Below are 56,483 nucleotides of genomic sequence, written 5' to 3' on the forward strand. Positions count from 1 at the left end.
GCCGCCATGGCGGGGGGCGGTCCTCGTTTTCGCGGGTCGAGCCGCCGGAGCCGCTAGGCGGAGGCGTGTCGAGACCAACACGGTCCTATCGAGCGCGGAGGGGACCGTGTTGGTCTCGACACCGGCTCGCTGGCGCTCGCCGGGCTCGACCAGCGCGGGACGGGCTCGACCAGCGGGCTAGCGGGCGGGTTGCGACTCGGCGACCGGGGGAGTCTCGGCGGGGCGCTCGCCGCGGCGAGGCTCGCGCTGCTCGTTCTCGAAGGACCGGGCACGGGCCCAGTTGCGGCCGACGCGGCCACGGGGGCGCGGGGCCGGGTCGATCTCGGTTCCTGGCCGGATGACGGCGCGGAGGGAGGCTGCCGCCAGCGGCATCACCTGCTTGCCGTTGTAGGTCTCCAGGATGGCGTTCTCGTCGCCGACGAGGCCGAGCACCGAGAGCGTCGGCGGCACCAGCACCTCGCCGAGGGCGTGATAGCCGGCGGCGGAGGGGTGGAACTGGTCGGCGCCGAACCAGAACGCCGGGGTGGCCTTGAAGGCCGGGCCGAGGACGTCACCCAGCGACACCGTGTGGCCACCCGCACGGACGACGTGGAACATCTGGCCGGCGGCGATCCGGATCGACCAGGCCCGCATGATCGAGCGCAGCGGCGGCAGGATCGGGGTGGCGGTGCTGAGGTCGGGGACGGTGCCGACGAGCACCCGCACCCCCGCGTCCTGGAGCCGGATGACGGCCTGGGCGAGGTGGCTCACCGCGACCCGGGGACGCACCCGGCGGATCACGTCGTTGGAGCCGACCAGGATGACCGCGATGTCGGCGTCGGCGGCGATCGCCTTCTCGACCTGCGGGTGCAGGTCGGAGGACTTCGCGCCGATCTCGGAGAGGTCGTGCAGGCGCACCGGCCGGCGTGCCTTCTCGGAGACACCGGAGGCGAGGACGGCACCGGGCGTGTCCTCGACCTCGGTCATCCCGTAGCCCGCCGCGCTCGAGTCCCCGAGCAGGGCGATGTTGATCGGTCGACCGGGGTGACGTGCTCCGTACCACCCGGTCGGGGAGGGTGCGACCGGCATCTTGACCTGATGGGTCGCCCGCACGGCGAGGGCCGCTTCCGCGACGAGGACTCCGGCGAACGCGGCCGTCGCGGCCAGAACACCCCCGCCGGCGTACGCGGTCTTGCGTGCCAGACTCTTCTTCGCCACGGGGACCACTCTAAAGTCTTTGCCCTCATACCGGGCACTCAGTATCGGGATATAGGGGATCTCACCTAGTGGACATACGCTGTGGCCATGGAGTACGTGGACTCGCTTCTCGACCTTATTGGCAACACTCCGCTCGTGCGGCTGGGGCGTGCGCTGGACGGCGCCGGGGCCTCTGAGCCCGGCCAGGGACCCCTGGTTCTGGCCAAGGTGGAATACCTCAACCCGGGCGGATCCGTGAAGGACCGCATCGCCACCAGGATGATCGAGGCAGCCGAGGCGTCGGGCGAGCTCAAGCCCGGCGGTACGATCGTCGAGCCCACATCCGGCAACACCGGTGTCGGCCTGGCGATGGTGGCCCAGCAGAAGGGCTACAAGTGCATCTTCGTCTGCCCCGACAAGGTCAGCGAGGACAAGCGCAACGTGCTGAAGGCCTACGGCGCCGAGGTCGTCGTCGCGCCCACGGCCGTGCCGCCGGAGCACCCCGACTCCTACTACAACGTCAGCGACCGGCTCGCCTCGCAGCCCGGGGCCTGGAAGCCGAACCAGTACGCCAACCCCAACAACCCCCGCTCCCACTACGAGGAGACCGGCCCCGAGATCTGGCGCCAGACCGAGGGGAAGATCACCCACTTCGTGGCCGGTGTCGGCACCGGCGGCACGATCTCCGGGATCGGCCGCTACCTCAAGGAGCAGAACCCTGAGGTGCAGGTGATCGGCGCCGATCCCGCCGGGAGCGTCTACTCCGGCGGCACCGGGCGGCCCTACCTGGTCGAGGGCGTCGGTGAGGACTTCTGGCCGGAGACGTACGACCGCGACGTCGCCGACCGGATCATCGAGGTCTCCGACGCCGACTCCTTCGCCTACACCCGCAGGCTCGCCCGCGAGGAGCAGATGCTGGTCGGCGGCAGCGCCGGCATGGCGGCGTACGCCGCCAAGCAGCTCGCCGCCGAGCTGGCCGGCACGCCGGAGGGCGAGAACGCCGTGATCGTCGTGCTGCTTCCCGACTCAGGGCGCGGCTACCTGACGAAGGTGTTCAACGACGACTGGCTGGCGCAGTACGGCTTCGCGACCGGCGAGGCGGGCAAGCAGACCGTCGGCGACGTGCTGCGTGGCAAGTCCGGCCGGCTGCCCGACCTGGTCCACACCCACCCCGGCGAGACGATCGCCGAGGCGGTCCACATCCTGCAGGAGTACGGCGTCTCGCAGATGCCCGTCGTGCGTGCCGAGCCGCCGATCGTGGCCGCCGAGGTCGCGGGCTCGGTCTCGGAGCGGACCCTGCTGGAGGCGCTGTTCACGGGCAAGGCCAAGCTCACCGACTCCGTCGAGGAGCACATGTCCCCGCCGTTGCCCTCGATCGGCTCCGGCGCCGACGCGCACGACGCGGCCCACACCCTGGGCTCCTCCGACGCGCTGCTGGTGCACGAGGACGGCAAGCCCGTCGGTGTCCTCACTCGCCAGGACCTGCTCTTCTTCCTCACCAGCTCCTGAGGTCACCGCCACCCTCCCGTAGCGGGGGAGGGTGGCGTACGCCATGATGCGTGGTCATGATCGCGCAACCCCACACGCGCCGAAGCGGAGTCCGAGGCAGTCGGCATCGCCGGTCCGCCATCGCCGCGGCCCTTCTGAGCACGCTGTTCTCGCTGACCGCTTGCGGAGGTGGCGACGGCAGCAGTAGTGGTGGCGATCGGCCCAGCGTCGCGGACATCGAAGGTCAGATCACCCAGAGCAGCGGCGACCAGGTGAGCGAGAAGCAGGCGGCGTGCCTGGCGAAGACTTACTACGACTCGGACCTCTCCGACGAGGCGGTACGCCTTCTGGTCGAGGCCGAGGACGTGTCCAAGATCAGCCCGGAGGATCTCTCGGAGGCCGACCAGAAGGCCAGCAAGGAGCTCTACGAGCCGCTGGTGAAGTGCCTGACCCCGGCTGAGTAGTCGCCGTTCGGCGCCGGTCGCAACCAGGTGTCGGCCACCCGGGCGAGGTCCTCGCGCCCGGAGACCCCGGTCTTGCGGCTGATGTTGTGCAGGTGGGTCTCGACGGTGCGGGTGCTCATCTCCAGGTCCGCGGCCAGCGACGCGGTGGTGGGACCCTCCGGAAGCAGCCGGAGCACCTCGCTCTCCCGCCCGGAGAGCCCGATGTGGACGGCCGCGCGCCGGAACATGCCGGCTCGGCTGCCGGAGATCTCGGAGCGCTCCCACGCGGTGTCGAGCGTCTCGGCGGCGCCGGCGAGGTCACCGGCCTCGCGCTGGAGGATCGCCAGCGAGATCGCCGCCCTGGTCACGAACACCAGGGCACCCGCATCGGCGAGCTTCACGATCGCCTCACGCAGGCCGTCGACGTCGCCGGCCGCGGTGGTCGCCGCGTACGCCCCCATGCCCTGCAGCAGCGGGCTCTCGGTGCCTGTCGCGAGACTCGCGGCCCGGGTGATGTGCTTGTTCTCGTTGGCGCCGCGCTCGACCGCTTCGACGGCGAGGAAGATGCCGCCGGTGACGTAGCCGGCGTCCAGCCGCTGGCCGACGAGCTCGCACAGCTCCTTGAGGCTCGGCATCCGGCCGCTGGCCGGTGCCATGATGCTGGCCATCATCCCGGGCCAGGGGCCGAAGGCCACCTTCGCGCCGCCGATCTGGGAGGCGAGGCTGCGGGCGTACTCCGGACGGCCCTGCGCCATCGCGATCTCGGCGCCGAGGGTGAGGATGCCGGTGTGGGCGACGTCGCGGTAGGCCGCGACGCTCGAGGAGGAGAGGCTCTGGAACGCAGCCTGGCTCGCCTCGGTCAGCCGGCCGGCGATGCTCAGACCGAGCACGCAGAGGTACGCGTGGGCCTGGATGAGCATCGCGCTCGAGCTCTGGGTGGCCGCCTCGAGCTGTTCGCGGGCGAAGTCGATGCCGCGTTCCAGGTCGCCGCCGAGCATGTCGGCGAGCCCGATGAGGAAGGCGTGCAGCCCGGCGGGTTGCGGGTTCTGTGGGTGCTGGCTCTCCAGCAGGTTGCGCGCCTGCTCGACCATCCCGGAGGCGAGGAGGCGTTCGGCGGCGACGACCCCGAGCATCTCGGGGCCGACCGTGTCGCGGGGGTCGGGCTCGACCGTGGGCACCTCCGGGACGTACTCCGTCTGGAACTGCAGATGGGCGCGGGAGGCCTCGAGCGTCGCGGCGAAGGTGGGCAGCCGCCTCAGCCCGTCGTCGAGCACGGCCTTGGCGGCGTCGAGGTCGCCCAGCTCGACCGCCTTCCAGGTGGCGAACCAGGCCAGCATCCAGGCCGACTCCTGGGCGTCGGTCAACGGCGTACGCCGCTCGACCTCCTCGATCTGGTCGCGAGGCGCCGCCGTGTTGCGGAGCGCGACCAGCAGCGGCAGCGCCGTCTCGGCCGAGGGCATCTCGGTCCAGGAGCGGCGCGCCCGGGAGACCTCGTCGGCCGTCTGCCGCAGCGAGCGCTGGTGGAGCAGGGCGGCATCGGCGCCGCGGGGCCGGTGGTTGGCGTAGTCGAGGAGCGGTTGTTCGGCGGCGAGGTGGTTGCGGGCGATCACCAGGCCGAACGCCGAGCCCTCGGTGATCAGGTAGTCGCCGATGAGCGGCGGGTAGAGGCCCACGACGCCGCTGCCCGGGCCGTCCTCGCTGTGCCGAGCCAGGCCATGGGCGAAGAGCGCGTCGAGCACGGTGCGCTCGAGCATCTTCTCGGCCTCGTCCAGCGGCACCGGACCCGTCACCGCGAGTGCGGTCGCGCCGTCCCAGGCGGGCTGGTCGAGCCCGGCGACCAGGGGCTCGACGGCCGAGGCAAGCTCAGGGGCCCAGCCCGTACGCCGCGGCAGCCGCCACAGTCCGTCGAGCTGCTCCAGCACCCCCGCCCGGGGCCCGACGGTGGCGATGGCCCGGACCAGGCCGAGCAGGCCGCCGGTCGCCATCGCGATCCGGGCCAGGGACCCTGCCTCGACCGGGCCGCCGAGGATCTTGCGGCACACCTCGTGCACCTCGTCGACCTCGAGCGCGGGGGAGCGCACCTGGACCGACGGAGCGATGCCGAGCATCAGTGTGTTCTCGGCGACGGGGTGCTGGTGGCGGCTGCTGGTCACGGCCAGGAGGCGTCGTTGGCGGTGGATGTTGCGCAGCGCTCCGACCGAGTAGGTGTCGAGCGCGTCGGCGTCGTCGACCACCAGGACGGTGCCGTTGCCGAGCTGCTTGCTCAGCGCCGTGGTCATCTCGCCGACGGTGCGACGAGGACCGGTGGGCGTCGCGCTGCCGATGCCGGCGGCGGTCAGCGCGGCGAACGGCTCGTTCTGCCAGGCGCGGTGGCCGCTGAGCTGGAGCACGGACCTGCCCTCGTCCTCGAGCCGGCCGGCGACCAGGGAGCAGAGCTCGCTGCGGCCGGATCCGCGGGGACCCACGACATGGACGCTCAGGCCCGCGCCGACGTAGTCGATGACTTCGTCGACGACTCTCGCGAGGACACCTTCGCGATCCGACATGCTCACCCCACCTCAAGGTACATCCAAATGCATACCGGATTTTCTGTGGGGACGCTGTATCGCCCGCGTATTAGGTCTACTGATAAGCAGGTTACCTGTTTACAGTACGTAAACAGTCCGTCCGAGACCGCAACGTCTGGGCGCAGATGGTGAGATAGTGATCTCACGGGCTGAGGTTCTCCTCGGCCTGAACCACTGAGTGACACCAGGTTGCCGCATCAGCTCCCCCATCTGCATGCGGTCCTGGTGGCACCAGGACCTGAAGAGCCCGGCCGTCCCGGACTCGAGGTCGCGATCATCCCCCCGCGGTCGTGACCTCGAGCCCAGGGCGGCCGGTTTCTTTGTGCCCGCAACAGGTCGGGGTGCGGTGGCTCACAAGAAACGTACCCGCTCCGGAGGGGGTGCTGAGGTGCGTGGGGCACCAGTGACATAGTGACTGACGTGGACAGCGTCCTGGAGTTAGCCAGGTGGCAGTTCGGCATCGTGACCGTCTACCACTTCCTGTTCGTCCCGCTCACGGTGGGACTCACCATGCTCGTCGCCGTGCTGGAGACGATCTGGCTGCGTACGAAGAACCCTGAGTGGCTTCGGCTGACGAAGTTCTTCGCGAAGCTCTTCCTGATCAACTTCGCGCTCGGTGTGGTCACCGGGATCGTGCAGGAGTTCCAGTTCGGGATGACCTGGTCGGACTACTCCCGCTTCGTGGGGGACGTCTTCGGGGCGCCGCTGGCGATCGAGGCGCTGCTGGCCTTCTTCCTGGAGTCGACCTTCCTCGGACTCTGGATCTTCGGCTGGGACAAGCTGCCGCGGGCGCTGCACAACGCATGCATGTGGATCGTCCACCTCGGCACCCTGGCGTCGTCATGGTTCATCCTGGCGGCCAACTCCTGGATGCAGCACCCGGTGGGCTACAAGTTCAACGAGGTCACCGGCCGCGCCGAGCTCACCGACTTCTGGGCGGTGATGTTCAACAAGGTGCAGCTGGGCACGTTCCCGCACGTCATCCTCGCCGCCTACCTGACCTCGGCCGCCTTCATGATCGGCATCCTGGGCTGGCTCTACCTGCGCCGGCCCGGTGAGAACAACGCCGACCGCCCGATGCACCGGCGCGGGATGGTGCTGGCGGCCTGGATCATGGTCTTCTCCGGCATCGGTGTCGCGGTCTCGGGTGACATCCAGGGCAAGATCATGACCGAGGTGCAGCCGATGAAGATGGCGGCCGCCGAGGCGCTGTGGGAGACCTCGGACTCGTGCGCGCCGTTCTCGATCCTGACCATCGGCACCCGCGACGGGAAGCACGAGAAGTGGGCCCTCGAGGTGCCCTGCGTGCTCTCCTTCCTCGGCACCGGCACCTTCGACGGCAAGGTCGAGGGCATCTACGACCTGCAGGAGAAGTACCGGGAGACCTACGGGTCGACGCCAGGCGCGACCTACTACTCGCCCGGCGACTACACCCCCAACATCCCGGTCACCTATTGGACCTTCCGCTGGATGATGGGCCTGGGCGTCGTCGGCAGTCTCGTCGGGCTGGCGGTGCTCTGGCTGACCCGCCGGGGACGTACGCCTTCGGGGCTGGTCGGGCGCTTCCTGCCGGCCCTGGCGATCTCGGCGCCGGTGATGGTGCTGCTGGGCAACTCGATGGGCTGGATCTTCACCGAGATGGGGCGCCAACCGTGGGTGGTCTTCGGGGTGCTGACCACGGCCAACGGGGTCTCGCCCGGGGTCGAACCCTGGGAGGTGTGGATGTCGCTGATCGGGTTCACGCTGCTCTACGCCGTGCTCGCGGTGGTCGAGGTCGGGCTGCTCATCAAGTACGTGAAGAAGGGGCCGGACCCGTTCGTCGAGCCACCTTCACCGTCCCTGCGCGGCTCCGACACGGATGCCGACGAGCCGATGAACTTCGCGTACTGAGGAGCCTGCGATGGAACTCACGACAATCTGGTTCTGCCTCATCGCCGTGCTGTGGATCGGCTACTTCGTCCTCGAAGGCTTCGACTTCGGCGTCGGGATGCTGCTCCCCGTGCTGGCCCGTGACGACCGCGAGCGCCGCGTCATGATCAACACGATCGGCCCGGTCTGGGACGGCAACGAGGTCTGGCTGCTGACCGCGGGTGGCGCGACGTTCGCGGCCTTCCCGGAGTGGTACGCCACCTTGTTCTCCGGCTTCTACCTGCCGCTGTTCCTCATCCTGATCGCGCTCATCGTGCGTGGCGTCGCCTTCGAGTATCGCCACCAGCGGCCCTCGGTCACCTGGGCCGGCTGGTGGGACCGCGCGGTGATCTTCGGGTCCTACGTCCCGGCGTTCCTGTGGGGTGTGGCCTTCGCCAACATCGTGCGCGGGGTGCCGATCGACGCCGACTTCGAGTTCACCGGCACGGTGCTGACGCTGCTGAACCCGTACGGCCTGCTCGGCGGGCTCGTCACGCTGTCCCTGTTCGTGACCCACGGTGCGCTGTTCATCGCGCTCAAGACCGATGGCGAGATCCGCGGCCGGGCTCGCGCGCTGGCGCTCAAGGTCGGGGCCGTCGCGGCGGTGCTCGCCGTGGTGTTCCTGATCTGGACGCAGGTGCTGACCGGCAACGTGGCGACCGCGGTGGTCTTCGTCCTGGCCGCGCTGGCGCTGGTGGGCGGGCTGGCGGCTGCGTACGTCGGTCGGGAGGGGCGTGCCTTCGCCGGCACCTTCCTCGCGATCGGGCTGGCCGTGGCCGGGCTCTTCGTGGGGCTCTTCCCCGACGTGATGCCCTCGAGCACCGACGTCGCGAACTCGCTGACCACGACGAACGCCTCGGCGACGCCCTACACGCTGAAGCTGATGACCATCGTCGCGGCGGTGTTCACGCCGATCGTGGTGGGCTACCAGGCCTGGACGTACTGGATCTTCCGCAAGCGGATCTCGATCCATCACATCCCCGCCGCTCATTGAGATGCGTCCGAACGACCCACGCCTTCGCACCCAGCTGATCGTCGCCCGCCGGCCACTGGCGGTGGTGGTCGCGGCCGGGGTGCTGGGGGCGGTGCTGCTGATCGCCCAGACGTACGCCGTCACCGGCCTGCTCATCTCCGCGATCCGCGGCACCGGGTCGGTGAGCGGCTGGGCCCTGGCGGTCGTGGGTGTCTTCGCCGGGCGTGCCGTGGTCGGGATGGTCTCCGACGTGGCCGGGGCGCGGGCAGCCGGCGTCGTCGGGGCGGACCTGCGGCGCCGGGTGGTCGGAGCGATCCTGCGCGGCCGGGCCGGCCGCTCGGGCTCGTTGTCGGCCCTGGCCACCCGCGGCGTCTCGGCCGCCGAGCCCTATCTGACGCGCTACGTGCCGGCGCTGGTGCTGGCGTGCGTACTGCCGGTGATGGTGCTCGCGGTGATCGTCTGGACCGACCCGCTCAGCGGTCTCATCGTCGGGCTCACGCTGCCGCTGATCCCGATCTTCGGTGTTCTGGTCGGCCTGGCCACGCGGGACCAGGCGGCCGGCCAGTGGCGGGCGATGTCGGCGCTGGCCGGCCACTTCCTCGACGTGATGAAGGGCCTGCCGACCCTGGTCGCCTTCGGCCGGGCGACCGCCCAGTCGCGTGTGATCGCCACGATCACCGACCGCTACCGCCGCCGCACCCTCGAGACCCTGAAGATCGCGTTCGCCTCCTCGGCCGTGCTCGAGCTCGTCGCCACCATCTCCGTCGCGCTCGTGGCGGTCATCATCGGGGTACGGCTCGCCGCCGGCTCCGTCGACCTGCAGACGGCGCTCGTGGTCCTGCTGCTCGCCCCCGAGGCCTACTGGCCGCTGCGTCGCGTCGGCACCGAGTTCCACGCCGCCGCCGAAGGTACGGCCACCCTCGAGGCGACCGCAGACCTCACTGCGCACCGTTGGTCGAGCCCGGCGGGCGCCAGCGAGCCGGTGTCGAAACCAACACGGTCGCCATCCGAGCTACATCTCGATGACCTCTCCATCACCTACCCCGACCGGGAGCGGCCGGCGCTGGCGCCGATCTCGGCGACGATCCCGGAGCTGGGGATCACCGCGATCGTGGGTGCGAGCGGTTGCGGGAAGTCGACGTTGCTGGCGACGATCGCCGGTCTGCAGGAGACGTACGAAGGTGCCGTGGAGCTCGACGGGCAGACACCGGCGGCGGGCGATGAGTGGAGGCGGCGGTTCGCCTATCTTCCTCAGCGTCCGGTGTTCGTCAACGGGACGATCGCCGACAACCTGCGGTTGGGGTCGCCGCAGGCGACCGAGAGCGACCTGTGGCAGGTGTTGAAGCGGGTCGCGCTGGCCGACCGGATCGCCGACCTCCCCGGTGGTCTCGGCGCCGACCTGGCCGAGGACGGCCGTTCCCTCTCGGCCGGTGAGCGAGCCCGTCTGGCACTGGCCCGCGTCGTACTCTCCGATCGCCCCTGGGTCCTCCTCGACGAGCCGACCGCCCACCTCGATCCCGATACCGAGCGGATCATCGCCGACACCGTCACCGACCTCGCCCGCGATCGCGCCGTCGTCCTCGTCGCCCACCGCCCGGCCCTCATCGACATCGCCGACCAGGTCCTCACCCTCTCTGCCGAAACCGTAGAAGTGGCGGCCGAAACCGTAGAAGCGGTCGCCGAGACGGCAGAAATGACCGACGAAAGTCGAGTTTCGTCCCCCGCAACTACCGATTCGCCCGCCACAACCACCGATTCGGCTGCCAGAAGTGAGGATTCGGCGCGGGTGGCGTTGTGGGGGTCGGCGGTGGTCGGCGGGCTGAGCTGGGCGTCGGGGGTGGCGCTGACGGCGTTGGCGGGATGGCTGATCATCAAGGCGTCGTACCACCCGGTGATCATGACGCTGGTGGCGGCGATGGTGGGGGTGCGTACGTTCGGGATCGCGCGGCCGGTGCTGCGTTACCTGGAGCGGTTGTGGTCGCACGACAGTGCGCTGAGGCTGCTGGCCAGGCGGCGGGTGGAGATCTACGACGCGCTGGTGCCGCTGGTGCCGGGCGCGCTCCCGGGCAGAAGGGGAGACGTGCTGGCCAACGTCGTCGACGACGTCGACGCGGTGCTCGACGAGGAGCTGCGGGTGCGGCTGCCGATCCGGGAGTACGCCGTCGTGGCTGCCCTCGCGGTCCTGGCGACCGCGCTCATCGACCCGGTCGGCGCCGCCTTCACCGCGGCCACGGTGCTGGCGGCGGCCGCCGCCTTCGGGATCGCGTACGCCGGGGCAGCACGCGCCGAGCGCATCTCGGTCACGGCGCGCGCGAAGGTGTCCGAGCAGGTGGTCGAGGCGACCCAGACGGCGATCGAGCGCCGGATGTGGCAGGCGGCCGAGCCGGTCCTGGATGCCCTCGACGGTCTGGCCCGCACCGCCACGAGAGCGACCACGACCGCCGCGGCCGCCTCGTCCGTGGCCAAGGCCGTCGTGCTGATCACCGCCGGCGCGGCGGTTGCCGCGACCGCCGCCTACACCACCGTCGGCAGCGGCCCGATGCTCGCGCTCCTCACCCTGGTCCCGCTGGCGCTGGCCGAGCCGGCGGCGACTCTCGCCGACGCAGGCGCTGCTCGGGCCCGCACCCGGGCCGCCCAGCGCCGTCTCGACGATCTCACCGGCCGCCGCCCCGCGGTCGCGCCCCCGGAGCACCCGGAGCAGCCCAGCGACGACACCACGATCACGATCACCGGCGTCACCGCTCGCCCCGGCGGCGGCCCGAGCGTCGAGATCCCCGACCTGCACGTCGAGCCCGGCGCGCGGATCGGCATCGTCGGACCCTCCGGCTCCGGGAAGAGCACCCTGGCCGCGCTGCTGCTGCGCTTCCTCGATCAGGACACCGGCACGATCACGCTCGGCGGCCGGTCGACGCGGGACCTGGACCCACAGGACGTACGCCGGATCGTGGGTCTCGTCGACGACGACCCGCACGTCTTCGCCTCCAGCCTCGTCGAGAACGTCCGTCTCGCGCGCCCCGGAGCCACCGACGACGAGGTGGAGCAGGCGATCCGGCGCGCCCACCTCGGCGACTGGCTCGACGCCCTCCCCGCCGGAATGCGGACCAGGCTCGGCGACGGCGGCGCGGAGGTCTCCGGGGGCGAACGGGCCAGGCTGGCGGTGGCGAGGTCGCTGCTGGCGGGGCACAAGGTCCTGGTTCTGGATGAACCTTTGGCTCATCTGGACACCGCGACCGCCGCGTCGCTGGCGCGTGAGGTGCTCGCGCGGGAGGATGGCTCGACCGGCGGCGCAGAGCCAGGAGCACAGCCCGGCGCGGAACCCGGTGCGAAGCCTGGTCCGCTTGGCGGCACGAAAACTGTACTGTGGATGACTCACACATCGACCGGACTGGGGCTGACCGATACCGTGGTCTCCCTTCAACGAATGGGGGAAGTGAGACGGTGTTGACCGAGACGAGGACGATCCGGGTCTACCTGCTCGACGACCATGAGGTCGTGCGCCAAGGGTTGACGACGCTGCTCGACAGTCATGACGACATCGCCGTCGTCGGCCAGGGTGGCACCGCCGCCCAGGCACGCGAGGACATCGACCGTATCCAGCCGGACGTCTGCGTGCTCGACGCCCGCCTGCCCGACGGCTCGGGGATCGAGGTGTGCCGTGAGGTCCGTGCGGCCTACCCCGACATGCTCGCGCTCATCCTGACCTCCTATGACGACGACGAGGCGCTCTTCTCGGCGATCATGGCCGGAGCCAAGGGGTACGTCCTCAAGGACATCCGCGGCAACGACCTGGTCGAGGCGATCCGTACCGTCTCCGGCGGCGGCTCGCTGCTCGACCCGCTGATGACCGCGAAGGTCATGGAGAAGATGCGCAACCCCGACGGCGAGTCGCCGCAGATGCAGGCGCTCACGCCCCAGGAGAAGCGCCTGCTCGCGCTCATCGGCGAGGGCCTGACCAACCGCGAGATCGCCGGCCGGATGTTCCTGGCCGAGAAGACGGTCAAGAACTACGTCTCCAGCATCCTGGCCAAGCTCGGTGTGCAGCGGCGCACCCAGGCGGCGCTGATGGCCAAGGAGCTCCTCCACCCCCGCAAGGGTCAGTGAGAAGCAGCTTCAGACCCCAGCGGTGATCGGCACCTGCCAGACGAGCTCGGTGCCGCTGGGGGAGCGGGGGCCGATCTCGAGCTGACCGCCGAGCTGGACCGCGCGACAGCGGGCGTTCTTCAGCCCGCTCTCCTCGGCCTCTTCGGGGACACCGCCGCCGTCGTCGCGTACGACCAGCTTGATCTCGTCGTCCTGAAGGGTCAGCTCGATCTGGGCGCTGTGGGCCTGGGCGTGCCGGGCGAGGTTGGAGACGGCCTCGCGCAGGACCGGCAGCAGGTGGTTGCGGACCGAGTCGGGCACCGCGGTGTCGACCGGACCGGTGATCTTGATCTCCGGGGTGAAGTCCATGACGCCCGCGTACTCGCGCACGACCTCGCGCACCTGCGCGCGCAGCGAGGAGGCATCGTGGTTGCTGAGGTCGAAGATGGAGCCGCGTACGTCCTTGATGGTCTGGTCCAACGCGTCGACCTGCTCCGAGAGCCGCTTGGGCAGATCCTCGACCCGCTGCGGGTTGCGGCCCAGTGTCTCGAGCTGGAGCCCGATCGCGAAGAGACGCTGGATGACCACGTCGTGCAGGTCGCGGGCGATCCGGTCACGGTCGGTGATGACCGCGAGATCGGCGCGGTCCTCGACCGCACGGAGGCGGTCCAGGGCGAGGGCGGCCTGGCCTGCGAAGCCGAAGAAGAGCTCGCGCTCGTGCTCGTCGTGGGCGGCGCCGGCGTTGTCGTAGATCGCGAGCAGCGCGCCGCGGCCGGCGAGCGAGGAGCGCACCGGGGCGACCACGACGTAGAGCCCGTCGACCTCGAGGTCGAGTGGCTCGACGATGCGACGGTCGATCAGGAGCGGGACCTTCTCGGTCACGGCCCGGACCCGTTCCTCCTGGCCGGGCGCGGCAGCGACGCCGGAGACGAGGCCATGCTCGATCCGGGTGCCGGCACCGACGCCGATTGCGCGCATCAGGGGCAGCGCGGTCTCGCACATCCGCTCGAGCGCGACCAGGTGGTCCAGCGGCGGGGTCAGGGCGCGGCTGAGCGCGGCGCTCGCCTCGAGCCACTTGCGGCGCTGCTCGCTGAGCTCGAGCTCGCGCACCTTGTCGATCTGAGCGCCGGCGGCACGGGCCAGGGCGACGACGAGCTGCTCGTCGTGGCTGGTGAAGTCGGCACCGCCGACCTTCTCGGACAGGAGCAGGTGGCCGAAGTCGCGCTCGTCGATGCGTAGCGGCACCTCGATGAACTTGCGCTTGCCGGGGTCGCCCGTACGCAGCGCGTGGCTGCCGCCGTCAGGCGTACGCGGTGTGAGCATCCGGAGCGCCTCGGGGGCGGTGATTCCCCGGGGCCGGGTCGTAGATGCCGGCTCGGCGTCCTCGTCGACGTCCACATCCACATCGACGTCGACATCGACGCGGGCCCGGCGGCCGCGGCTCCTGCCCACGACCTGCAGCGTCGGCTCCTGCTGGTGGCCGTAGGTGATCAGGTCCTGCAGGTCACCGTCGAGGCCGAGCACGCCCAGGGCGCCATAGCTGGCCCCGGTCAGCTCGCAGGCGGAGCGGGTGATTCTCTCGAGCATGGCGCTCAGATCGAGCTCGCTCGACATCGCGATGACCGCGTCCAAGAGCGAGCGCGCCGATGGCTCGAGACCGGTCAGGTCCTCGGTCGCGTCAGTGGTCACTTGTCAGAGTCTGTCGTGCGAGACCCTGTCGCGTCCACATATCGGCAACAGTTTCTCCACTGTCTGCCTCAAACTCACGCGAATGCTTGCGTTTGGTCATTGACTCGCGATCTCGCCGTCGACATAGAACCATCGTCCGGCACGGACCTCGAACCGGCTGTGCTCGGCGAGCACCCCGTCGCCCGACGGTGCCTGGTAGGACGCCCGGAACGCGACCCAGCCGTGGGTGTCGTCGTCGAGCCCGGAGCCCTCGATCTCCAGCCCCGTCCACGTCAGCCGCGAGTCGGGGGCGGCCACGCCCAAGTCGTCGGGGCGGGTTCCCGGGTGCCAGGTGCGGAAGATGTAGTCCCAGTCCCCGAGGGCGTACGCCGCGTAGCGGCTGCGCATCAGCTCCTCCGGGGTCTCGGCCAGAGCGCCGCCGCGGTGCAGCCGGTGGCAGCACAGGGCATAGCGTCGCCCGCTGCCGCACGGGCACTCCTGAGCGAGGGGCGAATCGGTGGCGGTGCGGCCGAAGGGGGACATGCGCCCATTGTGTACCGGAAAGGACGCATTCTCCTCGTAGGCCCGGAGCGCCCCGTCTATGGTGTGGGGGTGGCTCTCAGGCGCGTACGGCTCGGGACGGCGGGGGTGCATCGGTGACGGATGTGAACATCTGTCTGCTGGGCCCCCTGATCGTCACGCGTGCGGGGGAGACCGTGGAGGTCCCGGGGCGACGCCCGCGTACGTTGCTGTCGTTGCTGGCCCTGGAGGCCGGCACGCCCGTCTCCGCCGACCTGCTCGCCGACCGGATCTGGGGCGAGGAGCTCCCCGACAACCCACGCGGCAGCCTCCACACCTATATCGGGCGGCTGCGTCGCGTGCTCGGCAAGGAGGTCGTACGTCGCGCCGCCGGCGGTTACATCCTCGACCTGCCGCGCTCCTCGGTGGACGCGCTCACCTTCATCGACCTGCTCGACGCGGCCGAGGGGCCGGAGGCCTACGACCGGCTCGAGGAGGCCATCGCGCTGTGGCGCGCCGAGCCGTTCGACGAACCGTCCGGGGACTCGCTGGCCGAGCGGACCCGCCCGTGGCTGGTCGACCGCTACCTCGCCGCGCTGGAGCATCGCGCCGAGCTCGACATCGCCGCGGGCCGGGCCGCGAAGGCGGTCGCCGACGTGCGCCGGGTGGTGGGCGACCATCCGTTGCGGGAGTCCCTGTGGGTGGTGCTTCTGGACGCGCTGGACGCCGCCGGCCGCACCGCCGAGGCGCTGGAGGCCTATGAAGAGGTCCGGGCGCGGCTGGCCGACGAGCTCGGCGCCGACCCTGGCGCGGAGCTGCGCGCGACGTTCACCCGGCTGCTGGCCGGCTCCTCGCCGGCCGCGGAGGCCTCCCGGGGCCAGCCGACCGTGCCCGCGCAGCGCGTCTCGGAGGAGGACCTGGTCCCGAGACAGCTGCCGGCCGACATCCCCAGCTTCTCCGGTCGTGAGGCCGAGCTCCGGCTGCTCGACGCGGTGACCATCTCCCACGACGCCGGCTGGCCGAGCGTGGTCGCCGTGCACGGCATCGGGGCGGTGGGCAAGACGGCGTTCGCGGTGCACTGGGCCCGGGCAAGGACCGAGCACTTCCCCGACGGTCAGCTCTTCATCGACCTGCGCGGCTTCGGGCCGGGCGAGCCGCTCTCGCACGCCCAGGCGCTCACCACCCTGCTGATCGGGCTCGGCGTCGACGCCGCCTCGATGCCGGCCGAGGTGGATGCGGCCTCGGCCCTGCTGCGTACGACCCTCGCGCAGCGACGGATGCTCCTCGTGCTCGACAACGCTCGCGACTCCGCCCAGGTGCGACCGCTGCTGCCGGGTGGGGACTCGCTGGTGCTGGTGACCAGCCGGAGCCAGCTGCGTGGCCTGGCCACCCGCGAGGGCGCTCGCCGGCTCGCGCTGGACACGCTCGCCCCGACGGAGTCGGCGGCCTTCCTCAGGCAGCGCCTCATCGACCGGACGGCCGACGAGGCGGACGTACGCGCCCTGGCGGACAGATGTGGCCACCTGCCGCTCGCTCTCGCCGTCGCGGCCGAGCGCTGCAGCCGCTACCCCGACCTGCCGCTGACCGACCTGGTCGCCCAGCTCGACGGCGAGACCAGCCGGCTGGCGGCGCTGGAGGCGCCGCTCGACCCCATCTCCGACCTGCGTGCGGTCTTCTCCTGGTCCTACGACTCCCTCGACGAGGAGTCGCGGCGTGCCTTCCGCCTGCTCGGCCTGCGCCCGGGTCACGAGATCGGGATGCCCGCCATGGCGGCGCTCTTCGCCGCCGACATCGCCACCGCCCGGCGCCTGGTCGACAAGCTGGTCGACGCCAACCTCGTCCGTGAGCACCGCCCCGGGCGTTTCGTGCTCCACGACCTGATCCGCGACTACGCCCTGGAGATGGGCTCCGAGGAGGAGTCCGGTGAGGCGCTGCTGCGGTTGCTGAGCTGGTACACCCACTCCCTGGTCGCGGCTTCCGAGGCCGACGGCCGGTCCTTCCGGCTGATGAGTCTCGACCCTGTCGTCGACGGGGTGACGCCGCTGAGCTTCGCCACCTCGCAGCAGGCCCGCGCCTGGGGCGACCGGGAGTGGCTGACCATGGGCAGCGCCGTACGTCTCGGCGTGCGCGCGGGGCTGCTGGGCCCCGCCTACCAGCTGGTCAACAAGATGTTCAGCCTCTCCATGCGGCACCCGCCCGCCGAGACCGTCCCGCTTCAGGAGCTCGGCCTCGACGCCGCCCTCCGCGCGGGCCAGCACGTCGATGCGGCCTACATCCGCAACCAGGTCGGGATCAGTCGGGCGCGGGTCGGCGACCTGACCCGGGCGATCTCGGAGTTCCGTGGCGCCGCGGAGGTGTTCCGCGAGGCCGGGACCGCGGCCGGTCTGGAGATGGCGCTGTCCAACTGTGGCCAGGCGCTGAGCATGATCGGCTCCCTCGACGAGGCCGTCGCGGTCCTCGAGGAGGCGTACGCCGTCGCGGATGCGGCCGGGATGGACGACCGCGCCCGCGGCAGCCTGATCGGCCTGGCCGAGGTCTACGTCCGGATGGAGCGCTACGAGGACGCCGCGCGACTGGTCGAGGAAGAGATCGGCTTCGGGCCGGTCGACGTCGACTCCTCCGCCTCGCCGCGGATGACTCTGGTCGACGCCCTGATCGGACTGCGGCGCTTCGCCGAGGCCGAGACCCACCTGCGGCTGGAGCTGACCCACCGCCTCGAGGAGCGCAACAGGTGGGGTGAGGCCAACGTCCTCGTCCGCCGCGCCGTGATCGAGCGCGAGACCGACCGGGTCGCACAGGCCCGGGTGACGCTGCACGAGGTCGTCGCGATCCTCGACGAGGTGGGGGAGCTCGACCGCACCGCGCTGACCCGCGAGCGGGTCGAGGACCTGCTCGCCAGCGTCGGGTCCTCGACATCCGCGGATCGGGACGCCGACGCCGAGACCGCCCAGGGGTTGGGCGGCGGCGTAGCGTTGCGTCCGTGACTGCCGCACCCACGATCAGCACCCTCGGCCAGCTTCGCGCGAGCGGCCATGTGTTCAAGTCGCTCCGCGAGGAGATCCGCGACAACCTGCTGGCGAAGCTGGCAGCGGGAGAGGACCCCTGGCCCGGGCTGCACGGCCTGGAGGACACCGTCATCCCCCAGTTCGAGCGTGCGCTGATCGCCGGGCACGACGTCGTCCTGCTCGGCGAGCGTGGTCAGGGCAAGACCAGGCTGCTGCGTACGTTGGTGGGGTTGCTCGACGAGTGGACCCCGGTCATCGAGGGTTCCGAGCTCGGTGAGCACCCCTACGAGCCGGTCTCGGTCGGTTCCCAGCGGGCGGCTGCGGAGCAGGGTGACGCGTTGCCGGTCGCGTGGAAGCACCGCTCCGAGCGCTACTCGGAGAAGCTGGCCACCCCCGACACGTCCGTGGCCGACCTGATCGGCGACGTCGACCCGATGAAGGTCGCCGAGGGGCGCTCGCTGGGCGACCCGGAGACGATCCACTTCGGCCTGATCCCGCGCTCCCACCGCGGCATCGTCGCGATCAACGAGCTGCCCGACCTGGCCGAGCGGATCCAGGTCGCGATGCTCAACGTGATGGAGGAGCGCGACATCCAGATCCGTGGCTACGTGCTGCGGCTGCCTCTCGACCTCTTGGTGGTGGCCTCCGCGAACCCGGAGGACTACACCAACCGCGGCCGGATCATCACGCCGCTCAAGGACCGTTTCGGCGCCGAGATCCGCACCCACTACCCGCGCGAGCTCGCCGCGGAGATGGCGGTCATCCGGCAGGAGGCCGCCCTAGTCGCCGATGTGCCGGACCACCTCCTCGAGATCCTCGCCGTCTTCACCCGTCACCTGCGTGCATCCTCTGCGGTCGATCAGCGTTCCGGCGTCTCGGCGCGCTTCTCGATCGCCGGCGCCGAGACGGTCGCCGCCGCGGCGCTGCACCGCGCCACCGTGGCGGGGGAGCCCGATGCGGTTGCTCGTCTCGTCGACCTGGAGACGGCCGTCGAGGTGCTCTCCGGCAAGATCGAGTTCGAGTCCGGTGAGGAGGGCCGCGAGGCCGAGATCCTCACCCACCTGCTGCGTACGGCCATCGCCGAGACCGTCCGCAAGTCCTTCCGCGGCCTCGACTTCGCGCTGCTCGTCGACGCCATCGAGGACGGCCGCATGGTCACCACCGGCACCAAGGTCGCGGCCGGCGAGTTCCTGGCCGGCCTCCCCGTTCTGGGCGAGTCCGACCTCTACGACCAGATCGGCGACCGCGTCTACGAGGCCACCGGCGGCCCCAAGAACGACGGCCAGCTCGCCAGCGCGGTGGAGCTGGCCCTGGAAGGCCTGTTCCTGGCCAGAAAGATCGGCAAGGACACGGCCGACGGAGAGACGATCTATGGCTGAGCAGACGCCGCCGCTGGTCGAAGGCCACTTCGTTCAGACCTCGGAGCTGCTAGGCGGAGGCGTGTCGAGACCAACACATCGAGCTACTGTGTTGGTTTCGACACGGATTCGTTCGTCCCTTACGAATCCGGCTCAACCAGCGGGGCAGTGATGAGCCGCTACAAGAAGTACGCCGGGGGTGACCCGCTCGCTCCGCCGGTCGACATCGCCGAGGCGCTGGACGCGATCGGCGAGGACGTGATGTCCGGCTACTCGCCCGAGCGGGCGATGCGGGAGTTCCTGCGGCGCGGGGGACAGGACCAGCGCGGCCTGGACGACCTCGCCCGACAGGTGGCCGAGAGGCGTCGTGAGCTGCTGCAGCGCCACAACCTCGACGGCACGCTCGAGCAGGTGCGTGAGCTGCTGGACAGGGCGGTCCTCGAGGAGCGCAAGCAGCTGGCCCGCGACGTCACCATGGACGACGGCGACCGTGCGTTCCGGGAGATGCAGATCGACAGCCTCTCCCCGAACACCGCCGCCGCGGTCAGCGAGCTCTCCTCCTACGACTGGACCTCACGCGAGGCCCGCGAGGCCTACGAGGAGATCAAGGACCTGCTCGGCCGCGAGCTCCTCGACCAGCGGTTCGCCGGGATGAAGCAGGCCCTCGAAGGCGCCACGGACGAGGACCGCGAGGCGATCGCGGAGATGCTCCGCGACCTCAACGAGCTCCTCGAGAAGCACAACCGCGGCGAGGACACCCCCGAGGACTTCGAGGAGTTCATGGCCGAGCACGGCCAGCACTTCCCCGAGAACCCGCAGAACATCGACGAGCTGCTCGACACCCTCGCGCAGCGCGCGGCGGCGGCGCAGAGGATGCTCAACTCGATGTCGGCCGAGCAGCGGCGCGAGCTCATGGAGCTCTCGGCGCAGGCTTTCGGGTCGCCGGCGCTGATGGAGCAGATGGCACAGCTCGACGCCAACCTGCAGGCCGCGCGGCCCGGCGAGGACTGGTACGGCTCGGAGGAGTTCGGCGGCGGCGAGGGCCTCGGTCTCGGCGACGGCACCGGGGTGCTGCAGGATATCGCCGAGCTCGATCAGCTCTCCGAGCAGCTCCAGCAGTCCTACGCCGGCTCGCGGCTCGACGACATCGACCTCGACGCCCTGTCCCGGCAGCTCGGTGACCAGGCCGCGGTCGACGCGCGCACCCTGCAGGAGCTCGAGCAGGCGCTGCGCGACTCCGGCCAGCTCGAGCGCGGCTCCGACGGCGACCTCCGGCTCACGCCGAAGGCGATGCGCCAGCTCGGCAAGGCCCTGCTCCGCGACGTCGCGCAGCGGCTCTCCGGACGGCAGGGCGAACGCGACCTGCAGCGTGCGGGTGCGGCGGGCGACCTCTCCGGCTCCTCGCGGCCCTGGGCCTTCGGTGACACCGAGCCCTGGGACGTACCTCGCACGATCACGAACGCCGTCATCCGCGAGGTGGGCGAGGGGCGGCGCGGTCCCGGCGTGCGGCTGAGCGTCGACGACATCGAGGTGCAGGAGACGGAGGCACGTACGCAGGCAGCGGTCGCCCTGCTCGTCGACACCAGCTTCTCGATGGCGATGGATGGCCGTTGGGTGCCGATGAAGCGCACCGCGCTGGCCCTGCACACCCTGGTCAAGAGCCGGTTCCGCAACGACGACCTGCAGCTGATCTCGTTCGGCCGCTACGCCCAGACGATGGAGATCGAGAAGCTGACCGCCCTCGACGCGATCTGGGACAAGGGCACCAACCTGCACCACGCGCTGCTGCTCGCCAACCGGCACTTCCGCAAGCACCCGGGCGCCCAGCCGGTGCTCCTGATCGTGACCGACGGCGAGCCCACCGCCCACCTGGAGCCGGGCGGCGACGTCTGGTTCTCCTACCCGCCGCACCCGGTGACGATCGCGCGGTCCGTCGAGGAGCTGGAGAACTCCCGCCGCCTCGGCGCCCAGACGACCTTCTTCCGTCTCGGGGACGACCCCGGTCTGGCCCGCTTCATCGACTCCATGGCCCGTCGCGTCGAGGGCCGCGTCGTCGCGCCCGAGCTGGACGACCTCGGCGCTGCCGTGGTCGGGTCCTATCTGGGCGACAGGACGGCACGGCGTACGTCGAACACCTATGGCGGGTATCCGGACGCGTTCGGCGGCCGCGGCTGGTGGGCCGGCTGAATGTTCACCGAGGTAGCTCGGTGAGCTGGCACTCCCCTCGCGGAGTTCCACGAAGCAACCGCACCTCGACCGAGTTAACTCGGTGAGCATCCAGCCGCGTAACCTGCGCTCGTGCCCGAGGAGACGCTGAACGTATTAGCCCTTCTCGCCATCGCGGCCCTGGCCGCCGGCTATGTGGACGCGGTGGTCGGCGGGGGCGGGCTGATCCAGCTCCCGGCGCTGCTGCTGTTCCTCCCCGGTGCCGCGCCGGTGCAGATCCTGGCGACCAACAAGCTGGCCTCGATCTTCGGCACCTCGATCAGTGCGGCGACCTACTACCGGCGGGTGGGGCCGGACCCGAAGACCTTCATCCCGCTCATGATCCTCGCGTTCGCGGGCTCCGCGCTGGGGGCGGGGGTGGCGTCGTACCTTCCCGAGGCGGTCTTCGAGCCCATCGTCCTGATAGCGCTGATCCTGGTCGGGGCGTGGGTGCTCTTCAAGCCGTCCCTGGGCGAGGTGACGGAGCTGAGGTACGACGGTCACCGCCACCTGATCGGCGCGATGGCGGTCGGGTTCGCCGTCGGCTTCTACGACGGTGCGCTGGGCCCCGGGACCGGCAGCTTCCTGGTGATCGGGCTCGTCGGCCTCCTCGGCTACTCCTTCCTGGAGGCGAGCGCGAAGGCGAAGATGGCCAACGTCGCCACCAACCTCGCCGCCCTGGTGGTCTTCATCCCGCAGGGCGCGGTGCTGTGGAAGACCGGCCTGGTGATGGGCGTGTGCAACCTGATCGGCGGCTACCTCGGGGCGCGGACGGCGGTGGCGAAGGGAGCCGGGTTCGTACGCGTCTTCTTCATCGTCGTCGTCGCCGGGTTCATCATCCGCATCGGTGGCAGCGTGCTCGGACTGTGGTGAACTTCGGGGGTGAGATGGCGGGCTACCTGACGATCGCGCGTGACGGCGCCGCCGAGATCGAGGAGAAGCGGTCCCGGTTCCTGTGCACGCTCACCCGGGTCGAGCACGAGGCCGATGCGCGGGCGGTGATCGAGCGGTTGCGCAAGCAGCACTGGGACGCCCGCCACACCTGCTCTGCCATGAGGATCCAACACAGCGTCATCGGCCCGCCGCCGCAACCGGTCGAGCGCTCCAACGACGACGGCGAGCCGGCCGGAACCGCGGGCGCACCGATGCTCGAGGTGCTCCGCGGCGCCGGCGTCTCCGACACGGTCGCCGTGGTGACCCGCTGGTTCGGCGGAACGCTGCTCGGCGCGGGTGGCCTCGTCCGGGCCTACTCCGACGCCGTCCGCACCGCGCTCGACGAGGTCGGCACGCTGCGGCGGGAGCTCGTTCGGGAGTATGAGATCGAGGCCCCGTACGACGCCGCCGGCCGCCTCGAGACCGACCTGCGATCCTCCGGGGTGACCGTCCTCGGGACCACCTACGGCACGGCTGTGACCCTGCGGATCGGGGCTCCGCCTGCCGAGGAGAAACGCCTCGAAGCGCTCGTCGCAGAACTCACCGCGGGCGCGTCCGTGCTGGTCCCGGGCACGGACCAGTGGGTCGACGTTCGGTGACGTTTGGGAGAATGGCCGGGTGAGCGACCATAGCGAGACGCCCGTGGAACTCCCTGCCGGATGGACGGCGAAGGTCCCTGACCTCGACGATCTGCCCGCCCTGCTGAGGCTCCGGGCGGCCGACAAGACGCCGTTCGAGGGCTCCGGGAAGGTCGACGCCGACGCCATCACCGGCGAGATCGCCGGGCCCGCCTCCTGGACCCGTCAGCAGATCGTCGCGATCGACCCTGACGGTGACATCCGCGCCTGGGCCATCGCCCACGACCGCGCCGCTGGCCGCACGCTCGTCTACCTCTACGTCGACCGCACCATCGCCCAGGCCGCCGAGGTCGCGGCCGGGCTCTATGCGTGGCTGGAGGACCAGGCCCGATCGATGGCCGAGCTGCGCGGCATCGCCGAGTCCCACCTCGATGCCAGCCCGTTCGCCGACGACACCGTGCAGCGTGAGTGGCTGGCCGCGGCGGGGTTCACCAACAAGCGCACCTGGCTGCACATGAGCCGGCCGGTCCTGCCCGACGAGACGGTGCCCCCGCTGCGCGAGGGCGTGACGATCCGCCCGGTCGAGACACACGAGAACGGGATGCCCGTCGCGGCCGACCTGCAGACGGTCCACCAGACCCTGGAGGAGTCCTTCCAGGACCACTTCAACTCCTACCGGGAGAGCTTCCCGGAGTTCGTACAGCGCCTCCGCGAGGACCCCGGCCACCGCTGGGACCACTGGTGGCTCGCCTACGTCGATACCCCTGAGGGCGAGCTGCCCGCCGGCTCGCTGGTCGCCTCGGTGCTGCCCGCCAACGCGGCCGGGGTCGAGGGGACGTACGTGGAGTACATCGGCGTCAACCGCAACGCCCGCGGCCGCGGGGTGGCCAAGGGGCTGCTCTACGCGGTCATCGGCGACGCGATCGAGCGCGGTCGTGACCGGGTCTCGCTCGAGGTCGACGCCGACAGCCCCACCGGGGCCGACGGGCTCTACAAGTCGATGGGCTGGGTGACCGACTACATCACCGAGTCCTGGCACAAGGACGTCGCGGTCCAGGGCCCGGGCGGCTAGACGCCGACCCTTCGACAGGCTCAGGACATCGCGTCGGGAAGCTTGAGGTCCAGCGTCGGCGCCTCGGTGCCGCCGTCGACCTCGAGCAGCTTTCCGGTGACGAACTGCCCGGCCCGCGAGGTCAGGTATACGGCCGCCGCAGCGATGTCCTCCGCCTCCCCGATGCGTCCGAGCGGCGTCTTCGCCTCGATCTCGCCGCGCATGGCGTCGTCGCCCGCCACGAACTCGAGGGCACTCGTACGCACCGAGCCGACGAAGATGCCGTTGACCCGGATCCGCGGCGCCAGGTCGGTGGCCGCCAGCCGCGTCCAGTGCGCCAGCGCCGCCTTGGCGGTGCCGTAGGCCAGATAGCCCCTCTCCGCAGTACGCCCCATCATCGAGCTGATCGACACCACCGACTGCTGCCCGTCCGGGCTCTTCACCAGGTACGGAACCGCCGCCCGCGTCAGCGCGTGGGCCGTGGTCACGTTGAAGTGGAAGGCCTCCTCGAGGTAGCCCTCGTCGGTGTCGAGGAATGTGTTCGGGATCGTCCCTCCCACGTTGTTGACCACGATGTCGAGACGCCCGAACTCCTCGTACGCCTGCTCCGCCAGCCCCGCCGTCGCCACCGTGTCGGCCAGGTCCGCCGGCACCACCAGCGCCTGCCGACCCGCCGCCTCGATCCTTTCGGCAACTGCCTGGAGCTGGCGCTCGGTCCGGGAAGCGATCACCACGTCCGCCCCGGCCTCTGCCAGTGCCACCGCCGTCGCCGCCCCGATCCCGCGCCCCGCCCCCGTCACCACCGCCACGTGGCCGGTCAGCTCGAAACGTTCAAGAATGCTCATGCTGTCTCCTCAGTCGCGCCGAATCTGTAGAACCGACGGCCGAATCCGTAGTTGTGGTGGGCGACTCGGTGGAAATGGTGGGCCGAGACTGCAGTTGTGGGAGCCGAGTCGGTACGTGTGGTGATCGCCAGAACTGAAGGCTCGCTCGCACCTTCTGCGGTCTCGGCCGCCACAAGTGCGGTCTCGGCGTCCACAACCACCTACTCGGCTGAGACGAGGCCGCGGCCGGTGATCAGGGGGAGGTCGAGGGGGCTCACCAGGCCGGGGGCGGCGGCTACGACGGCGGGGATGGCGTTGACCAGACGCTGGGCCGTGACGATCATCCCGGAGACGTTGTGGTCGCCGTGCTCGCCGTGATGGCTGAACTCGACGGTCATCGACGGCTCGCCGGTGATCTCGATGCGGTAGCAGCCGTCGCCGGTCGCCGGGACCGGCCAGTCGGGGTCGGACCCGGCGTCGGTGCGGGTGACGTGCTCGAGAGTGATGCGGGGGATCCCGTCGACGGTGCCGGTCACGGTGAAACGTACGGATCCCTGGGTGCCCTCGGCGATGTCGACGGACACGGTCTTGGTGTCCTTGACCGCCGGTCGGCGCTCGACGTGCTCGACGAGCGGCTCGTCGAGCGTCACCCCGAGACCGGCGGCGAGGACCCGGACGACGGGACCCCAGGCGGTGCTCAGGACCCCCGGCTCCCACAGGAACGGCTTGTCCTCCAGCGAGCCCCCGAAGCCGAAGAGATCCTTCATCACGACGGGCTGGAAGTACGTCGAGTAGTCGGCGATCTCGCTGACCCGAAGATGGTCGATCCGCTGCGACAGCGACGTCATCGCGAGCGGCAGGACGTCGTTGGCGAACCCCGGGTCGATGCCGTTGACGTGCAGCGACGCACCGCCCTCCCGCCCGGCACCGTCGATCCCGGAGATCATCTCGTCCGGCAACGTGCCCTGCGGGTGGACCAGGATCACCGGCCCGGAGGAGACGACGTTGACCCCGTCCCGGATCAGCCCGGTCAGGTCTTCGATCGCCTCGAAGACCCGGTCGTCGGTCATCGCCGCGTGGACGACGCAGTCCGGGGCGAGCGCGAGCAGCTCGTCGCGCGACGTCGTCGCAAGAACTCCCAGGGACCGTCCAAGCCCCGCCAGCTCACCGGCATCGACCCCCGCCTTCGCCGGTGTCGAGGTCCAGACCCCGACCAGCTCCAGGTCGGGATGGGCATCGACGCCCGCGATGGCATGACGTCCCACCGTCCCGGTGGACCAGACGACGACTCTGAGCGGCTTCTGCGGATCGGTTCGGGGCATGCCCCACAATCTAGAACGTGTTTCAGTTCAAGGAAACCGTTTCAGCGATCGAGCTTGTGCCGGATACCGTCTGCCACGTGCAGATCCGCGAAGCGACGGCCGAGGACTGGCCGCAGATCTACCCGTTCTGGTCCGAGATCGTGGCAGCGGGGGAGACCTACGCCTACCCCGAGGGCCTCGCGTCCGAGGAGGCCAGGGAGCTGTGGATGTACGACCACGTCGTCGTCGCGGTCGAGGGTGACGCCGAGAATGAGCACGTTCTGGGCAGCGCGAAGATGGGCCCCAACCGCCCGGGCCGGGGCAGCCACATCGGCACCGCCTCGTTCATGGTCTCGCCGAACGCCCGCGGCAAGGGCGTGGGCCGCGCCCTCGCCGACTACTGCGTCAGCTGGCACCGTGACCAGGGCTTCCGCGGCATCCAGTTCAATGCCGTCGTGGAGACCAATACCACCGCCGTACGCCTGTGGCAGTCGCTCGGCTTCGAGATCATCGGGACCGTCCCGGACGCGTTCGACTCCACGTCGCACGGCCGGGTCGGCCTCCACGTGATGTATCTGCCGCTGACCTGACCTCAGGCTCTCGCGGGGAAGGCGATGCCCGTGTTGGCGTGGCAGCGGTAGCCGTTGGGCACGCGGTCCAGGTACTGCTGGTGGGCGGGCTCGGCGGCGTAGAAGGTCGGGACCTCGCGGATCTCGGTGGTGATCTCGCCGTAGCCCCGCCGGGCGATCTCGTCGCCGTAGACCTTGGTCAGCTCCTCAGCGGTCTCCCGCTGCGCGTCGGAGACGTAGTAGAGCGCCGAGCGGTACTGCGTACCGACATCGTTGCCCTGCCGCATCCCCTGCGTCGGGTCGTGGACCTCGAAGAACTTCTTGACGAGGTCGCCGTAGGAGACCACGGCGGGATCGAAGACGACCCGGACAGCCTCGGTGTGGTTGGTCCGGCCGCTGCAGACCTCCTCGTAGGTCGGGTTGGCCGTGGTGCCGCCCTGGTAGCCGACCGCGGTCGAGTAGACCCCCGGCGTCTGCCAGAAGATCTCCTCGGCGCCCCAGAAACAGCCGAGACCGAAGTACGCCACCTCGGACCCCTCCGGCGCGGTGCCGTCCTCGGGGGAGGCGAGCAGCGGCGTCCCCAGGACGCGGTGCTTCGCGGGCAGGTCGAAGAGGGCCTGGTCGCGGCCGGCGAGCGTGCGGTCCTCGGGGAAGAGCTGAGTCGGTCGGCCGAACATGCGGAACCTCCATTGGTCGGGTTGTCTACCAGTCTCCAACACAGTTCGACGCGCGAACGTTCCCGGATGGCCCGGGCGACGAGATCGGACGTAGGCTCGGACCGTGAGCGAGCAGCAGCACCTCGGCAAGGCCGGATTCGAGACCAAGGCGATCCACGCGGGCTACGAGCCCGACCCGACGACGGGTGCGGTGATCCCGCCGATCTACGCCACCACGACCTACAAGCAGGACGGCGTCGGCGGCCTGCGCAACGGCTATGAGTACAGCCGCTCCGCCAACCCGACCCGCACCGCGCTCGAGGGCGCGCTGGCGGCGGTCGAGGAGGGCGAGAAGGGGTTCGCCTTCGCCTCCGGCCTGGCCGCCGAGGACACCCTGATCCGCAGCCTGATGCGGCCCGGTGACCACATGGTCATCCCCGACGACGCCTACGGCGGCACCCACAGGCTGATCGACAAGGTCGAGAGCCAGTGGGGGATCGCGCACACCCCCGCGCAGGTCGCCGACGTCGACGCGGTCGCCGCCGCGATCCAGCCGGGCAAGACCAAGGTGGTCTGGGTCGAGACGCCGACCAACCCGCTGCTCAACATCGCCGACATCTCCGCGCTGGCCACCGTCGCCCACGAGGCCGGCGCCCGGCTGGTCGTCGACAACACCTTCGCCAGCCCCTACCTGCAGCAGCCGCTCACCCTCGGCGCCGACGTCGTGGTGCACTCCACGACGAAGTACGTCGGTGGCCACTCCGACGTCGTCGGTGGCGCCGTGGTCGTCCGCGACCTCGAGATCGCCGAGAAGATCGGCTACCTGCAGAACGCGGCCGGTGCGATCGCCGACCCGTTCGGTGCCTGGCTGACGCTGCGCGGCCTCAAGACCCTGGCCGTACGCATGGACCGCCACTGCGACAACGCCGAGCGCGTCGCCGACTTCCTGACCTCGCACCCGAAGGTCGGCGAGGTCATCTACCCGGGTCTGGAGACCCACCCCGGCCACACGGTCGCGCAGAAGCAGATGAAGCGCTTCGGCGGGATGATCTCCTTCCGCGTCGAGGGCGGCGAGGCCGCTGCGCTCGCGGTGTGCGAGCGCACCAAGATCTTCACGCTGGGCGAGTCGCTCGGCGGTGTCGAGAGCCTGATCGAGCACCCGGGCCGGATGACGCACGCGTCGGTCGCGGGCACCGACCTCGAGGTGCCGGCCGACCTGGTGCGGCTCTCCGTCGGGATCGAGTACGCCGAGGACCTGGTCGCGGACCTCGAGCAGGCTCTTGACCAGAGCTGAGGCGTCCCAGACCGCCGTCTGCGTCGACTTCGGCTCCACCTGGACCAAGGCGCTCCACGTCGACCTCGCCACCGGCGAGGTCCTCGGCTCCTCGAGCGCGCCGACGTCGCTGCACGAGGTGATGGAGGCGTACGACACCTGCTTGGCGGCCCTCGCCCAGCAGGACCCCCGGGCGGCCGAGGCCGAGATCCTCGCCTGTTCCTCGGCGGGCGGCGGGCTGCGGATCGCGGTGGTCGGCAACGAGGAGCTGGTGACCGCCGAGGCCGGGCGGCGGGTGGCGCTGTCCAGCGGGGGCAAGGTCGTCGCGGTCGTCTCGATGGCCTCACCTGACGCCAGAAGCGCACTTCGCCGCACCCTCGGAGCGACAAAGCCGGACCTTGTGCTGCTCACGGGAGGAACGGATGGAGGCAACGGGGAGGCGTTGCTCCAGGGCGCGGAGGAACTGGCAGCGGCAACACGCTCCGGCGTATGGCACGGCCCGGTGGTAGTTGCTGGCAACAACGCGGTTGTTGATCAAGCCGCCGGGTATATGGCAAACACCAAGGTGGGCCTCGACGTCATTGTCGCCGAGAACGTCGTTCCCAAGATCGGTGTGCTCGCCCCCGAGAGCGCCCGAGCGGCGGTCCGGGAGATGTTCCTCGAGCACGTGATCGGCGGCAAGAACCTCAGCAGCCGGGCCGACTTCCGGCGGATCGTCCAGGGGGCGACCCCCGATGTCGTGCTCCAGGGGGTCGAGACGCTGGCCGAGGTGCTCGGCGAGGACGTGGTCGTCGTCGACGTCGGCGGCGCCACGACCGACGTGCACAGCGTGGTCCGCCCCGACCCCGAGGCTGAGCACGTACGCGAGGAGGTCGTCGCCGTCACCCCGGTGACCCGGACCGTCGAGGGCGATCTGGGCATGCGCTGGTCGGCGACCACGACGCTCGCCGCGGCCGACCACTCCGACCCGAGCCTCGCCGAGTCGGATCTCTCCGGGGAGGTCGAGCATCGGCACAACCACCCCGGCTGGCTGCCGCGCACCGAGCAGGACAGGGACATCGACGAGCTCCTGGCGAGGATCGCGATCTCCACGGCGCTGCAGCGGCACGCGGGACGGTCGCGGGTCGTCCTGTCCCCGAGCGGCAAGGTGATCGAGCGCACCGGCACCGACCTGCGCCGGGTCGGCGTGGTGATCGGCTCCGGCGGCGTGCTCAGGCACGGGCGCCGAGGCATCGAGGGGCGGGTGATGCGCTGGTCGGCGCGCGGGGGATGGCAGCTCCCGGAGGGGCCGCTGCGGGCGGTCGACAGCGACTACGTGCTCGCCGCGGTCGGCCTGCTCGCGCGCTCGCACCCCGCGACGGCGCGGCACCTTGCGACCCACCTCGCACCCTCCCGGTAGCCTCTGTCAGGTGACGGATCAGGGGGATGCACCCGGGGGCGAGAAGTCGACCGCGAGGGATGGCTTCGAGCGGATGACAGGCGCGTTCAGACGCAACCGCGAGGCGCGTGAGGCCCAGCGTCACGCCCAGGAGGATGCCGACGCGCGGGAGTCCGCCGAAGTGGCCAAGGAGGCCGCCGCGGAGGCCCGCGAGTCGGCGGAGAACTTCGCCCTGCGCCTCGTCAACCAGTTCGAGCGCCTGCGCGAGGAACGACAGGAGCAGCTGGCAGCGCCCGAGCCGTTGACCGCGCCCAAGGCCGTGAGCCGCACCGACGTCCCCTACGGCGTCGAGCTCTCCGCGCAGTGGGCCTGGCGGTTCCTGGTGATCGTCGCCGCCGGCTACCTCATCGTCCGTGCGCTGGGCTTCCTCAGCATCGTCGTGGTCCCGGTGGTCATCGCGCTGCTGATCGCCGCGCTCGTCTCCCCGATCGTCAACGGCCTGGCCCGGATAGGTCTGCGGCGGAGCGTCTCGGCACTCTTCGTCGTGATCGGCGTGCTCGTCGTGGTCATCGCCATGCTGAGCTTCGCCGGCACCCAGGTCGCCAACGGCTTCAACGACCTCGCCGGGCAGACCGTCAAGGCGCTCGACGAGATCCGCGACTGGCTGATCAACGGCCCGTTCAACGCGAGCGAGACCCAGATCGACACCTGGCTCAACACGGTTCAGACCACCCTGGAGGACTGGGCGGCGGCGTACGCCTCCAACCCGTTCTCCCGGGTCAGCGAGGTCGGCGGGGTCGCCCTCGATGTCTTCGCCGGTCTGTTCATCGTGCTCTTCTCCACCTACTTCTTCTGCGCCGAGGGCGAGCGGATCTGGAGCTGGCTGGTCCGGCTCGCGCCGCGGGCTGCCCGCAGCCGGATGGACAGCTCGGGCCGGGTCGCCTGGGTCTCGCTGACCCAGTTCACCCGGGCCACGGTCATCGTGGCCGCGGTCGACGCGGTCGGCATCATGATCATCGCCGCGGCCCTGCAGGTCCCGTTCGTGGTGGCGATCGGCGTGCTCGTCTTCCTGAGCTCGTTCGTGCCGCTGATCGGGGCGACGGTCGCCGGCGCGGTCGCCGTGCTCGTCGCGCTCGTCTCCCAGGGTCCGGTGACGGCGTTGCTGATGCTCGGCGGCGTGATCCTGGTCCAGCAGCTCGAGGCCCACGGCCTGCAGCCGTTCCTGCTCGGTCGCTGGGTCCGGGTCCACCCGCTCGGCGTCATCCTGGCGGTCGCGACCGGCATCGTCCTGGGTGGCGTGGCCGGTGCGCTGGTGGCGGTGCCGCTGGTGGCCGCCCTCAATGCGGTCGTCAACCACCTGACCGCCACCGCCACCGCCCCCGCCCAGGCAGCGGCTCAGGCGCCGACGTCGCCGCCACCCCCGTTGTCGGCCGGCGGCCCGACCTCCCCACCCCGACCGAGCCCAGGAGCAGGCAGTGCCTGACATGCATGGTCAGCCGACGACTGGTCAGCCGACGTACGTCGACATCGTCGAGGCCCGCGAGCTGCTGCGCGACCACATCACCGAGACGCCCGTCCAGGGGGCCCGCTGGCTCACCGACATGATCGGCGACACGGTCATCCTCAAGTGCGAGAACCTGCAGCGTACGGGCTCCTTCAAGGCCCGCGGAGCCTTCGTACGCATCGCCCGACTGCCCGAGGAGCAGCGCAGGAACGGGGTGGTGGCCGCGAGCGCGGGCAACCACGCCCAGGGTGTCGCGCTGGCGGCGACCACTCTCGGCATCCCGTCCACCGTGTTCATGCCCGAGGGCGCGCCGATCCCGAAGGAGAAGGCCACCCGCGCCTACGGCGCGGAGGTGATCTTCGAGGGGCAGTACGTCGACCAGTGCCTCGAGGCCGCGATGGCCTTCGCCGAGCGCACCGGCGCCGTGATGATCCACCCCTTCGACCACCCCGACGTCGTCGCCGGGCAGGGCACGATCGGGCTCGAGATCCTCGAGCAGGCGCCGGACGTGAAGACGGTCGTCATCCCGCTCGGCGGTGGTGGCCTGCTCGCGGGTGCGGCGCTCGCGATCAAGGCGAAGCACCCCGACGTGAAGGTGGTCGGCGTGCAGGCCGAGACAGCCGCCGCCTACCCGGTCTCGCTGCGCGAGGGCCGCCCGATCCGGCTAGACAAGATGCCGACGATGGCCGACGGCATCGCGGTCGGCCTGCCGGGGGAGACCAACTTCCCGATGATCCAGACCTACGTCGACGAGATCCGTACGGTCTCGGAGGAGGCGATCTCGAGCGCGCTGCTGGCGCTCGCCGAGCGGGCCAAGCTGGTCGTCGAGCCCGCCGGCGCTGTCGGCGTAGCCGCCCTGATGGACGCGCCCGAGGCTTTCGAGGGACCAGTCGTGGTGGTGCTCTCGGGCGGCAACATCGACCCGCTCCTGCTCGGCAAGGTGATCCAGCACGGCATGACGCTGGCCGGGCGCTACCTGCCGGTCGCGGTGACGATCCCCGATCAGCCCGGTGCGCTGGCCACCTTGCTGTCGGTGATCGGCGACACCGGAGCCAACGTCATGGAGGTGGTGCACTCGCGCACCAACCCCGGACTGCGGCTCGCCGAGGTCGGCGTGCAGCTCCAGCTGGAGACCCGGGGTCAGACCCACGCCGAGCGAGTGCTCGAACAGCTGCGCAGCAAGGGATATCCCGCGACCACGCCCTGAGGCCACACCCTGACGTTCCGTGGAACGGTCCCGAGGTCGGAATGCGCAACGTTTCGGTCGCGAACTGTCTTCGGGTGTGGTTGCCTTGTTAAACTGAACCTTCTGACAATCTCCCGCGGAACGTTCAGCTGGGTGAAACACGCCCGCACAGCAGGGAGAAAAGGCGCCGGTGAATGGGGGTTGACCGGCGCCCCTTACCTATTCACTACCCATCAGGAGTAACTCGCTATGACTCAGTCGACCGAGACCACGGCTGCCACTATCTGGCTCAGCAAGGGTGCATTCGACAAGCTCACCGCGGAGTTGGAATACCTGAAGGGCCCCCGACGCCAGGAGATCCTTGCCGAGATCAGCTCCGCCCGTGACGAAGGCGACCTCAAGGAGAACGGCGGCTACCACGCCGCCCGCGAGGAGCAGGGCAAGCTCGAGGGCCAGATCCAGCAGCTCGAGGCCCTGCTGCGCAAGGCCGACACCACCGTCCCCGAGGACGACGGTATGGTCTCGGTCGGCAAGCTGGTCACCTTCAAGTTCGAGGGTGATGACGACGACGAGGCCGAGACCCGCCTCATCGCCTCGATCGAGATGAAGGACTACGCGGGCGGGGTCGAGATCTCCTCGGCCGCCTCGCCCATCGGCGCTGCCCTCATCGGCGCCAGCGCCGGTGACACCGTGACCTACGAGGGTCCTCGCGGGCCGCTCAAGGTCGAGATCCTGAAGACCGAGGTCTTCACCGGCTGACCCGCGTGCGGGTGCGCTGCACGGTCACTCGACCGTGCAGTCACCCCACTCGACCCGCAGCGCGCGGCGCTCGGTCGGGATGGTGATCGTCTGGCGCCCCTCGGTGGCGGTGAACTCGAGGTGGCCGACCTTCTCCTCCTGGTCGTCCTCGGCCTCGACGGTGCAGACGGGCTTCGCGTCCTTGTCGTGGAGGCGTACGACGAAGGTCACCTCGACCTCGTTCTCGCTGACGGCCTCCCACGTCTCCAGCCCGGAGGAGACCTCGGGGTGCAGGGCCAGCCACAGCGCCCAACCGAACCAGCCGATGATCGCGACCAGGGCGAGGGCCAGCCCGATGATGAGTACGCCCGGACGACGGCGCGGGCCGCGGCCGTAGCGGGCCGCGATGCGGGAATCTTCGGCTGAAGGCGTGCTCACGGAAAACATGGTCCCATCCCGCCGAAGCAGACCGCACATCCGTCCTGCCGCCCTACCCCCAAAGTTGTCCGCGGACTGGGAGCGGGTAACCGATCCGTGAGACGAGGCGTGGTTAGGATTGAACTCATGCCAGAGCAGCTCCAGCAGGTGTTCCGCCTGATGCACGTGCACGCGCACCCCGACGACGAGTCGAGCAAGGGCGCGGGGATCACCGCGAAGTACGTCGCCGAAGGTGTCGACGTCCATGTCGCGACGTGTACGGGCGGCGAGCGGGGCGACATCCTCAACCCGAAGATGGAACGCCCCGGGATCCTGGAGAACATCCACGAGATCCGCCGCGAGGAGATGCATCGCGCCCGCGACATCCTCGGCATCAAGCAGGACTGGCTCGGCTTCGTCGACTCCGGTTGGGTCGAGGAGTTCATGCAGGTCAAGGACATGGCGGCCAAGGACTGGTCCCTGCTCCCCGAGGGCTCCTTCGGCCGGACCCCGCTCGAGGTGAGCACCCGCCGGCTCGTCGAGATCATTCGCTCCTTCCGGCCGCACGTGGTCACGACGTACGACGAGAACGGGGGCTATCCGCACCCGGACCACATCATGTGCCACCGGGTCTCGGTGGAGGCGTTCCGGGCGGCGGGCGACCCCGACCTGTTCCCGGACGCGGGCGAGCCGTGGCAGCCGCTGAAGCTCTACTACAGCCACACCTTCAACTACCCGCGCACGCTCGCCCTGCACGAGGCGATGAAGAGCCACGGGCTCAGCTCGCCGTACGAGGAGCGCCTCCAGGACTGGAAGCCGGACCCGGGGTGGGACGAGCGGGTCACCACGAAGGTGGAGTGTGCGGAGTTCTTCGGCGTACGCGACCAGGCGCTGCTCGCGCACGCCACCCAGATCGACCCGGACGGCCCCTGGTTCGCGGTGCCGCGGGAGATCGAGAAGGAGGCGTGGCCGACCGAAGACTTCGAGCTGGTGACCTCCTACGTGCCGGTGCCCGAGGCGGCGAGGCGCGAGGAGACCGACCTGTTCGCCGGTCTCGACGTCTCCACCGCCGACGACGAGGGCAAGGCCGCGGTCGGTCGCGAGATCAGCTTCGGCCAGGTCATCACCGCCTGAGCCGTTCTCAGGCGAGGGTGAGACAATGTTCCCATGTCCGGCCTTCCGATGACGACCCTCGCGACGACGCAGTCGTTCCACACCTCTCAGCCCGCTCCTGAGCCCACCCCGCCGCAGGATGAGGACGTGGTCGCGGGCTGGACCGCCTTCGGCATCTTCATCGCGCTCTGCGTCGCCGTCGCGGTGATCGCGTGGAGCATGCTGCGTCAGTTCAAGAAGGTCGAGAAGGCCAAGGTCGAGGGTGTCTTCGGCGAGGAGGCCCAGGCCGAGGCGATCGCCCAGCAGGCGGCCAAGGACGAGATCAAGAAGCTGAAGCGCTAGTTTCTCGCGGCCGGCGACGCCGCCCGAGCCACCATCCGCCGGCACCGACCACCCCGATCCTGGCGGCGCTCGGCTCACTCGGCTGAGGTCCCCCAGAGATCACAGCGTCGGGGCGATCGAGGGCAGCAGGTCCTGGAACGTACGGCCGTTGCCGATCTCGCCGAGCGCGGTCATCGCCCAGCCGCCGTCGTGGCGGCTGACCTTGGCCATGATCTCCGCGGTGTGCGGCCCGGTCTGGCTCAGGTCGAAGCGGGCGATCTCGGTGTGGGTGTTCTCGTCGACGAGACGGCAGAACGCGTTCTGGATCTGGGCGAAGCTCTGCCCGGTGAAGGAGTTGATCGTGAACACGATCTGGGCGACCTCGGGAGGCACCCGGTCGAGGTGGAGGATGATCGACTCGTCGTCGCCCTCACCTGCACCGGTGCGGTTATCGCCGGTGTGGACGACGGCGCCGTCCCTCGACTTCAGCTGCCGGAACCAGGCCTGGTCGACGTGGGAGCCGGCCGCGTCGTAGAGGATCGCGGAGGCGTCCATGTCGACGTCGGCCCCGCGGAACCCGCCGAAGAGACCCTGTCTGACCGCGTCCCAACCGAGCGCGATCCGTACGTGCGTCATGCTGCTGCCGTCACCTGTGGTGAGCGAGACCGACTGTCCCTTGGCGAGCGAGACGGACAAGTGATCCTCCGATGGCTGGACCGACGAGCGGGCACAGCCACCTTAGTCAATCGTGACCGTCACCGGTTCCGTTCCACTCGCCTCGACCAGGATCCGGTTGTGCTCGGCCTCGCCGACGACCCGGCCGCCCTCGACGGCGATGTCCGCCCCGGAGGGGTAATGGAGCGGGCTGACGAAGATCTCGGTCGGCTCCTCGATGTCCGGGTTCGGCTCGTAGGTGTAGCTGAACGCGCCGGTGGCGGGGTCGAAGGCGAGGTCGACCGGGGTGCCGGCGGTGGCCTGCGGATAGGTGCGGACCAGCGTACGCAGCTTCTCGGCCTTCACCGTCGAGAGATCGGCGTCGTCGGCGAACATGCCCTGGGCGCCGTCGGCGGTGGTCGGGTCGTCCCAGTGCTTGTAGGCCCAGTGCATCCAGGAGGTGAAGTGGTCGTCGGCCGAGGCGGTGTCGATGGCCAGCAGCTCGGTGTTGTCGGTCGCGCCGAACTCCGACATCAGGTTGGTCGCGCCCATCGTCTCGGCCTGCTCGAGCGCCTTGGTGTTGTGGGTCTCGTCGTAGTCCTTGCAGCCGCTGACCCCGATCGGGATGCCCTGGGAGTCGAGATAGCCGAAGGGGCAGTAGCTGTGCCAGGAGTAGCCGACCTGGTCGTCGTTCGCCGGCCCGAAGCTCGAGTTGGGGACCTGGTTGGCGAGCAGCTGCGACTCGTACCAGACGATGCCGTCGGGATCGGACTCGCGGATCGCCGCCGTCGCCCGCTCGTACGCCGGCTGGAACTCGTCGCGGTAGGAGCTCTTGCACCCGGTGATCGGGCAGGAGAGCCACTCCCGGCCCGCCCACGGCTCGTTGATGAGGTCGTAGCCCATCGAGTAGGGCTGGTCGCCCCACCGTTGCGCGACCGCGCCCGAGGCCGCGGCCCAGCCGTCCTGTACACCGTTCTTGTTGGCCCAGAAGTTGTCGTAGACGGTGGCCAGCTCGGGGGTGAGGTAGGTTGCCGGGAAGGACAGCTTGATCGGCGGATGCAGGTTGTAGGGCGCCGGTCGCTTCGCCGCCCAGTCGGGCACGCCCTCGCCGCCGTACGTCTCGTGCCACATGTCCTGATGGAAGTCGTACTGCATCCAGATGCCCTCGTCGGCGAGCAGGTCGATCACCCGCTGCCAGTCGTCGAGGTAGTCCTCGTCGACCTCACCGGGGGCGTCCGGGGTCACGCCGGCCCACAGGGTGCCGATCCGGGCGCCGTTGAACCCGTGCTCCGCGAGCCATTCCGCATCGGCCGCCGTGAAGCCCTCGGCCGAGTCGGGCGGGACGTACGGATCGTGCTTCCAGACCAGGTTCTGGCCGTGCACCAGCACGGTTCGGCCGTACTGGTCGACCAGCCAGCGTCCCTCGCGAGACAGGCGCGGGGTCTCCTCGGCCGGGGCCGCCCCGGCCGGTCCGACCGGACTCAGCAGCGAGGTCCCGAACGCGAGCACAGCCGCCGCGGCGGCAACGATGGCGAAGCTTCCCGAGCGACGTGACATGTGCGGAACCTAGTGCTCCATGTCACATTCGACAAGAACGTGTTCTCATTCTGGATGTCAGGCCTCGTCAGGACGGGCTCCGCAGTGGACATGGGTGCACTAGGTGCGGTTGAGTCAGATGAGGAACATTGGGGGAGAATGTCACCTGTGAGAGACGAAGCGAGCGGCTGGTCGGGCACCTGGGTGGCCGAACGTCTGGGCGTGCGCCTGCGAACGACCGAGGCGCCGAGCGGGATGATGCTCACCGATCTGGTGGGTCTGGCGGTGCGACGCAACCCCCGCCGCGCACAGCTCCTCGTCTCCTCCGTCCTCGGCAAGCACGTCCCGACCGACCCGCGTCTGGTGACCGACGCCGGGCTGCGTCTGGGGGCCAAGGCGCGCGCCGCGGTCACCGGTGACGCGGTGGTCCTCGGCTACGCCGAGACCGCGACCGCGCTCGGTCATCTCGTCGCCGACGCCATCGGGGCGCCCTACCTGCACTCCACTCGCCGGGTCGTCGACGGCATCGAGTCCGTCGCCGACTTCTACGAGGAGCACTCGCACGCGACCGCCCATCGGCTGCTCCCCGCCGACCCCGCCTTCCTCGCCCGCGCCCAGACCCTGGTGCTGGTCGACGACGAGGTCATCACCGGCAAGACCGTCGTCAACACCATCCGGGCGCTGCACAAGAAGTTCCCGCACAAGCACTACGTCGTGGCCGCGCTCGTCGACCTGCGCTCGGAGGCCGACCGGGGCCGGATGGAGCGCTCGATCAAGCGGCTGCGCGCGACCTTGGACGTGGTCTCGCTGGCGAGCGGCGAGATCGAGCTGCCCAAGGATCTCGCCGACCACGGCAACCGGCTCATCGACAACGTGGAGAGCCTCCGTCAGCTGGCTGGCGTCGAGCCGAGCCGGCGTCCGCGCGGCGAGGTCGTCCAGGTCGTCGCGACCTGGCCACGCGCCGTCCCGGAAGGTGGCCGCCACGGCTTCGCGACCAGCGCCTCCGGTTCCTACGAGTCGGCCGTCACGGTGACCGCCGCGGCCGTCGCCGGCCGCATCCCCGACGGCCCGGTGCACGTCCTCGGCACCGAGGAGCTGATGTACGCACCGCTGCGGATCGCCTCCGCCCTGGCGGACCGGCGTGCGGCCGAGGGCCGTCGCCACGAGATCACCTTCTCGACGACCACCCGGTCGCCGGTGCTCGACGTCGACGACCCGGGCTACGCGATCCGCACCGCGATCACCTTCCCGTCCCACGACGCACCCGATGACGGCGACGGGCCGCGCTTCGCCTACAACCTGCGTGAGGGCGCCTTCGAGACGATCGTGCTCGTGGTCGACGAGCCGGCAGACACCCCCGCGCTGCACGAGGACGGCGGCCTGGTCGACCAGCTCGCCCGGCTCGCACCGCGGGTCGTGGTGGTGACCATCCCGGCGTACGCCCCAGAACCGCGCCACGACCAGCCGGCCCGGCAGCTGCCCGATCCGCTCCGTGGGCCGGCCTTCGGGTCCTACGACCGCGACGACGTCGCCTGGCTGCTCAAGGATCTGTCCGAGGACGCGGCGAAGGCTCCGGCCGCGGAGCACGCGGAGGCATACCGGGAGCTCTTCGACGAAGCCCTGACCGCATCGGCGCAGCGGGTCGCGTACGCGATCGGCCTGGTCACCGAGCAGGTGCTGGCCCGGCGCGGGCAGGATGCCGTGCTGGTCTCCCTGGTGCGTTCCGGCACTCCGATCGGGGTCCTGATGCGGCGCTGGGCGCAGCGCGTGCACGGCATCGACCTGCCCCACTACGCGATCTCGATGATCCACGGGCGTGGCATCGACCAGACCGCGCTCGCCTATCTGGCCGCGCATCACGACCCCGCCCGGGTGATGTTCGTCGACGGGTGGACCGGCACCGGTGCGATCGCCCGGGAGCTGGCGGCCTCGGTCGAGAAGGCCAACTCGACGCTCGACGCCCATCTGGCCTCGCCGTTCTCCCCGGAGCTCGCGGTCCTCGCCGACCCGGGCCGGAGCGTCGCGGTCTACGGCACCCGCGAGGACTACCTGATCCCGTCGGCCTGCCTCGGCTCGACCGTCTCCGGCCTCGTCTCGCGCCCCGTCATCGACGACGACCGGGTCGGTCCCAACGACTTCCACGGTGCGGTGTTCCACGCCGATCTGGCCGCGGCCGACGTGTCCAAGAAGTTCATCGACACCGTCGCGGCCCGCTTCCCGATCGTGCGCACCAAGGTGATGCTCGACCTCGGTGCCCACCTCGGCGGCGACCACACGCCCACCTGGGTGGGCTGGGACGCGGTCGAGGAGGTCGCCGAGAGGTTCGCGGACGGCGACGTCGGCCTGGTCCGGGCCGGTGTCGACGAGACCGTCCGGCTGCTGCTGCACGGCGAGCCGGCGAAGATCCTGGTCGACCCGGCGCGCGACGCCGACCTGGGCCCGGTCAAGAAGCTGGCCGAGGCGCGCGAGGTGCCGCTGGAGCGGATCTCCGGCCTGCCCTACTCCTGCATCGGCATCGTCCGCTCCTGATGTCGGTGCGCCAGCCACAGGCCCTGGTCGTCGTCGGCAGCATCAACGTCGACCTGACGGCGCTCGTCGAGCGGCTGCCCGCGGCCGGGGAGACCGTCGGGGGCGGCCGGCTCCGCCGTGACGTCGGTGGGAAGGGCGCCAACCAGGCCGTCGCCGCGAGCCGGCTGGGGGCGCGGGTGCGGATGGTCGGTGCGGTCGGCTCCGACGCCGACGGCGTGTGGGCGGTCGAGGCCATCCGGAACGCCGGCGTCGATGTGGGGGACATCGCGACGGTCGACTCGCCGACCGGGACCGCCCTGATCGCCGTCGACGAGGCGGGGGAGAACCAGCTCGTGGTCTGCAGCGGTGCCAATGCGCTGGTCGATGCCGGTGGGATCGCAGTCGGGACCGGGGACGCGGTGCTGATGCAGCTCGAGCTGCCCCTGGACGTGGTCCGGGCCGTGGTCACGCGGGCGCCGGGGTTCGTCGCGCTCAACGCGGCCCCGGCGCGGCGGCTCCCGGAGGACCTCGTCGAGCGAGTGGACCTGTTCATCGTCAACGAGACCGAGTACGCCGCCATGCCCGAGCTGCGCGCGGCCCGGCGGGTCGCGGTGACCTACGGCGCTGCGGGTGCGGCCATGATCGCCGAGGGCGCCGAGACCGCCCGCGTACCCGCCGCCGCGGTCGCGACCGTGGTCAACACCGTCGGTGCCGGCGACGCCTTCTCCGCGGCCCTCACCCTCGCGATCCTGGCCGGTGCCCCGGACGAGCAGGCACTGCGTACGGCCTGCGCGGTCGGCGCCGCCGCAGTCGCCCGCCCCACCGCCCAGCCGCCCCTCGCGCCGCTGGAGCTCTACGCGGTGGCGGAAGCGGGCGGATGTTCACCGAGGTAGCTCGGTGGAGGGTCGCCTCCCTCGTGGAATTCCGCGAAGGAGGCAAGCGCTCACCGAGTTGCCTCGGTGAGCATTCAGCCCAGCTCCTTGCGGAAGAAGTGGGTGGCGTGGGGGTTGTCGTTGTAGCGGTCGATGCGCTCGTAGCCGGCCCGCTCGTACATCCCGATCGCCTCGCTGAGGACGTCGCGGGTGTCGAGACGTACGACCCGGTGCCCGAGCCGCAGCGCCTCGGCCTCGAGGTGGCGCAACAGGCGTGAGCCGAGGCCGGCGCCGCGCCAGGCGGGGTCGACCCACATCCGCTTGATCTCGGCGGTGTCTTCGAACTCGCGCACCGCGCCGGAGGCGACCGGGGCGCCGTCGCTGGCGGCGACGAAGAAGGTGCCGTGGGGCGGCCGCAGCGACGGGTCGTCGCCGAAGCCCTCGTCGCCGACGGTGAACCCGAACCGGTCGCCGATCTCGGCGAAGTAGTGGCCCATCGCCTCCTGCGCCATCGGGTCGCGCGGGTCGACCTGCTCGATGGTGATCGATGCGGCCCGCACCAGCAGGTCGGCCGTCGCCAGGGCCTCGTTGAGGCGGTCGCGCTGCCGCGGTGTCAGCGGGTCGAGCAGCTGATGGGCGCGCTCCTCCGACCGGCGCTCGAGGTCGTCCCACTGCTTGATGCCGTCCTCGGTGAGCTCCACCAGGCGACGCCGGCCGTCGGCAGGATCGGGCTTCACCGTGACGTACCCCTTGGTCTCCAGGGTCCGCAGCATCCGGCTGACGTAGCCGGAGTCCAGGCCGCCGAGGCGGATCCTCAGTTCCTGGACGGTCCCCGCGCCGAGCCCGATCTCGTAGAGGATGCGGGCGGTGCCGTAGGGGAGTCCGCTGCCGAGGAAGGAGTCCTCGAGGGCTCCCACCCGACGGACGTAGCTCATGTTGAACTTGCGCATCACCGAGGTGTCCACTGTCATATATCTGACTTTAGTCAGATATCTCCGGGAATCCAAGGGAGCGAGATCGGCCGCCTCGTCCCGTGAGAACCCCCGGCCACCTTCCCGCTGGCGGCCGACTCAGGTCCGACGATCATCGTTCCCGGGCCGGACGGTGCGCTCTGGGTCGCCCTCGAGCACGGCGCGCCGGCCCGCGTCTCGATGGCGCACGGATAAAAGAAGAGCGAGGTTCAAACCCGACTCCGGTCGGTGTTTGAACCTCGCTCTGATGGGGTGAGCGACGGGGCTTGAACCCGCGACCCTCGCGACCACAACGCGATGCTCTACCAGCTGAGCTACGCCCACCATCGGCCCGGACAGCGCATGTCCGAACCAGCAAGAATCATAGGGGAATCAGGTCTGATCTGTGGAATCGGGGGCCTCGGCCGGATCGATCAGGCCCGTGATCGAGGCACCGTGCCGGCCGGCGATCTCCTTGGCGGTGTCCGAGTCGGGGCCGGGCATCGGGACGAAGACCGCCTCGCGGTAGTAGCGAAGCTCCTCGATCGACTCCTGGATGTCGGCCAGGGCGCGGTGGTTGCCGCGCTTGGGGGGAGCCGAGAAGTAGGTGCGCGGGAACCAGCGGCGCGACAGCTCCTTGATCGAGGAGACGTCGACGTTGCGGTAGTGCAGGAACCCCTCGAGCTCGGGCATGTCGCGGGCCAGGAAGTTGCGGTCGGTGGCCACCGTGTTGCCGCCCAGAGGCGGCCGGGAGTCCTTGCCGCAGTGCTCCCAGACGTACGCCAGGACCTGCTCCTCCGCCTCGCGCATCGGCACACCGTTCTCGAGCTCGACCAGCAGGCCGGACTTGGTGTGCATGTCGCGCACGAAGTCGTCCATCTGCTCCAGCGCCTCGGCCGGGGGTTTGATGATGATGTCGACCCCGTCGCCGAGCACGTTGAGATCGAAGTCGGTGACGAGGGCCGCCACCTCGATGAGCGCGTCGTTCTCGAGGGACAACCCGGTCATCTCGCAGTCGATCCAGACCAGACGTTCGTTCAGTGAAGCCACGCAGAGCACCATAACGCCGCTGGTCAACGGCTTCACGGCGGGTTAGGCGACGATGTGATAACGGTTCCCATGGCGTGGTTTCAGCCTGCGCTCAGGAGACCGGCTTATGTTGGCTCCATGAGCACGGATTCAGCCAGCAGCCCCTCGCGCAAGGACAAGCGTGAGGCCCGCGCTGCCAAGGCCGCCGCGGAGCTGGAGGCGCTGCGCAAGAAGCAGGCCCGCAAGTCGATCCTCACCGTCGTGGCGATCGTCGCCGCGATCGCGGTGATCATCGGTGGCCTCGTCTGGTTCAGCCTGAACCGGTCCGGTGACAGCGAGGTCACCGCGGTCGAGGCTGGCAGCAGCGAGCACGGCCTGGTCATCGGACCCGACGACGCGCCCCACAAGGTCGTCATCTACGAGGACTTCCTGTGCCCCTACTGCGGTGATTTCGAGGCCGCCTCCCGCGACGATCTTGCCGAGCTGGCCGCCGACGGCAAGGTCCAGGTCGACTACCGCCCGTTCGTGCTCCTCGATCAGGTCGGCCCCTACTCCGAGCTCGCCACCTCGGCCTTCGCGGTCGTCCAGGAGGAGGCCGGTGACGAGGTCGCCAAGAAGTTCCACGACCTGCTCTTCGAGAACCAGCCCAGCGAGTCCGGCCCCTTCCCGAAGGCCGCCGACCTCGTCGATCTGGCCGTCGAGGCCGGTGCCGAGGAGTCGGCCGTCAAGGACCGCATCGAGAGCCTCGACGGCAAGGCCTGGGCCGACGCCGCCACCAAGGCGGCCGCTGCCGACGGTGTCCAGGGCACCCCGACCATCCTGCTCGACGGAAAGCAGTTCCAGGACGGCAACACCATCGAGGAGTACGCCGCGAACCTGGTCGAGCAGGTCTCCTGACCTGAGCGCGCGGCGGTTGAACCGCCGGCCGGTGGCGTAGGGTCGCTCACGTGACTCGGCAGACCCAGATCTTCCTCAGCGTGGTCGGGATCCTTCTGGTGGCCTACTTCGCTCTGGTCGGGCTGTGGACCGTCGTGCAGGCGATCATCCAGTCCTGATGGCCGACGGCCCGGTCAGGGACGTACCTCTCGCTCGTGGTCCGGTCCGCGTCGCCCAGGGTTCGGCTGCCGTTTCGGTAGCCGCCTTAGGGTTCGGCGACAGCCAATGGCGGCTGGGCTGGAAGACTCCAACGCGAAGGTGCTCGAGATGGCGTACGCGACGACCGAAGAGGGCCATCGGATCTATGTGAGGCCGACCGATCCGCGGGCTCTGGGCCTGATCGCCAACAAGGGGCGGATCATCCGTGGCTCGCTCGAGCTGTGGCGGGTGGCGCTCGGGCTGCACGAGTGGTGCACCATGATCGACATCGGCGTGAACTACGGCGAGATGCTCGTCGGGGTGGAGATCCCGGCGGAGGCAGAGCTGATCGGGTTCGAGCCGAACACGTCGCTGCACAAGGTCCTGCGCAAGACCCTCGACGCCCGCGGGATCACGATCGACCTGCGCTCACAGGCCGTCGCCGACAGGTCCGGCACCGCCCGGTTCGCGGTCGACCGGACCTGGTCGGGGACGTCGTCGCTGCACGACGAGCGTCACGACGGCTCGGCGCGCTGGCAGGTCCGAGAGGTCGAGGTCACCACACTCGACGAGGTGCTCGGCGGCTCGGGGCGGTCGTTCTGCGTGAAGGTGGACGTCGAGGGCTTCGAGCGCGAGGTGGTCGACGGTGCCGCCAGGTCCCTGGAAGACACGAAGCACTGGGCGCTGATGCTCGAGATCGAGCACATGGACCGTGGCTACCTCGCCGAGCTGGCTCGGACCCGCGGCGTGTTCGTCAAGGAGAAGGACTCGACCGCGCTACGGCGGGTGCCCAGCGACAGGGTCGCCGTCGAGGTGCTTCTCGACGACCCGGCCCTGCACCGTCAGGACTGTCTGGTCCTGAGCCCGACGCTGGCCGCTGAACAGCGATAACGTGGCCGCATGACCGAGATCCAGATCGTCGAGCAGTTCCTCGCCGCGCTCGAGACCGGCGACGTCGACGTGGCGCTGGCGCTGTGCGCCGACGACGTCACCTACCAGAACGTGCCCCTCCCGCCGGCCCGCGGCCTGTCCGAGGTCGGGCGCCAGCTGCGGATCATGGGGAAGTACACCACCGGCTTCGAGGTCCGGATGATCAACATCGCGGCCAACGGCCCGGTGGTGCTCACCGAGCGCATCGACGTGCTCAGCCGCGGTGCCGTCTCCGCCGAGTTCTGGGTGTGCGGGACCTTCGAGGTGCGCGACGGCAAGATCGTGCTCTGGCGCGACTACTTCGACTGGACGACGTTCATCGCGGCGGGCATCAAGGGTGTCGGCCAGGCGGCGTTCGGTGCGATCCGGAAGGCCGTCGGCCGCTGAGGCGTTGTGCGCACTGCACGAGGCACGTCGTGCGCTGTTCCTGTGACGCCAGTCACAGCGAGTCCTACTCTCGGAGACATGCCCCGTGCGTCGGCCGCTCTCCTCGCCCTGCTCCTGATCGCTTCCGCTCTGGTCGCCTCCACGGGCCAGGCCGTCGCCGACCCCGAACCACCTGGTGACCAGCCGCTGCCCGGCTACACGATCAGCAACCCGCCGGTGGCGCCGATCGTCGTGGACGGGCAGACGACCACGGTGCGCCAGGGGGTGCACGAGCACGCCGCGTACATCCTCGAGGTGCCGGCGGACTGGAACGGCGAGCTGGTGATGTGGGCCCACGGCTACCGCGGGCTCAGTTACACGCTGACGCCGGAGACACCGGGCTTCGGGCTGCGGCGTACGTTCCTCGAGCAGGGCTACGCCTGGGCGGCGTCGAGCTACTCGACCAACGGTTACGACGTGGGCGCCGGGGTGCGCTCGACCCGGGACCTCGCGACGTACGCCTCGAAGCTGCTGCCACGCCGCGCGAGCCGCACGTATGTGACCGGGGTGTCGATGGGCGGGCACGTGATCGGGCGCTCGCTGGAGCAGTATCCGGGCTTCTACGACGGGGCGCTGCCGATGTGCGGGCAGCTGGGGGACGTCGAGCTCTTCGACTTCTTCGTCGACTACAACCTGGGCGCGCAGGCGCTCGCCGGGCACGACGCCTACCCCTACGACGAGAACTACCAGAGCGTCGACGTCCCGCTGATCAAGGAGCGACTCGGGCTCGGCGGCACCCTCACTCCCGAGGGGGAGCAGCTGCGGGCGATGACCATCGAGCGCAGCGGTGGTCCACGGCCGGGCGCGGCCGCAGCCTTCGGGCAGTGGAAGGACTTCCTGTTCACGCTGCCGTCGGTGGACGACGGTGGCACGCTCGGTTTCAACATCGGCCGGGTCGCGACCAACCGGGACACCGTCTACACGCCGAGCTCGCCGGTCGACCTCGACGCCGAGATCGAGCGGATCGATCCCGTCGACCCGGCCGGCCGCTACAGCCACCGGCTCAACGCCCCGTCTCGGATCTCCGGCCGTCCCACCGCCCCGGTGGTGAGCCTGCACAACCTCGGCGACATGTTCGTGCCGTTCTCGCTGGAACAGATCTATCTGCGCGAGGTGAACCGGCACCACCGCGGTGGGCTGGTCGTGCAGCGCGCGATCCGCTCGGCCGGGCACTGCGAGTTCAGTCCCACCGAGGCCGCGACCGCCTGGGGCGACCTCGTCGGCTGGGTCGAGCACGGCGAGCGCCCGGTCGGCGACAAGGTGCTCGACCGGGCAGCCGTCGCCGCACCCGACTACGGCTGCGCGTTCACCGATCCCGCGGCGTACGGGACCGGGTCGCGTCGCCTCTACGCGCGCTGTCCCTGATCGGGATCAGCGGGCGACGTCGTAGACGAGCTTGAGGATGCCGTTGGTGTAGGCCTCCGACTCGACCAGCTCGAGCCGCTGCTTGTCCTTGTCGGTCTCGCTCCACATCGACTTCCCGGCGCCGAGGACGACCGGGAAGACGAGCAGGTGGTAGCGGTCGATCAGGCCGGCGTCGGAGAGGTTGCGGGCGAGCTCGGCGCTGCCGGCGACCAGGATCGGGCCGCCGTCGCCCTGCTTGAGCTCCTCGACCTCCGCCAGCGACCTCAGGATGGTCTGCGGACCCCATCCCTCGACCAGGGCGTCGTCGCCGAGGGAAGTGGAGACGACGTACTTCGGGATCTCCTTGACCACCGTGAAGTCCTCGATGTCGGGCCAGATCGGCGCGAAGGCCTCATAGCTGCGGCGGCCGAACATCATCGCGCCGGCCTCCTCCATCTCGCTGCCCTTGATGGCGTAGGCCTCCGGGAGGAACTCGATGTCCTGGAACGTCCAGCCGGCGCTGCGGTGCTGCTCGGACGAGGAGCCGCCGCCGGGCGAGTCGACGACGCCGTCGAGGGACACGAACGCTGAGTAGATGAGTGTGCGCATGCGGCCGATCCTGCCCTGCGGGACCACAGGTCGCCACAAGTATTTCGTTGCACATCTCGGTGTCGCACGTGATGGTGAATCATGACCTTGTACGACGACCTCGGCGGCGGGCCCGCGCTACGCCGGTTGAGTGACGCGTTCTACGAAAGGGTGCTTGCCGACGAGCTACTCGCGCCGGTGTTCGCGAACTTCACACCCACCCATGTCGAGCGGGTGGCGATCTGGCTGGGTGAGATCTTCGGTGGCCCCGCCGACTTCACCGCCGGGCTCGGTGGCCATCAAGCCCTGCTGAAGGTCCACCTCGGTCTCGGGATCCGCGAGGAGCACCGGCAGCGCTGGCTCGAGCTCATGCATGCCGCGATCGAGGAGGTCCTGGCCGCGCAGCCGGACCTGCACAAGACGTTGATGGCCTACTTCGAGTGGGGTACCGCGATCGCCAAGGACGTCTCCCAGGACCCACCGGGGACCGATCTCGGCGACCCGGGACCGACGCCCCGTTGGGGTCGCGACGGACTGGTCAAGGACTAGCCTGGCGGGGTGACCGCTCGACGACGTGCTCAGGAGTTCTGTGAGGCGTACGGCCTCTCGATGCCGATCCTTCAGGCGCCGATGGCGGGTGCCTGCCCGCCGGCGTCGGCGGCCGCGGTCGCCGACGCAGGCGGGATGGGCGCGGCGGGGGTGGTGCTCGACCCGCCGGATCGGATCGCGGCGTGGGCCGCCGAGTTCCGGTCGATGTCGGCGGGTCCGTTCCAGCTGAACATCTGGATCCCCGACCCGGCCGACGACGACCCCGCGAGGATCTCGGCGGCGGAGGAGTTCCTGGCCCGGTTCGGTACGCCGGGCCCCGAGCAGCCGCCTGCGCCGTCGTTCGAGGAGCAGTGCGAGGCGATGCTCGCCGCCCGGCCGAGGGCGGTCTCCTCGATCATGGGGCTCTTCCCGGCGGACTACGTCGACCGTCTGCATCAGGCCGGGATCGCCTGGTTCGCGTGCGCCACGACCCTGGCCGAGGCGCGGGCCGCGCAGGAGGCTGGTGCCGACGCCATCGTCGCGCAGGGTCTCGAGGCCGGCGGGCACCGTGGCGTCTTCGAACCCGGGACGGCGGAGCGTACTGCCGTGGGGCTCTTCGCGCTGCTGCCGCACATCGCCGACGGGGTCGACGTACCGGTCATCGCTGCCGGCGCGATCGCCGACGGGCGTGCCGTTGCCGCCGCGCTGACCCTCGGGGCGAGCGCCGTGCAGGTCGGCACCGCGCTGCTGCGGTCGCCGGAGACGGGGATCGCCGACGCCTGGGCGTCCTCCCTGGACGGCCTCGCGCCGGAGGACACGGTCGCCACCCGGGCCTACTCCGGCCGCCTCGGCCGTGCCGCCCCGACTCCCTATGTGCGCTCCTGGGAGGCACCGGGTGCGCCTTCGCCCGCGCCCTACCCGCACCAGCGCAGGCTGGTCGCCCGGTGGCGCAAGGGCACGCCCGACCCTGCTGCCGAGGCGCCCCTGGACCGGGCCAACCACTGGGCCGGTCAGGCAGCAGCACGCGCGACCGCCGAGCCGGCCGCCGACATCGTGACCCGGATGTGGAGCGAGGCCCGCGGCCACCTTCCGGACACGGCCGAGGCCGACGGTGTAGAACGGAAGGCATGAGCGAAACCTGGCCCCAGCGACTGCTCGCGGACGGCTTCGGCCGGATCGCGGAGACCCTTCCCGAGATCATCGACGGCCTCTCGGTCGATGACCTGCTGTGGCGGCCCTACGACCGGGCGAACTCGATCGCCTGGACCCTGTGGCACATCGCCCGGATGGAGGACGCCCAGATCGCGCCGCTCGCCGGCACCGACGAGGTGTGGGCTCGCGACGGCTGGGTGGAGCGGTTCGGGCTGCCCTATCGGCCGCGCGCGATGGGATACGGCCAGACCGCCGAGGAGGTCGGCGCCTTTCGGCTGGAGGACCCGACGCTGCTGACCGGCTACTACCAGGCCGTCCATGCGGCCACGATCGAGCTGGTCGACTCGCTGAGCGAGGAGGATCTCGCACGCGTCATCGACGAGCACTGGGACCCGCCGGTCACCACTGCCGTGCGGCTGGTCAGCGTCGTCGACGACGCCGCCCAGCACATCGGCCAGGCGGCGTACGTCAAGGGTCTGCTGGGTCTGCGCTGAGCCGGGCTCAGAGGACGGCGGCGATGGCCTCGTCGATCGAGGCGTCGCCGGAGACGACCTCCCACTGCTTGCCCACGGTGGCGTCGTCGTCGATGACCGCGGCGATGACCGCGGCCACGTCGGCGCGCGGGATGGTGCCGCGCTCGAGCTTGGGGGCCAGCTTCACCCGGCCGGTCCCGGGCTCGTCGGTGAGGCCACCGGGACGCAGGATGGTCCACTCCAGATCGCTGTCGCGCAGGGCGATGTCGGCGTCGCGCTTGGCCTCGACGTAGGCCTTCCAGACCTCGCCGGCGTCGGCCGAGACCGGATCGTCGACGCCGATCGCCGAGATCTGCACGAAGCGCCGGATACCGGCGGCCTTCGCGCCCGCGATCGACTTCGTCGAGCCCTCCAGGTCGACGGTGCGCTTGCGCTCCTTGTTGCCGTCGGGGCCGCCGCCGGCGGCGAAGACCACCGCGTCGCAGCCGGAGAAGGCAGCGGCGAACCCGTCGGCGTCCTGGTTCTCGATGTCGAGCAGGCCGACCTCGGCCCGGAGGGCCTCGAGCTCGGCTCGGTAGCTCTCGCTGCGTACGAGCGCGACCGGGGTGTGGCCCGCGGCGGCGAGGAGCGGATGAAGATGCAGGGCGACCTTGCCGTGGCCGCCGACGATGGCGATTCGCATGCCTCCACGATAGGCACATGCGCCACTGACAATTGTCACCGTCGGGTCCGGACAATCAGATCTGACGCCTGGGTGCCTCGAAACGCGAGTCTGGAGACACCACCCACGGTGGGTGGTGGAGAAGGAGAGATCGCATGACAACCGTGACGAACGAGACCGCGCAGCGCACCCGGGTCGGCTGGCGCCGGATCGGCGCAGTGGCGGCGGTGGCCGCCGGGGCGGCGACGGTGGTGTGGCTGCTGTGGAGTCAGGCCGGGGGAGTCGACCTCGAGGTGAAGTCGGGCAGCGGCAGCCAGCAGATCGGGGTCGCCTCGGTGATCGTGAGCAGCCTGCTGATCGCACTGGTCGGCGGTGCGTTGCTGCGCTGGTGGGAGGGCCGTTCCGAGCGTGGGACGCGGCGGTGGACCATCCTCGCCGCCGGGATCGCCGTGCTCTCCCTCATCACGCCGACCAGCGCGCTCACCCTGGCCGCCGGCCTCGGGCTGGCCAGCCTGCACGTGGTGGTGGCGGTTGTCGTCATCGCCGGTCTGCGCCGACGCTAGGGTGAGCGTCGTGTCCAGCCTGTGGTGTCACCTCCAGCGACACGGCGTCGTGCTGGTGTGGCTGCCGGTGCTGCTGCTCTTCCCGCTGCTCAACCTCTCCGGCGACGTGCTCGTGGCCGTCGGCCAGGTGGCGCTGGTGCTGGCTCTCGGCGCCGCCGCGGTCGCCCTCGTGATCACCGGCCGGGTCCGTGTCCTGCTGCCGGTCCTCGTCGCCCTGATCGTGCTCGCCGCGATCCAGGGTGAGGGCTGGCAGACGATCTGGGGAGTGCTGGCGATCGTCTCCCCGGCGGTCCTGCACGGCTGGCGCCTGGTGCTTGCCATCGGCGCGGCCACGGTCGGGGTCGCGGTCTCGATCGCGGTCATCGAGGGCATCGGTGACGCCTACCTGATCAGTGTCGGCGGCGTACTCCTCAGCGGGGTGACGACCACCTCGTTCCTGCGCCTCATCGAGGCGGTCGAGCAGCTCCGCCGCACCCGGGAGGAGCTGGCCCGGGTGGCGGTGGCCGAGGAGCGGGCCCGGATGTCCCGCGACCTGCACGACCTGCTCGGCCACACGTTGAGCGTGATGGTCGTCAAGGCCCAGGCCGTACGCCGCCTGGCGCCCCGCGATCCGGAGGCGGCCGCCGCGCACGCCGCCGACATCGAGGAGGTCGGGCGCGCCGCTCTGACCGACGTCCGCGCCGCCGTCGACCAGATGAAGACGCTCTCCCTCGCCGAGGAGCTCGACGGCGCGCGGCGCGCGCTCGATGCCGCCGGGATCCGTACGTCCGTGAGCGCAGCCCCGTCAGAGGTGCCCGACATCGCCGGCCAGGCACTGGCCTGGGTGGTGCGCGAGGGGGCCACGAACGTGCTGCGTCACTCCGGGGCGGCGACCTGCCGCTTCGAGCTCACCGAGGACGGCGGCGAGCTCCGGCTCGCCGTGGTCGATGACGGGATCGGTGGTCCGGTGGGCCCGGGCGGTCCCGGCGAGAGGTCGGGCGGGCTCGATGGCCTGAGGCAGCGGCTGCGGGCGGTCGACGGTCGCCTCGACGTACGTCCTGGGGACGACGGGTTCCGTCTCGAGGCGAGGGTGCCGGCCTCGTGATCCGGATCCTGCTCGCTGAGGACCAGGCGATGATGCGCGGCGCGCTGGCCGTGCTGCTGGGGCTCGAGGACGACCTCGAGGTGGTCGCCCAGGTCGGGACCGGCACCGAGATCGTGCCGACCGCTCTCGAGGTGCGCCCGGACGTGGCCCTGCTCGACATCGAGCTGCCCGGCATCAGCGGGATCGAGGCCGCGCGGGAGCTGGCCGCGCGGCTGCCGGGGTGCCGGGTGATGATCCTGACGACGTTCTCCCGGCCCGGCTATGTTCGCGAGGCGATGGCCGCGGGCGCGGTCGGGTTCCTGGTCAAGGACGGGCCGGTCGAGGAGCTGGCCGACGCGATCCGCCGGGTGCTGCGCGGCGAGACCGTGCTCGACCCGGCGCTCGCCGCCGCCACGCTCCGGGCCGCCCCGAACCCGCTCACCGCGCGGGAGCGGGACGTGCTCGCGGCCTCCGAGGACGGGTCGAGCATCGCCGACATCGCCGGTCGGCTCTTCCTCTCACCGAGCACGGTGCGCAACTATCTCTCCGCGGCCATCGGCAAGACCGGCACCCGCAACAAGACCGAGGCCGCCCTCGCTGCTCGGCGCAACGGCTGGCTGGGCTGATCTCCGGACGGCGCTCGTTTGTCTCGCCGGTCCCGGAGCGGGGGTCGCCCAGAGTGGGATGAACGAAAATTCCTTCACCTGCGATGGGTGAGTGAATTTTCGTTCGCTCGGTGGTGGTGAATGAAAATTCGTTCGCCCCGTGGTGGTGAATGAAAGTTCGTTCGCCCCGTGGTGGCGAGTGAAAGTTCGTTCGCCCCGCGACTGTGAACGAATTTTCGTTCGCCTCGCGGCGACCTCGCCCGGAGCGGCGCTGGCTAGCTACGAGCGGAGCCCGCTGGCTTCTGTGCCAGCTTCGTCAGGCAGGTGCCAGTGACCCGAGCGCGTGCACGAGCGGTGCCAGCTCGGGGATCTCGGCGGCCTCGTCCAGCGCCGTGCGCAGCACCTCGTCGTGCAGCGGGCGGGCCTTCTGCAGCAGGGCGCGCCCAGCGGGCGTGAGCTCGGTGTAGATCCCGCGCCGGTCGTCCGCGCACAGGATCCGGGTGAGGAGATTGCGGTTCTCCAGGCGCGTGACCAGGCGGGTCGTGGCCGACGAGGACAGGGCGGCGGCGCGGGCCAGCTGCTGCATGCGCATGTGCCAGCCGTCCTGGCGGCTGAGCGCGTCGAGGACGGTGAACTCGACGACCGACAACCCGTGCTCGCGCTGCAGGGCCTTCTCGAGCGCAGCCTCGATCAGTCCGTGCACGGCTGCCAGCGTGCGCCAGCCCTGAGCGCGGATCTCGACGGCGTCATCAGCGATTCCCATGGGTCCTCCTTCGTGGACGTCTCCAGCATACCCGAGTTGCGCGGATAGTGCGCGCGTGCAACTATAAATATGACGCGTGTGCAACTACTGCGCACGCCGACTATCGACAGATGCAACCCGTCCGCGTTCAGGAGTCATCCATGCCCGTCGCACTGCTAGCCCTCGCGATCGGAGGGTTCGGCATCGGCCTCACCGAGTTCGTCATCATGGGCCTGCTGCCCGAAGTCTCCACCGACTTCGCGGTCAGCGAGACCACCGCCGGCTACCTCATCTCTGGCTATGCCCTCAGCGTCGCGATCGGCGCGATCGCCCTGACGCTCGCCCTCACCCGCGTGCCCCGCAAGCTCGCCCTGCTGGGTCTGATGGTGCTGTTCATCATCGGCAACCTGATCTCCGCGATCTCACCCGACTACGCCACGATGATGGTCGGCCGGATCGTCGCGGCGCTGTGCCATGGCGCCTTCTTCGGCATCGGCGCTGTCGTCGCAGCGCAGCTGGTCGCCCCGGAGCGCAAGGCCAGCGCGATCGCGTTCATGTTCGGCGGCCTCACCCTGGCCAACGTCCTCGGCGTGCCGCTGGGCACCCTGCTCGGCCAAGCCGCCGGCTGGCGCTCGACCTTCTGGGCCATCACCGTCATCGGCATCATCGCTTTCATCGGCATCGCCCTCCTGGTCCCGGCCCACACCGGCCGCAACGAAGCGGCCGCACCGGCCGTACGCACCGAGCTGGCCGCCTTCGCCAGCCCTCAGGTCTGGTTCTCGATCGCCCTGACCGTGCTCGGCTACGGAGGGATGTTCGGCGGGTTCACCTACATCGCCTTCACCCTGACCGAGGTCAGCGGGTTCTCCGCCGGTGCGGTCCCGCTGCTGCTGGTCCTCTTCGGGGTCGGGCTCTTCGTCGGCAACATCGTCGGTGGTCGCGCCGCGGACCGAGACGTCGTCAAGACCCTCGGCGTGCTGCTCGCCGCCCTGACCCTCGTCCTCGCCGCCTTCGCCCTCGTCGCCACCAGCCAGGTGCTGACCGTCGTCGCGCTGGTCCTGATGGGCGCGGTCGGCTTCGGCACGGTGCCGGCCCTGCAGATGCGGGTGATGGGGTACGCCGACAAGGCCCCCACTCTCGCCTCCGGCGCCAACATCGCCGCCTTCAATGTCGGCAACGCGCTCGGCGCATGGATCGGCGGCGTCACCCTCGCCGCGGGACTCGGCTACACCTCGCCGCTGTGGGCGGGCGCCGGGGTCACCGCGCTCGGCCTGCTCGTGCTGCTGGTCGCGGTTCGAGCGCCCGGGGGCGAGCGGCGTACGTCCGTCCCTGTTCCTGCCTGAATCCCAACTCCTGAGAGAAGGAAGTCTCATGACCATCCCGACCATCACCCTGAACAACGGCATCGAGATGCCGCAGCTCGGCTACGGCGTCTTCCAGGTGCCGAACGAGGAGACCGAGGCGGCTGTGACCGCGGCGCTCGAGGCCGGCTACCGCAGCATCGACACCGCGGCGGTCTACGGCAACGAGGCCGGTGTAGGCCGCGCGCTCGCGACGTCGGGCATCGCCCGCGAGGAGCTCTTCATCACCACGAAGCTCTGGAACGCCGACCACGAGCGGCCGGTCGAGGCGTACGAGAAGAGCCTGGAGCTCCTCGGTCTCGACCAGGTCGACCTCTACCTGATCCACTGGCCGACCCCGGCCCGCGACCTGTACGTCGGCGCCTGGCGGGGACTCGAGGAGCTGTACGCCGCGGGCCGCACCCGCGCGATCGGCGTCTCGAACTTCCTGCCCGAGCACCTGGCCCGGATCGTCGGGCTGGGCGGCACGGTGCCGGCGGTCAACCAGATCGAGCTGCACCCGGCGCTGCAGCAGCGTGCGACGGTCGCTGCCGACGACCGGCTCGGGATCGCGACCGAGGCGTGGAGCCCGCTCGCCCAGGGCGCCATGCTCCAGAACCCGGTCATCACCGCGATCGCCGACCGCCTCGGCCGCACCACTGCCCAGGTGATCCTGCGCTGGCACCTCCAGCAGGGCCGGGTCGTGATCCCCAAGTCGGTGACCCCCTCGCGGATCGCGCAGAACCTCGACGTGTTCGGCTTCGATCTCACTACCGCCGACCTGGCCGCGATCGACGCCCTGGAGAGCGAGGGCCGCACCGGCCCGGACCCGGCGACCTTCAACGCCGCCTGACATCTGCGCGTGATACCCGGGGGCAGGTGTTATCGATCGGTGATCAGCCCGGGGCAGATGTCCGGACCGGTTCGGGGCATGCTTGGCTCATGCGATTGACCGAGCACGAGCTCACCGTGGCCCTGACCGGGACGGCCAAGTCCGTCCTGGCCTCCGGCTGGAAGTTCCGCAAGGGCGGTGCCGACATCGACAAGGTCTGGGACGAGACCGACCGTTTCCGGCGCTTCAAGCTCCTGGACGGCATCGGCACCCAGATCTTCCCGGTGCTCACCGACCTCCCCGACGTCGACGTCCCCGTCGGTGGTCGCCCGTCCTTCCCGGAGGAGCAGATCCGCGAGTCCGTCGAGCGCAACATCGGTGACGACGTCGGCCGGCTTCGCCGCGCGGTCACGGTCAAGGCGCGCGTAGCGCTCGTCCAGGCCGCCCTCTCCCACCTGCCGCCCCGGGCCGAGGGCGACCTGCGTCTGACCGACTGAGTGCGGTTACGTCTGCCGCTCAGGGCAGGCGCTTGGCGACGTTGTCGCTGAGATGGTCCAGCGAGTCCTTGAGAGTGGTGAACTCCTCGGTCTGCAGTGCCATCACCTCGGCGATCGTGTCGGGCACGCCCTCGGCTCGGGTGCGGAGTTCCTGCCCGGCGTCGGTCAGCACGACGCTGACGCTGCGCTGGTCCTCGGGGCGCTTCTCGCGGGTGACCAGGCCGGCTGCCTCCAGGCGCTTGACCAGCGGCGTGACGGTGCCGTAGTCCAGGCCCAGCCGCTCACCGAGCTCGCCCATGGTGACGGGGGAGCTCTCCCACAGCACGAGCATGGCGACGTACTGGGAGTAGGTCAGGCCCAGGGCGTCCAGGATCGGTCGGTAGGCCGCGGTCACGAGCCGCTGCGCGGTGTAGAGCGAGAAGCACAGCTGCTCGCTCAGCTCCAGGCTGTGGCGAGTCTCCGTCATGCGTCCACCCTACAACCCTTGCGCGCAAGGTAAGTGCCGCGTAGATTCCTTGTACGCAAGGTATTTCGCAACGAGGAGTGACCGACATGTCCAGGCCATCCAGCGCCCGCCGGCGCATCGCGTTCCTGCTCTTCGACGGCGTGAAGACGCTCGACTACGTCGGTCCCGCCGAGGTCTTCGTCGAGGCCAACCAGGCGGTGGACGGCTACGACATCCTGCTGCTCTCGCCGGATGGCGAGGACGTGGTGACCTCGCTGGCAGCCGGGTCTCCGTGCACGGCTCGGCCCACGATGTGGGTGAGTTCGACACCGTGGTCGTGCCCGGAAGCGAGCGGCCACCCCACGAGTTCGTACGCGGCCCACTGACCGAGGCGGTGGCGTCGCTGGCTTCGCGCGCCCGGCGGGTGGTCTCGATCTGC

At 70.3% G+C, this 56,483-nt stretch carries 53 protein-coding genes and 1 tRNA gene (1 of these 54 running past the window's edge); 37 read left to right on the top strand and 17 right to left on the bottom strand.

Annotated elements, in window-relative coordinates; all coding sequences use genetic code 11:
• Positions 1–177: 177 nt before the first annotated feature.
• A complete protein-coding gene (locus tag ABZ796_RS10360) occupies positions 178–1,197 on the bottom strand; it encodes an SGNH/GDSL hydrolase family protein (RefSeq protein ID WP_357336681.1) in 1,020 nt (339 codons plus the stop codon).
• A gap of 87 nt (positions 1,198–1,284) precedes the next feature.
• Here ABZ796_RS10360 and ABZ796_RS10365 point away from each other — a divergent pair, with 87 nt between their 5' ends.
• Both ABZ796_RS10365 and ABZ796_RS10370 read left to right on the top strand, forming a co-directional pair.
• Entirely contained in the window at positions 1,285–2,685 is a 1,401-nt protein-coding gene (locus ABZ796_RS10365; protein ID WP_357336682.1) for a cystathionine beta-synthase, read from the top strand.
• Positions 2,686–2,936: 251 nt separating this feature from the next.
• Positions 2,937–3,128 carry a hypothetical protein gene (locus ABZ796_RS10370; RefSeq protein WP_357336683.1) on the top strand — a complete coding sequence of 64 codons (192 nt, stop codon included), beginning with the start codon at positions 2,937–2,939 and terminating at the stop codon, positions 3,126–3,128.
• Here ABZ796_RS10370 and ABZ796_RS10375 read toward each other — a convergent pair.
• Positions 3,089–5,653, bottom strand: a complete 2,565-nt coding sequence (locus ABZ796_RS10375; protein ID WP_357336685.1) for a LuxR C-terminal-related transcriptional regulator — start codon at positions 5,651–5,653, stop codon at positions 3,089–3,091. The two genes, ABZ796_RS10370 and ABZ796_RS10375, sit on opposite strands and share 40 nt — an antisense overlap.
• 441 nt (positions 5,654–6,094) lie before the next feature.
• Between ABZ796_RS10375 and ABZ796_RS10380 the strand changes: the two genes are divergently transcribed.
• Genes ABZ796_RS10380 through ABZ796_RS10395 form a run of 4 tightly spaced genes read left to right on the top strand, consistent with a single transcriptional unit; the run spans position 6,095 to position 12,656 of the window.
• Positions 6,095–7,564 carry a cytochrome ubiquinol oxidase subunit I gene (locus tag ABZ796_RS10380; RefSeq protein ID WP_357336686.1) on the top strand — a complete coding sequence of 490 codons (1,470 nt, stop codon included), beginning with the start codon at positions 6,095–6,097 and terminating at the stop codon, positions 7,562–7,564.
• Between the two features lie 10 nt (positions 7,565–7,574).
• Complete coding sequence (gene cydB, locus ABZ796_RS10385; RefSeq protein WP_357336688.1) at positions 7,575–8,576, top strand: cytochrome d ubiquinol oxidase subunit II; 1,002 nt, start codon at positions 7,575–7,577, stop codon at positions 8,574–8,576.
• A 1-nt stretch (position 8,577) separates the two neighbouring features.
• Positions 8,578–12,000 carry a thiol reductant ABC exporter subunit CydD gene (cydD, locus tag ABZ796_RS10390; protein ID WP_357336689.1) on the top strand — a complete coding sequence of 1,141 codons (3,423 nt, stop codon included), beginning with the start codon at positions 8,578–8,580 and terminating at the stop codon, positions 11,998–12,000.
• A complete protein-coding gene (locus tag ABZ796_RS10395; protein ID WP_357336691.1) occupies positions 11,994–12,656 on the top strand; it encodes a response regulator transcription factor in 663 nt (220 codons plus the stop codon). Before cydD ends, ABZ796_RS10395 begins: the two co-directional genes overlap by 7 nt.
• A gap of 9 nt (positions 12,657–12,665) precedes the next feature.
• On the opposite strand, the gene ABZ796_RS10400 is transcribed toward ABZ796_RS10395, so the two are convergent.
• Positions 12,666–14,324: a histidine kinase gene (locus ABZ796_RS10400; RefSeq protein ID WP_357336693.1), complete on the bottom strand. Its 1,659-nt coding sequence runs from the start codon at positions 14,322–14,324 to the stop codon at positions 12,666–12,668.
• A 96-nt stretch (positions 14,325–14,420) separates the two neighbouring features.
• Positions 14,421–14,846: a YchJ family protein gene (locus ABZ796_RS10405; RefSeq protein ID WP_357336694.1), complete on the bottom strand. Its 426-nt coding sequence runs from the start codon at positions 14,844–14,846 to the stop codon at positions 14,421–14,423.
• 113 nt (positions 14,847–14,959) lie between these two features.
• Between ABZ796_RS10405 and ABZ796_RS10410 the strand changes: the two genes are divergently transcribed.
• From ABZ796_RS10410 to ABZ796_RS10435, 6 genes are all read left to right on the top strand, one after another.
• Complete coding sequence (locus tag ABZ796_RS10410; RefSeq protein WP_357336696.1) at positions 14,960–17,806, top strand: BTAD domain-containing putative transcriptional regulator; 2,847 nt, start codon at positions 14,960–14,962, stop codon at positions 17,804–17,806.
• Positions 17,803–19,206 (top strand): magnesium chelatase, encoded by a 1,404-nt coding sequence (locus ABZ796_RS10415; RefSeq protein ID WP_357336697.1) that lies wholly within the window; start codon positions 17,803–17,805, stop codon positions 19,204–19,206. The genes ABZ796_RS10410 and ABZ796_RS10415 overlap by 4 nt, the downstream gene beginning before the upstream one ends.
• Before the next feature lie 150 nt (positions 19,207–19,356).
• A complete protein-coding gene (locus tag ABZ796_RS10420) occupies positions 19,357–21,372 on the top strand; it encodes a VWA domain-containing protein (RefSeq protein ID WP_357336699.1) in 2,016 nt (671 codons plus the stop codon).
• Between the two features lie 111 nt (positions 21,373–21,483).
• Positions 21,484–22,263, top strand: a complete 780-nt coding sequence (locus ABZ796_RS10425; RefSeq protein WP_357336700.1) for a TSUP family transporter — start codon at positions 21,484–21,486, stop codon at positions 22,261–22,263.
• Positions 22,257–22,922, top strand: coding sequence for a YigZ family protein (locus ABZ796_RS10430; RefSeq protein ID WP_357336702.1), 666 nt, complete (start codon positions 22,257–22,259; stop codon positions 22,920–22,922). The genes ABZ796_RS10425 and ABZ796_RS10430 overlap by 7 nt, the downstream gene beginning before the upstream one ends.
• A gap of 43 nt (positions 22,923–22,965) precedes the next feature.
• Positions 22,966–23,973: a GNAT family N-acetyltransferase gene (locus tag ABZ796_RS10435; protein ID WP_357336704.1), complete on the top strand. Its 1,008-nt coding sequence runs from the start codon at positions 22,966–22,968 to the stop codon at positions 23,971–23,973.
• A 20-nt stretch (positions 23,974–23,993) separates the two neighbouring features.
• Here the strand turns inward: ABZ796_RS10435 and ABZ796_RS10440 are convergent, their stop codons facing one another.
• Together ABZ796_RS10440 and ABZ796_RS10445 are read right to left on the bottom strand one after the other, a co-directional pair.
• A complete protein-coding gene (locus ABZ796_RS10440) occupies positions 23,994–24,797 on the bottom strand; it encodes an SDR family oxidoreductase (RefSeq protein ID WP_357336706.1) in 804 nt (267 codons plus the stop codon).
• A 200-nt stretch (positions 24,798–24,997) separates the two neighbouring features.
• On the bottom strand, positions 24,998–26,098 hold the full coding sequence (locus tag ABZ796_RS10445; RefSeq protein WP_357336707.1) for a diacylglycerol kinase: 1,101 nt from the start codon (positions 26,096–26,098) through the stop codon (positions 24,998–25,000).
• 77 nt (positions 26,099–26,175) lie between these two features.
• Between ABZ796_RS10445 and ABZ796_RS10450 the strand changes: the two genes are divergently transcribed.
• A complete protein-coding gene (locus ABZ796_RS10450) occupies positions 26,176–26,667 on the top strand; it encodes an N-acetyltransferase (protein WP_357336708.1) in 492 nt (163 codons plus the stop codon).
• Between the two features lie 2 nt (positions 26,668–26,669).
• On the opposite strand, the gene msrA is transcribed toward ABZ796_RS10450, so the two are convergent.
• Positions 26,670–27,323, bottom strand: a complete 654-nt coding sequence (msrA, locus tag ABZ796_RS10455; RefSeq protein WP_357336709.1) for a peptide-methionine (S)-S-oxide reductase MsrA — start codon at positions 27,321–27,323, stop codon at positions 26,670–26,672.
• Positions 27,324–27,426: 103 nt separating this feature from the next.
• Here msrA and ABZ796_RS10460 point away from each other — a divergent pair, with 103 nt between their 5' ends.
• From ABZ796_RS10460 to greA, 5 genes are all read left to right on the top strand, one after another.
• Entirely contained in the window at positions 27,427–28,596 is a 1,170-nt protein-coding gene (locus ABZ796_RS10460; protein ID WP_357336711.1) for a cystathionine gamma-synthase, read from the top strand.
• Complete coding sequence (locus tag ABZ796_RS10465; RefSeq protein ID WP_357336713.1) at positions 28,583–29,974, top strand: glutamate mutase L; 1,392 nt, start codon at positions 28,583–28,585, stop codon at positions 29,972–29,974. Before ABZ796_RS10460 ends, ABZ796_RS10465 begins: the two co-directional genes overlap by 14 nt.
• Positions 29,975–29,984: 10 nt before the next feature.
• Complete coding sequence (locus ABZ796_RS10470) at positions 29,985–31,436, top strand: AI-2E family transporter (RefSeq protein ID WP_357336714.1); 1,452 nt, start codon at positions 29,985–29,987, stop codon at positions 31,434–31,436.
• 1 nt (position 31,437) lies between these two features.
• Positions 31,438–32,664 carry a threonine ammonia-lyase gene (gene ilvA, locus ABZ796_RS10475; RefSeq protein WP_357336874.1) on the top strand — a complete coding sequence of 409 codons (1,227 nt, stop codon included), beginning with the start codon at positions 31,438–31,440 and terminating at the stop codon, positions 32,662–32,664.
• Positions 32,665–32,892: 228 nt separating this feature from the next.
• On the top strand, positions 32,893–33,402 hold the full coding sequence (greA, locus tag ABZ796_RS10480) for a transcription elongation factor GreA (RefSeq protein ID WP_357336716.1): 510 nt from the start codon (positions 32,893–32,895) through the stop codon (positions 33,400–33,402).
• 24 nt (positions 33,403–33,426) lie between these two features.
• Here the strand turns inward: greA and ABZ796_RS10485 are convergent, their stop codons facing one another.
• On the bottom strand, positions 33,427–33,819 hold the full coding sequence (locus tag ABZ796_RS10485) for a DUF4307 domain-containing protein (protein WP_357336718.1): 393 nt from the start codon (positions 33,817–33,819) through the stop codon (positions 33,427–33,429).
• A 126-nt stretch (positions 33,820–33,945) separates the two neighbouring features.
• On the opposite strand from ABZ796_RS10485, the gene mca reads away from it, so the two are divergent.
• Both mca and ABZ796_RS10495 read left to right on the top strand, forming a co-directional pair.
• Complete coding sequence (gene mca, locus ABZ796_RS10490; RefSeq protein WP_357336719.1) at positions 33,946–34,932, top strand: mycothiol conjugate amidase Mca; 987 nt, start codon at positions 33,946–33,948, stop codon at positions 34,930–34,932.
• Positions 34,933–34,965: 33 nt separating this feature from the next.
• On the top strand, positions 34,966–35,253 hold the full coding sequence (locus ABZ796_RS10495) for a hypothetical protein (RefSeq protein ID WP_357336721.1): 288 nt from the start codon (positions 34,966–34,968) through the stop codon (positions 35,251–35,253).
• 99 nt (positions 35,254–35,352) lie between these two features.
• Here ABZ796_RS10495 and ABZ796_RS10500 read toward each other — a convergent pair whose 3' ends face one another.
• Positions 35,353–35,928, bottom strand: a complete 576-nt coding sequence (locus ABZ796_RS10500; RefSeq protein ID WP_357336722.1) for a TerD family protein — start codon at positions 35,926–35,928, stop codon at positions 35,353–35,355.
• A gap of 42 nt (positions 35,929–35,970) precedes the next feature.
• A complete protein-coding gene (locus ABZ796_RS10505) occupies positions 35,971–37,443 on the bottom strand; it encodes a cellulase family glycosylhydrolase (protein ID WP_357336723.1) in 1,473 nt (490 codons plus the stop codon).
• Positions 37,444–37,590: 147 nt separating this feature from the next.
• On the opposite strand from ABZ796_RS10505, the gene ABZ796_RS10510 reads away from it, so the two are divergent.
• Together ABZ796_RS10510 and ABZ796_RS10515 are read left to right on the top strand one after the other, a co-directional pair.
• Positions 37,591–39,951 carry a phosphoribosyltransferase domain-containing protein gene (locus tag ABZ796_RS10510; protein WP_357336725.1) on the top strand — a complete coding sequence of 787 codons (2,361 nt, stop codon included), beginning with the start codon at positions 37,591–37,593 and terminating at the stop codon, positions 39,949–39,951.
• The gene (locus ABZ796_RS10515; protein WP_357336726.1) at positions 39,951–40,823 is read left to right on the top strand and encodes a PfkB family carbohydrate kinase; all 873 of its coding nucleotides are present in this window, start codon (positions 39,951–39,953) and stop codon (positions 40,821–40,823) included. The genes ABZ796_RS10510 and ABZ796_RS10515 overlap by 1 nt, the downstream gene beginning before the upstream one ends.
• A 74-nt stretch (positions 40,824–40,897) precedes the next feature.
• On the opposite strand, the gene ABZ796_RS10520 is transcribed toward ABZ796_RS10515, so the two are convergent.
• The 3 genes from ABZ796_RS10520 to orn form a co-directional block, all read right to left on the bottom strand.
• Entirely contained in the window at positions 40,898–41,773 is an 876-nt protein-coding gene (locus ABZ796_RS10520) for a bifunctional helix-turn-helix transcriptional regulator/GNAT family N-acetyltransferase (RefSeq protein WP_357336728.1), read from the bottom strand.
• A 248-nt stretch (positions 41,774–42,021) separates the two neighbouring features.
• Positions 42,022–42,097, bottom strand: a tRNA-His gene (locus ABZ796_RS10525).
• Positions 42,098–42,145: 48 nt separating this feature from the next.
• Entirely contained in the window at positions 42,146–42,814 is a 669-nt protein-coding gene (gene orn, locus ABZ796_RS10530) for an oligoribonuclease (RefSeq protein WP_357336875.1), read from the bottom strand.
• Between the two features lie 105 nt (positions 42,815–42,919).
• Between orn and ABZ796_RS10535 the strand changes: the two genes are divergently transcribed.
• The 4 genes from ABZ796_RS10535 (at position 42,920) to ABZ796_RS10550 (ending at position 46,576) form a co-directional block, all read left to right on the top strand.
• Entirely contained in the window at positions 42,920–43,678 is a 759-nt protein-coding gene (locus ABZ796_RS10535) for a thioredoxin domain-containing protein (protein ID WP_357336730.1), read from the top strand.
• Between the two features lie 264 nt (positions 43,679–43,942).
• Positions 43,943–44,746: an FkbM family methyltransferase gene (locus ABZ796_RS10540; RefSeq protein ID WP_357336731.1), complete on the top strand. Its 804-nt coding sequence runs from the start codon at positions 43,943–43,945 to the stop codon at positions 44,744–44,746.
• Positions 44,747–44,755: 9 nt separating this feature from the next.
• On the top strand, positions 44,756–45,172 hold the full coding sequence (locus ABZ796_RS10545; RefSeq protein WP_357336733.1) for a limonene-1,2-epoxide hydrolase family protein: 417 nt from the start codon (positions 44,756–44,758) through the stop codon (positions 45,170–45,172).
• A gap of 78 nt (positions 45,173–45,250) precedes the next feature.
• Positions 45,251–46,576 (top strand): hypothetical protein, encoded by a 1,326-nt coding sequence (locus tag ABZ796_RS10550; RefSeq protein WP_357336734.1) that lies wholly within the window; start codon positions 45,251–45,253, stop codon positions 46,574–46,576.
• A gap of 6 nt (positions 46,577–46,582) precedes the next feature.
• Here the strand turns inward: ABZ796_RS10550 and ABZ796_RS10555 are convergent, their stop codons facing one another.
• Positions 46,583–47,164, bottom strand: a complete 582-nt coding sequence (locus ABZ796_RS10555; RefSeq protein ID WP_357336736.1) for a dihydrofolate reductase family protein — start codon at positions 47,162–47,164, stop codon at positions 46,583–46,585.
• Positions 47,165–47,245: 81 nt separating this feature from the next.
• Between ABZ796_RS10555 and ABZ796_RS10560 the strand changes: the two genes are divergently transcribed.
• The 3 genes from ABZ796_RS10560 to ABZ796_RS10570 are packed head-to-tail and all read left to right on the top strand — an operon-like array spanning position 47,246 to position 49,317.
• The gene (locus tag ABZ796_RS10560) at positions 47,246–47,692 is read left to right on the top strand and encodes a group II truncated hemoglobin (RefSeq protein WP_357336738.1); all 447 of its coding nucleotides are present in this window, start codon (positions 47,246–47,248) and stop codon (positions 47,690–47,692) included.
• Positions 47,693–47,701: 9 nt separating this feature from the next.
• Positions 47,702–48,802: a nitronate monooxygenase gene (locus ABZ796_RS10565; RefSeq protein WP_357336740.1), complete on the top strand. Its 1,101-nt coding sequence runs from the start codon at positions 47,702–47,704 to the stop codon at positions 48,800–48,802.
• Positions 48,799–49,317 carry a DinB family protein gene (locus ABZ796_RS10570; RefSeq protein WP_357336742.1) on the top strand — a complete coding sequence of 173 codons (519 nt, stop codon included), beginning with the start codon at positions 48,799–48,801 and terminating at the stop codon, positions 49,315–49,317. Before ABZ796_RS10565 ends, ABZ796_RS10570 begins: the two co-directional genes overlap by 4 nt.
• A 7-nt stretch (positions 49,318–49,324) precedes the next feature.
• Here ABZ796_RS10570 and ABZ796_RS10575 read toward each other — a convergent pair whose 3' ends face one another.
• Positions 49,325–49,978, bottom strand: a complete 654-nt coding sequence (locus tag ABZ796_RS10575) for an SDR family oxidoreductase (protein ID WP_357336744.1) — start codon at positions 49,976–49,978, stop codon at positions 49,325–49,327.
• Positions 49,979–50,112: 134 nt separating this feature from the next.
• Between ABZ796_RS10575 and ABZ796_RS10580 the strand changes: the two genes are divergently transcribed.
• The 3 genes from ABZ796_RS10580 to ABZ796_RS10590 are packed head-to-tail and all read left to right on the top strand — an operon-like array spanning position 50,113 to position 52,209.
• The gene (locus tag ABZ796_RS10580) at positions 50,113–50,520 is read left to right on the top strand and encodes a DUF6069 family protein (RefSeq protein ID WP_357336746.1); all 408 of its coding nucleotides are present in this window, start codon (positions 50,113–50,115) and stop codon (positions 50,518–50,520) included.
• 10 nt (positions 50,521–50,530) lie between these two features.
• Positions 50,531–51,604, top strand: coding sequence for a histidine kinase (locus ABZ796_RS10585; RefSeq protein WP_357336748.1), 1,074 nt, complete (start codon positions 50,531–50,533; stop codon positions 51,602–51,604).
• A complete protein-coding gene (locus ABZ796_RS10590; protein WP_357336750.1) occupies positions 51,601–52,209 on the top strand; it encodes a response regulator transcription factor in 609 nt (202 codons plus the stop codon). Before ABZ796_RS10585 ends, ABZ796_RS10590 begins: the two co-directional genes overlap by 4 nt.
• A 295-nt stretch (positions 52,210–52,504) precedes the next feature.
• Here ABZ796_RS10590 and ABZ796_RS10595 read toward each other — a convergent pair whose 3' ends face one another.
• Complete coding sequence (locus ABZ796_RS10595) at positions 52,505–52,951, bottom strand: MarR family transcriptional regulator (protein WP_357336751.1); 447 nt, start codon at positions 52,949–52,951, stop codon at positions 52,505–52,507.
• Positions 52,952–53,091: 140 nt separating this feature from the next.
• Here ABZ796_RS10595 and ABZ796_RS10600 point away from each other — a divergent pair, with 140 nt between their 5' ends.
• The 3 genes from ABZ796_RS10600 (at position 53,092) to ABZ796_RS10610 (ending at position 55,599) form a co-directional block, all read left to right on the top strand.
• On the top strand, positions 53,092–54,273 hold the full coding sequence (locus ABZ796_RS10600; RefSeq protein ID WP_357336753.1) for an MFS transporter: 1,182 nt from the start codon (positions 53,092–53,094) through the stop codon (positions 54,271–54,273).
• 28 nt (positions 54,274–54,301) lie between these two features.
• Positions 54,302–55,123: an aldo/keto reductase gene (locus ABZ796_RS10605; protein ID WP_357336754.1), complete on the top strand. Its 822-nt coding sequence runs from the start codon at positions 54,302–54,304 to the stop codon at positions 55,121–55,123.
• An 89-nt stretch (positions 55,124–55,212) separates the two neighbouring features.
• Positions 55,213–55,599 carry a hypothetical protein gene (locus ABZ796_RS10610; RefSeq protein WP_357336756.1) on the top strand — a complete coding sequence of 129 codons (387 nt, stop codon included), beginning with the start codon at positions 55,213–55,215 and terminating at the stop codon, positions 55,597–55,599.
• A 19-nt stretch (positions 55,600–55,618) separates the two neighbouring features.
• Here ABZ796_RS10610 and ABZ796_RS10615 read toward each other — a convergent pair whose 3' ends face one another.
• Positions 55,619–56,065 carry a MarR family transcriptional regulator gene (locus tag ABZ796_RS10615; RefSeq protein WP_357336758.1) on the bottom strand — a complete coding sequence of 149 codons (447 nt, stop codon included), beginning with the start codon at positions 56,063–56,065 and terminating at the stop codon, positions 55,619–55,621.
• 86 nt (positions 56,066–56,151) lie between these two features.
• On the opposite strand from ABZ796_RS10615, the gene ABZ796_RS10620 reads away from it, so the two are divergent.
• A complete protein-coding gene (locus ABZ796_RS10620) occupies positions 56,152–56,430 on the top strand; it encodes a hypothetical protein (protein WP_357336760.1) in 279 nt (92 codons plus the stop codon).
• Positions 56,358–56,483, top strand: the 5' portion of a protein-coding gene (locus ABZ796_RS10625) for a helix-turn-helix domain-containing protein (RefSeq protein ID WP_357336762.1). It continues 687 nt past the right edge of the window; the window shows 126 of its 813 coding nt (coding positions 1–126); the start codon lies at positions 56,358–56,360; its stop codon lies off the right edge, out of view. Before ABZ796_RS10620 ends, ABZ796_RS10625 begins: the two co-directional genes overlap by 73 nt.

The sequence above is a fragment of the Nocardioides sp. NPDC047086 genome (assembly GCF_040643685.1).
Taxonomy (GTDB): domain Bacteria; phylum Actinomycetota; class Actinomycetes; order Propionibacteriales; family Nocardioidaceae; genus Nocardioides.

Coding starts and splice junctions, on each gene's coding strand:
- ABZ796_RS10505 (WP_357336723.1), bottom strand. CDS start 37,443: ATGTCACGTCGCTCGGGAAGCTTCGCCATCGTTGCCGCCGCGGCGGCT.
- ABZ796_RS10605 (WP_357336754.1), top strand. CDS start 54,302: ATGACCATCCCGACCATCACCCTGAACAACGGCATCGAGATGCCGCAG.
- ABZ796_RS10550 (WP_357336734.1), top strand. CDS start 45,251: ATGCCCCGTGCGTCGGCCGCTCTCCTCGCCCTGCTCCTGATCGCTTCC.
- ABZ796_RS10555 (WP_357336736.1), bottom strand. CDS start 47,164: ATGCGCACACTCATCTACTCAGCGTTCGTGTCCCTCGACGGCGTCGTC.
- orn (WP_357336875.1), bottom strand. CDS start 42,814: ATGGTGCTCTGCGTGGCTTCACTGAACGAACGTCTGGTCTGGATCGAC.
- greA (WP_357336716.1), top strand. CDS start 32,893: ATGACTCAGTCGACCGAGACCACGGCTGCCACTATCTGGCTCAGCAAG.
- cydD (WP_357336689.1), top strand. CDS start 8,578: ATGCGTCCGAACGACCCACGCCTTCGCACCCAGCTGATCGTCGCCCGC.
- ABZ796_RS10575 (WP_357336744.1), bottom strand. CDS start 49,978: ATGCGAATCGCCATCGTCGGCGGCCACGGCAAGGTCGCCCTGCATCTT.
- mca (WP_357336719.1), top strand. CDS start 33,946: ATGCCAGAGCAGCTCCAGCAGGTGTTCCGCCTGATGCACGTGCACGCG.
- ABZ796_RS10615 (WP_357336758.1), bottom strand. CDS start 56,065: ATGACGGAGACTCGCCACAGCCTGGAGCTGAGCGAGCAGCTGTGCTTC.
- ABZ796_RS10495 (WP_357336721.1), top strand. CDS start 34,966: ATGTCCGGCCTTCCGATGACGACCCTCGCGACGACGCAGTCGTTCCAC.
- ABZ796_RS10365 (WP_357336682.1), top strand. CDS start 1,285: ATGGAGTACGTGGACTCGCTTCTCGACCTTATTGGCAACACTCCGCTC.
- ABZ796_RS10595 (WP_357336751.1), bottom strand. CDS start 52,951: ATGGGAATCGCTGATGACGCCGTCGAGATCCGCGCTCAGGGCTGGCGC.
- ABZ796_RS10535 (WP_357336730.1), top strand. CDS start 42,920: ATGAGCACGGATTCAGCCAGCAGCCCCTCGCGCAAGGACAAGCGTGAG.
- ABZ796_RS10570 (WP_357336742.1), top strand. CDS start 48,799: ATGAGCGAAACCTGGCCCCAGCGACTGCTCGCGGACGGCTTCGGCCGG.
- ABZ796_RS10445 (WP_357336707.1), bottom strand. CDS start 26,098: ATGCCCCGAACCGATCCGCAGAAGCCGCTCAGAGTCGTCGTCTGGTCC.
- ABZ796_RS10420 (WP_357336699.1), top strand. CDS start 19,357: ATGAGCCGCTACAAGAAGTACGCCGGGGGTGACCCGCTCGCTCCGCCG.
- ABZ796_RS10620 (WP_357336760.1), top strand. CDS start 56,152: ATGTCCAGGCCATCCAGCGCCCGCCGGCGCATCGCGTTCCTGCTCTTC.
- ABZ796_RS10610 (WP_357336756.1), top strand. CDS start 55,213: ATGCGATTGACCGAGCACGAGCTCACCGTGGCCCTGACCGGGACGGCC.
- ABZ796_RS10520 (WP_357336728.1), bottom strand. CDS start 41,773: ATGACAGTGGACACCTCGGTGATGCGCAAGTTCAACATGAGCTACGTC.
- ABZ796_RS10540 (WP_357336731.1), top strand. CDS start 43,943: ATGGCGGCTGGGCTGGAAGACTCCAACGCGAAGGTGCTCGAGATGGCG.
- ABZ796_RS10405 (WP_357336694.1), bottom strand. CDS start 14,846: ATGTCCCCCTTCGGCCGCACCGCCACCGATTCGCCCCTCGCTCAGGAG.
- ABZ796_RS10580 (WP_357336746.1), top strand. CDS start 50,113: ATGACAACCGTGACGAACGAGACCGCGCAGCGCACCCGGGTCGGCTGG.
- cydB (WP_357336688.1), top strand. CDS start 7,575: ATGGAACTCACGACAATCTGGTTCTGCCTCATCGCCGTGCTGTGGATC.
- ABZ796_RS10515 (WP_357336726.1), top strand. CDS start 39,951: ATGTCGGTGCGCCAGCCACAGGCCCTGGTCGTCGTCGGCAGCATCAAC.
- ABZ796_RS10560 (WP_357336738.1), top strand. CDS start 47,246: ATGACCTTGTACGACGACCTCGGCGGCGGGCCCGCGCTACGCCGGTTG.
- ABZ796_RS10600 (WP_357336753.1), top strand. CDS start 53,092: ATGCCCGTCGCACTGCTAGCCCTCGCGATCGGAGGGTTCGGCATCGGC.
- ABZ796_RS10375 (WP_357336685.1), bottom strand. CDS start 5,653: ATGTCGGATCGCGAAGGTGTCCTCGCGAGAGTCGTCGACGAAGTCATC.
- ABZ796_RS10545 (WP_357336733.1), top strand. CDS start 44,756: ATGACCGAGATCCAGATCGTCGAGCAGTTCCTCGCCGCGCTCGAGACC.
- ABZ796_RS10440 (WP_357336706.1), bottom strand. CDS start 24,797: ATGAGCATTCTTGAACGTTTCGAGCTGACCGGCCACGTGGCGGTGGTG.
- ilvA (WP_357336874.1), top strand. CDS start 31,438: ATGCATGGTCAGCCGACGACTGGTCAGCCGACGTACGTCGACATCGTC.
- msrA (WP_357336709.1), bottom strand. CDS start 27,323: ATGTTCGGCCGACCGACTCAGCTCTTCCCCGAGGACCGCACGCTCGCC.